Raw genomic sequence first — 44,611 nt, forward strand, 5'->3', positions numbered from 1 at the left:
CCGCATGACCGCAATGGCGTCACACGTTAAACTCCCGCCGTGAATACTCCCACCTACACCGCCCAGCAACTCGCCGAGCAGTTCGGCCTGCAGGTCCATGGCGACCCCGCCACCGCCATCCATGGCGTGGCCACCCTCGCCCATGCCGGTCCTGGCCAGCTGACCTTCCTCGCCAACCCGCGCTACCGCGCCCAGCTGGCCGACAGCCAGGCCGCGCTGGTCGTGCTGCGTGCCGACGACGCCGAGGCCGCCCCCGGCGCCGCGCTCGTGGCCAAGGACCCGTACACGACCTTCGCCAAGATCGCCGCCCTGTTCGACATCGCGCCGACCCGCCCGCCGGGCGTCCACCCCAGCGCCGTCATCGACCCCAGCGCCCAGGTCGCCGCCAGCGCCCACATCGGCCCGTTCGTCTCGATCGGCGCACGCAGCGTGGTCGGTGAGAACTGCATCATCGGCCCGGGCAGCGTGATCGGCGAGGACTGCAGCCTGGACAGCGGCTGCGAGCTGATCGCCCGGGTCACCCTGGTCACCAGGGTCAGGCTCGGCAAGCGCGTGCGCGTCCACCCCGGTGCCGTGCTCGGCGCCGATGGCTTCGGCCTGGCGATGGACGCCGGCAAGTGGATCAAGGTGCCGCAGCTCGGCGGCGTGCGCATCGGCGACGACTGCGAAATCGGCGCCAATACCTGCGTCGACCGCGGTGCGCTGGAAGACACCGTGCTGGACGAGGACGTGCGCCTGGACAACCTGGTGCAGATCGCGCACAACGTGCAGATCGGCGCGCACTCGGCCATCGCCGGCTGCACCGGCATCGCCGGCAGCGCCAAAATCGGCCGCTACTGCCTGCTCGGCGGCCATGTCGGCGTGGTCGGCCACCTCGAGATCTGCGACAAGGTCGTGATCACCGGCAAGTCCGTGGTCCGCAATTCCATTCATGAGCCGGGCGAGTACTCGTCCGGCACCCCGTTGACCGACAACCGCACGTGGCGCAAGAACGCCGCGCGCTTCAAGCAGCTGGACGCATTGGCTCGCCGCGTCCTGGCTGCTGGCAAGGAGAAAGAATGAACGACACGCTGCAGCTTCCTATCGACGTCTGCCAGATCCAGGAACTGCTCCCGCACCGTTACCCGTTCCTGCTGGTGGACCGGGTGCTTGAACTCGACATCGACGCCAAGCGCATCCTGGCGCAGAAGAACGTCAGCATCAACGAGCCGTTCTTCCAGGGCCACTTCCCGGGCCGCCCGATCATGCCCGGCGTGCTGATCATCGAAGCGCTGGCCCAGGCCGGTGGCGTGATGACCCAGCTGACGCTCGGCCGCGATGCGCAGTCCAAGCTGTTCTACATGGTCAAGGTGGAAAACGCCCGCTTCAACAAGCAGGTCGTCCCCGGCGACGTGCTGATGCTGGATGTGCAGATGAAGCGCCTGATCCGCAACATGGGCTGGTACTACGGCGAAGCCAAGGTCAACGGTGAAGTCGTCGCCTCGGCCGAAGTCATGTGCGCCGGTGCCAAGGGCTGATCCACGGGAGGCAGCAATGACTGACAACGCACCACGGATCCACCCGACTGCCGTCATCGATCCGGCCGCGCGCCTGGCCGACGACGTCCAGGTCGGCGCGTTCACCCTGATCGGTGCCGATGTCGAAATCGGTGCCGGCACGGTGGTGGGCCCCCACTGCAGCATCCACGGCCCGACGAAGATCGGCCGTGACAACCGCTTCGTGGGCCACGCGGCGGTCGGCGGCGAGCCGCAGGACAAGAAGTTCGCTGGCGAACGCACCGAACTGGTGATCGGCGATCGCAACGTGTTCCGCGAGTTCGTCACCCTGAACCGTGGCACCGGCGGCGGCGGCGGCATCACCACCATCGGCAACGACAACTGGATGCTGGCCTACACGCACGTGGCGCACGACTGCCATGTCGGCAACTTCTGCGTGTTCTCCAACAACACGACGCTGGCCGGCCACGTGACCGTGGGCGACTACGTGATCATCAGCGGCTTCGCCGGTGCCCACCAGTTCTGCCGCATCGGTGCGCATGCCTTCCTCGGCATGGGCGCGCTGACCAATGGCGACGTACCACCGTTCACCATGGTCGGCACCGATTCGCTTGGCCGCCCGCGCGGTATCAACAGCGAAGGCCTGAAGCGCCGCGGCTTCGATGCCGAGCGCATCTCCGCCATCAAGCGTGCCTACCGCACCCTGTACGTGGCAGGCCTGCCGCTGGCCGAAGCCAAGGTGCAGCTGACCGAACAGGCGCGTGACAGCGATGACGTGAAGGCGATGCTGGACTTCATCGAGCACGCCGAGAGGCCCTTGCTGCGATGAGCAGCGCGACCGGCCAGGCGCCGGCCGGCGCCGCCGTGATTCCGCTGGCCTCGATGGCAGGCGGCGTTCCCGCGCAGCGGGTGCTCAGCGAGCGCCCGTTGCGGATCGCCCTGGTGGCCGGTGAGGCCTCCGGCGATCTGCTCGGTGCGGGCCTGGTGCGCGAACTGAAAGCACGCTTTCCGAATGCCGAATTCGCCGGCATCGGCGGCGATGCCATGCGCAGCGCCGGCTGCCAGACCTGGCACGACGCCAGCGAACTGGCGGTGATGGGCCTGACTGAAGTACTGCGCCACCTGCCACGCCTGTTGAAACTGCGTTCGGCGTTCCGCCAGCGTGCGCTGGAATGGCAGCCGGACGTGTTCATCGGCATCGACGCGCCCGACTTCAACCTGGGCATCGAGCGCTGGCTGAAGCAGCGCGGCGTGCGCACCGTGCACTACGTCAGCCCCTCGGTCTGGGCCTGGCGCGAGAAGCGGGCGGAGAAGATCGGCAGCAGCGCCGACCTGGTGCTGTGCCTGTTCCCGATGGAACCGCCGATCTATGCCAAACACGGCATCGACGCGCACTTCGTCGGCCACCCGATGGCCGATGACATTCCGCTGCAGGGCAACCGCGAGGAGGCCCGTGCCGCGCTTGGCCTGCCGACCTCGGCCAAGGTACTGGCAGTGTTGCCAGGCAGCCGCCTGGGCGAGATTTCGCGCCTGGGCGAACCGTTCTTCGAGGCCGCCTGGCAGGTCTCCGAACGCATCCCCGGCCTGCACGTGGTGGTGCCCGCGGCCAACCCGGCCTGCAAGCGCCTGATCGAAGAGCAGCTGTCGCGCTCAGCGCTGCCGGTGGCCTTCTCGCACGTACTCGACGGTGAGGCACGCAACGCGATGATCGCCGCCGATGTGGTGGTGCTGGCATCGGGCACCGCGACGCTGGAGGCGATGCTGGTCAAGCGGCCGATGGTGGTCGGTTACCGCGTCAACGAGCTGACCTACCGCCTGGTCAAGGCGCTGGGCCTGATCAAGGTCGACCGCTTTGCCCTGCCCAACATCCTGGCGGGCCAGGACCTGGCACCGGAACTGATGCAGCACGACTGCACGCCGGACAAGCTGGCGGCAGCCATCCAGCAGTGGTTCGACCACCCACAGCGGGTGACCGACCTGCAGGACACCTATGCCCGCCTGCACGAGCGCCTGCGCCGCAATGCCTCAGCCCGCGCCGCCGACGCAGTGGGCGAGCTGCTGATGCGCGACCAGGCCCAGGCATGAGCCGCCGCCACGCCGCAGCGGCCAGCCTGGCCCTGTTCGACGGCGCCGCCGTGGTCGAGCCGGAGCGCCTTGTCGCCGGCGTCGACGAAGCCGGGCGTGGTCCGCTGGCCGGACCGGTCGCGGTGGCAGCAGTGGTGTTCGATCCATCCCGGCCGCGCATCAACGGCCTGGACGATTCCAAGCAACTGACCGCGGCCCGCCGCGAGCAGCTGCATGACCGCATCATCGAACGTGCCCTGGCCTGGCACGTGGTGCTGGTGGACGCGGACACCATCGACCGCCTGAACATCTACCAGGCCACCCTGCAGGGCATGCGCGACGTGGTCGCAGCGGTGGCCCACGTGGCCGGCTTCGCCCGCATCGACGGCAACGTCGTGCCCAAGGGTCTGGTGCTGCCGGCGCAGGCCCTGGTCGGGGGTGATGGCATCGACCGTTCGATCATGGCCGCCTCGATCCTGGCCAAGGTCTCGCGCGACCGCTACATGCAGGACGTGCACGCCCGCCGCCCCCAGTATGGGTTCGAGCAGCACAAGGGCTATGGCACCCCGGCTCACCTGGCCGCGTTGCGCCAGCACGGCCCCTGCGAGGAGCACCGCCGCAGCTTCGCCCCGGTACGGGAGTGCCTGGAAGCGCCGCAGCCGGTGGCTGCCGACATCGCGATTGCCTGAATCGTCTGAACGGCCGCTGCAACACGTCTGGAGAAGAGTCCCCCTGAGTCAGGGGGACGCGCCGACGGCGCGGAGGTCTGGAAGCATGGTGAGACGGGGCCCGCGGTTCGCCTGCGAACCGTGGGAAGCGATAGCGCGAATGCGATATCGCGTACCGTCAAGAGCTTGTCGCGCCTCCCTGCCCTCGCTACCCTGACCGGGCACTCCAGCGCTTCCCGACCCCGGCGACGATTCCCCCGTCGGCACCCGGGGCCCGCGCGCTCCAACCTGGTCCGGCATGTCCAACTCCCGCTTCGTACATCTCCACGTCCACACCGAGTTCTCGCTGGCGGACTCCACCATCCGTGTGCCGGCCAAGCCGGACCAGGCGGACCCGAAGAAGGCCAAGCAGGCCAACCTGCTGTCGCGCTCGGTCGAACTCGGCCTGCCCGCGCTGGCGGTCACCGACCTCAACAACCTGTTCGCCCTGGTCAAGTTCTACAAGGCCGCCGAAGGCGTGGGCATCAAGCCGATCGCCGGTGCCGACGTGCTGATCGCCGAGGAAGGCCAGGACCCGTGGCGTATGACCCTGCTGTGCCGCGACCGTGAGGGCTACCTGAGCCTGTCGCGACTGCTGACCCGCGCCTGGATGGAAGGCCATCGTCCGGAAGGCGGTGTGGCCATCCACCCTGACTGGCTGAAGGCCGGCAACGCCAACCTGTTCGCGCTGGCCGGCCGGCAGAGCCTGGCCGGGCGCCTGGCGCTGGACGGCAAGCACGAGCTGGCCGAGCAGCAGCTGGCCGACTGGCAGCGCGTGTTCGGCGATGGCCTGCACCTGGAACTGACCCGTACCGGCCGCGAAGGCGAGGAAACCTTCAACCAGTTCGCGCTGATGGCGGCCGGCCAGCGTGGCCTGCCGGTGGTGGCCAGCAATGACGTTCGCTTCCTGTCGCCGACCGATTTCAGCGCGCACGAAGCGCGCGTGTGCATTTCCACCGGCCGCGTGCTGGACGACCCCAAGCGCCCGCGCGAGTACAGCGACCAGCAGTACCTGAAGTCGGCCGAGGAGATGTGTGCGCTGTTCGCCGACATCCCCGATGCGATCGACAACACGCTGGCGCTGGCCGAGCGCTGCAACATCGAGATGCGGCTGGGCACCTACTTCCTGCCCAACTACCCGGTGCCCGACGACGAGACCCTGGACACCTGGATCCAGAAGATGTCGCGCGATGGCCTGGAAGAGCGCCTGGAGAAGAATCCGCTGGCGCCGGGCAAGACCCGCGAAGAGTACTTCGAGCGCCTGGAATTCGAGCTCAACACCATCATCAAGATGGGCTTCCCGGGCTACTTCCTGATCGTGGCCGACTTCATCCAGTGGGGCAAGAACCAGGGCATCCCGATCGGCCCGGGCCGTGGTTCGGGTGCCGGTTCGCTGGTGGCGTGGGCGCTGAAGATCACCGATCTGGACCCGCTGCCGTACAACCTGCTGTTCGAGCGCTTCCTGAACCCGGAACGCGTGTCGATGCCCGACTTCGACATCGACTTCTGCATGGACCGCCGCGACGAGGTGATCGACTACGTCGCGCGCAAGTACGGGCGCGAGCGCGTCAGCCAGATCATCACCTACGGCACCATGGCCGCCAAGGCGGTGGTGCGCGACTCCGGCCGCGTGCTCGGTTTCCCCTACGGCCTGGTCGACGGCGTCTCCAAGCTGATCCCGAACATCCTCGGCATCCACCTGAAGGATGCACTGGGCAAGGGCAAGGAAGGCCCCAGCTCGGAAATGGCCTCGCCGGAGCTGATCCAGCGCTACGAGACCGAGGACGATGTCCGCGACCTGATCGACCTGGCGCTGCAGCTGGAAGACCTGACCCGCAACGCCGGCAAGCACGCCGGTGGCGTGGTGATCGGGCCCGAACCGCTGAGCGAGTTCTGCCCGCTGTACGCCGAACACGACGAGAACGGCCTCGGCAAGAACCCGGTCACCCAGTTCGACAAGAACGACGTGGAAGAAGTGGGCCTGGTGAAGTTCGACTTCCTCGGTCTGCGCACGCTGACCATCATCGACTGGGCGGTGAAGGCGATCAACAAGCGCCACGAACGCGCGGGCATTCCGCCGGTGGACATCGCCGCGATTCCGCTCGACGACACGCCCACCTACAAGGACATCTTCGCCAACGGCAATACCGGCGCGGTGTTCCAGTTCGAATCCTCGGGCATGCGCCGCCTGCTGAAGGACGCGCGCCCCGACCGTTTCGAAGACCTCATCGCGCTGGTGTCGCTGTACCGCCCCGGCCCGATGGACCTGATTCCCTCCTTCAACGCGCGTAAGCACGGCCAGGAAGAAATCATCTATCCCGATCCGCGCACCGAAGCGATCCTGAAGGACACCTACGGCATCATGGTGTACCAGGAGCAGGTGATGCAGATGGCGCAGATCGTCGGCGGCTACTCGCTGGGCGGCGCCGACCTGCTGCGCCGTGCGATGGGCAAAAAGGTGCCGGCCGAAATGGCCAAGCACCGCGAGATCTTCCGCGAGGGCGCGGCCAAGGACGGCGTGGACGAGGCCAAGGCCGACGCCATCTTCGACCTGATGGAGAAATTCGCCGGCTACGGCTTCAACAAGTCGCACGCCGCTGCCTATGCGCTGGTCAGCTACCAGACCGCGTGGCTGAAGCGCCATTACCCGGCCGAATTCATGGCCGCGACGCTCTCGTCCGACCTGGACAACACCGACAAGGTGGTCGGCTTCCTCGACGAAGTGCGCAACCTCGGCCTGACCGTGCTGCCGCCGAAGGTGAACCAGTCGGCCTTCATGTTCGAAGCGGTCACCCCGGACACCATCCAGTACGGCCTGGGCGCAATCAAGGGCGTGGGCCAGGGTGCCTGCGAGGCGGTGGTCGAGGAGCGGCTGAAGGGCGGCCCGTTCAAGGACCTGCTCGACTTCTGCACCCGCGTCGGCTCGGCCAAGCTCAACCGGCGCACGCTGGAAGCGATGATCAACTGTGGTGCGCTGGACGAGCTCGGCCGCAACCGTGCCTCGCTGATGCTGCAGCTGCCGGAAGTGATCAAGGCCACCGACCAGATGGCGCGCGAGCGTGCGTCCGGGCAGAACTCGCTGTTCGGCGGCCCGGACCCGAGCGCGACCACGATCCAGCTGGACCTGCCCGAGGCCGAGGAATGGCCGCTGCTGCAGCGCCTGAACGGCGAGCGCGACACGCTGGGCTTCTACCTCAGCGGCCACCCGTTCGATCCCTGGCGTGACGATGTACGCGACCTGGTCGGCAACGACCTGGGTTCGGTGGAGAAGATCTGGAGCGCCAACAGTGGTGGTGGCGGAGGCGGCGAAAAGCGCTGGCGCCCGGAAGTACAAACCGTGCTGGCCGGCCAGGTGGTCGGTGTGCGTCGCAAGGGCGAGAGCCAGATCTTCATCCAGCTGGAAGATGGGCGCGGGCGCGTCGAGTGCAGCGCGTTCTCCGACGCGATGGCCGAGTTCGGCCACCTGATGACCAAGGACCGCATCCTGGTGGTCAAGGGCGGCCTGCGCGAGGACGAGTTCAACGGCGGCTACGCACTGCGCATCCGCCAGTGCTGGGACTTCGATGAAGTCTGCGCCAACTACGCCACGCGGCTGTCGCTGCGCCTGGACCTGCGCCAGCAGCGCCCGGTCTGGGAGCGCGTCAATGCCCTGCTCGACCGCCATCGCCCCGGACGCACCCCCCTGCGCCTGGACCTGCTGCTGAAGGGCCCGCAGGGCGGCGTGGCCGGCATGCTCGACGTGTCCGGGCAGAGCGCGGTGCGCATCGACTCCAAACTGATGGAGGCGCTGCGCGCCGACCCGGCCGTACGCACGCTGAAGGTGCGCTACAGCCCACCGTGGGCCAGCTGAAGCTGGCTCCCCGGTTTTCCTGAACCCCCTGTTTCCCCGTTCCAAGTATCAAGGACGATTGCCGATGAAGACCCTGCTGTTCCCGTTTGCCGCCGCTCTGGCCCTGGCCGCCTGTTCGCCGTCGAAGATCGAGTTCCAGATCGACAACCCGACCGACACGCCGTTGGCGCTGAGCATCGATGGCAAGGACCTGCCGGTGGCCGCACAGGGGTCGCGCCCGATCTCGCTCGCTGTCGGTGAGCACCGCCTGCACACCGACAAACTGGGCGACGTGCGCTTCATCGTCTATGTCGATGGCCGTGGCGGCCTGATCAACCCGACCCTGAGCGAGTACGTGGTCGCCCGCGAGATCTACGTCACCGACGAGAGCAAGCTGAAGAACTTCGGCACCGGCAAGGCCGGCATCGAGCTGGGCGGCGTCGACTTCGAAGGCCCGTTCGAGAAGCACCACGAACTGTTCATCGACAAGTCCTGGACCTACGGCGTGCGCGAGCCCTTCCCGAAGGAAAAGGTCGTGGCCCACGTCGACTCCAGCGGCGGCCAGATCGTGGCCAAGGTGTTCACCGCCCCCGACTTCATCGCCTACGTCGAAGAAGGCATGGGCGAGCCCGGCGCGTTCAAGCGCGAACAACCGGCCGGCTACGTGGCCCCGAGCTACAGCCTGGAACCGGCCCCGGCCAGCCTGCCGGCGCTGGTGCCGGCCTTCGAAGCCCACGCCGCGCCGCTGCGCGAGGTCTATGCGCGCTGGCTGAAGGCCACCACCGCTGATGAACAGAAGGCCCTGCGCAAGCAGGACTTCGCCGCGCAGATGGCCTTCACCTCGGCCACCGCCACCCTCGGCAGCGGGCTGGGCCGGGAGGCCAACGAGGCCTACAACGACTTCGTCTCCCAGCGCAGCCAGCTGATGGGCCGCAGCGCCCTGGTGGTGCCTTGAGCTGACTGGCGCCCCCTGCCCGGCTGCGCTACCGTCGCCCTCCAGACGAGGGCGTACGGGTGGTTTGCACGCATTCGGCTAGAATTCCCCTCTTCTTTACACGACGGCTTCCGATGAATCCGAACTACCTCGACTTCGAGCAACCCATCGCCGACCTGGAAGCCAAGATCCAGGAGCTGCGCAACGCCAGTGCCGGGCCTGCGGTCAATGTCGAGGCGGAAGTGCACGCGCTGCAGGACAAGCTGCGCATGCGCACCGCGCAGATCTTCCGCAACCTGACCTCGTGGCAGGTGCTGCAGCTGGCCCGCCACCCGTCGCGTCCGTACACCGCCGACTACATCCGCGTCATGTTCGATGAGTTCCAGGAGCTGGCCGGTGATCGCGCCTTTGCCGACGACAAGGCCATCATGGGCGGCCTGGCCCGTATCAATGGCCGTTCCGTGATGGTGATCGGCCACCAGAAGGGCCGCGACACCAAGGAAAAGATCAAGCGCAACTTCGGCATGCCCAAGCCGGAGGGCTATCGCAAGGCCCTGCGCCTGATGAAGATGGCCGAGCGTTTCGGCCTGCCGGTGCTGACCCTGATCGACACCGCCGGCGCCTGGCCGGGTATCGACGCCGAATCGCGCGGCCAGTCCGAGGCGATCGCACGCAACCTGATCGAGATGGCCGAACTGAAGGTGCCGATCATCTGCACCGTGATCGGTGAAGGCGGCTCCGGCGGCGCGCTGGCGCTGGGCGTGGGCGACCGTACCGTGATGCTGGAGTACGCGGTGTACTCGACCATCACCCCGGAAGGCTGCGCCTCGATCCTGTGGAAGGACGCGGGCAAGGCCAAGGACGCTGCCGAGCAGCTGGGCCTGACCGCCCCGCGCCTGAAGAGCCTGGGCCTGGTGGACAAGGTCGTGCGCGAGCCGACCGGTGGCGCTCACCGCAACCCGACGCAGATGGCCAAGCGCCTGAAGGCCGTACTGCTGAACGAACTGGATGCGCTGGAAAAGCTGACCACCGAGCAGCTGCTGGAGCAGCGCTACGCGCGCCTGCGCAGCTACGGCACGTACGAAGCCGCCTGATTCATCGGCTTGTTACTTTCTTGCTCGTGCAAGAAAGTAACCAAAGAACACGCCGCCGAACGCGAGCCGGTGCCACGCACCGGTTCCCTGCGCTTCTCGGTGAATCAGGGGACGGCGCCGAACTCGCTGCGCTCAGACATCGGCGCCTCTTCGCCCCTGTTTCACCTGCGATGCTCGGCTCGCTCATGGCGGACCTGAACATCAAAAGCCACAGCTGCACCCAGTAGATCCACGCCATGCGTGGATGCTTCTGCTTTGGCGAAGAATCAAGCGAACCCGTAGAGCCAAGCATGGCTCTACGGATAATGGACTGTCAGAACGGCTTGGCCAGCACCAGCCACACGATCGGAATGAACGCCAGCAACGGGATCTCGTTGATCCAGCGCAGCGCGCGCGAAGACGGCAGCGCGCGGCCCTTGGCCACGCCCTTCAGCAGGCGACCGATCCAGATGAAGTACGCCAGCAGCACCACCACCAGCCCCAGTTTGGCATGCAGCCAACCGGCGCCGCCCGGCGCGACCATGGTCGGGAAATCCGGAATGACCCTGTAGCCCAGCCACAACACCAGGCCCAGCAGGAAGGCCAGGCCGAACATCGAGTGACCGAAGCGGTACAGGCGCAGCCCCATCAGTTGCAGGCGCTCGGTCACGGCCGGCTGGCCTGCGGTCTCGGCCAGGTTCACCAGGATGCGCGGCAGGTAGAACACCGTCGCCATCCAGGCCACCACGAACACGATGTGGAAGGTCTTGACCCAGTAGTAGCTCTGCATGCGCTCGCTCCGGCGGCTGGCGTAGGTTGGCAGCCATTCTCGCATGCCGTGGCCGGCCCTCTCCGCGTGCCGCCGCCGCGACGGATCGACGCATGGCGCGCCGCAACGCCGTACGATAGGCGCCGTTTTCCCGACCGCACGACGCCTGCATGGACAAGACCTACGACGCCGCCTACTTCCAGCGCTGGTACCGCCGCGCCGACATCGGCGGCAGCGCCCGCCTGGCGCGCAAGGTGGCCCTGGCCGTGGCCAGCGCCGAGTACTACCTGGAGCGACCGATCCGCAGCGTGCTGGACATCGGCTGCGGCGAAGGTGCCTGGCGCGCACCGCTGCTGAAGCTGCGTCCGAAGGTCGAATACCTCGGCTTCGACAGCAGCGAGTACGCTGTGCGCCGCTACGGCCGCACCCGCAACCTGCACCTGGCCGGCTTCGGCGACTTCGCCTGGCTGCGGCCCTGCGCCCCGGTCGACCTGCTGGTGTGCTCGGACGTGATGCACTACGTGCCCGACCGCGAGCTGCGCGCCGGACTGGCCGGCGTGGCCGAGCTGACCGGCGGCGTGGCCTTCCTGGAGACCTTTGCCGCCGAGGACGAGTTCGACGGCGACCACGAGGGCTTCCAGGCCCGCCCGGCGCGCTGGTACCGCCGGACGCTGGCCCGGCACGGCCTGCTGCCGGTGGGCTCGCACTGCTGGCTGGGCCCCGCCCTGGCAGACGACGCGGCGGCGCTGGAACAGGCGTGAATCCGGATTCATTATTTTCAGCCGACTTAACCTGCGGGACACCCGGATGGGATATGCTGCGCGGCAACATATGACCATACATATTCGGTCGTCATGCTCTATCAACTGCACGAACTGACCCGCAACCTGCTCGCCCCCTGGGTGCACCAGGCCCAGGCCAACGCCAGGTTCTTCGCCAACCCGGGCCACTGGTGGTCGCAGATGCCGGGTGCCGATCGCCTGGCTGCGGTCAACGAGTTGTTCCATCGCATCGGCAAGGATTACGAGAAGCCCGAATGGGGCATCAACGAAATCGATGTCGATGGCGAACGCGTGCCGATCGTCGTGCACGAAGAAGTGAGCAAGCCGTTCTGCAAGCTGCTGCGCTTCAAGCGCCACAGCAATGAAGCCGACCAGCTGCACACCATGCTCAACCAGCCGTTCGTGCTGGTGGTGGCGCCGCTGTCCGGCCACCACGCCACCCTGCTGCGCGATACCGTGCGCACGCTGCTGCGCGACCACCGCGTGTACGTCACCGACTGGGTGGATGCGCGCATGGTGCCGGCCAGCGAAGGCGAATTCGGCCTGGACGATTACATCGCCTACATCCAGGAATTCATCCGCCACCTCGGCGTGGAGCGCCTGCACGTGGTGAGCGTGTGCCAGCCGACCGTACCGGTGCTGGCCGCGGTTTCGCTGATGGCCAGCCGTGGCGAAGCGACGCCGCGCACGCTGGTGATGATGGGTGGCCCGATCGATGCGCGCTGCAGCCCGACCGCAGTGAACAACCTGGCCACGCAGAACCCGCTGTCGTGGTTCGAGAACAACGTCATCCACACCGTGCCGGCCAGCTATCCCGGCGCCGGCCGTCGCGTGTATCCAGGCTTTCTGCAGCATGCCGGCTTTCTGTCGATGAACCCGAGCCGCCACTTCAGTTCGCACTGGGATTTCTACACCGACCTGGTCAAGGGCGACCTGGAAGACGCCGACGCGCACCGTCGTTTCTACGACGAGTACAACGCAGTGCTGGACATGCCCGCCAAGTACTACCTCGATACCATCCGCGTGGTGTTCCAGGACTTCCTGCTGCCGCGTGGCGAGTGGGTGGTCAACGGCGAGAAGGTCGATCCGTCGGCGATCCGCGATACCGCGCTGCTGAGCATCGAAGGCGAGCTGGACGACATCGCCGGCCTCGGCCAGACCGAAGCCGCGCAGGCGCTGTGCACCGGCATCACTGCGGACCGCCGTGAGCATTTCATCGTCGAAGGTGCCGGCCACTACGGCATCTTCAGCGGCCGTCGCTGGCGCGAGGTGGTGTACCCGAAGGTGCGCGACTTCTTCGCCGCGCATGCCGAAGCACCGGCGGCGAAGGCGACGAAGAAGAAGAGCAACGTCACCCCGTTGCGGCGAAAGGCGGGGTAATTCCACCTTGGTCGGTACGCCCTGGTAGATGCCAACCTTGGTTGGCGCTCTACCATGAATCCCGGTGTCTGATGGATCGTGCCAACCAAGGTTGGCACCTACCAAGGCACCGACTCCTGCTTACAACCGCACCAGCAGGTTCTTGGCGATCAGCCCGTGCAGCTTGCCGATGCCACGTGCCAGATGCATCGTCAGCAGCAGCAGCAGCGCGCCCGCCGCAGCAACCGCGATCGCCACCAGCGGCGAGGCCGCCATCGGCAGCACGTTCACGTCGTTGATGTACACGCCGGGGATGTCACCACTGAAGATCGCCGCGACCGGCGCCCAGATCAGGCTCAGCGACAGCGACAGCAGCGTCACCGCGATGGTGAAGTAGATCACGCCCAGCGGCAGCATCAACACGAAGTACAGCAGGGTCAGCCAGGTGCGGCCATCGGTGAACATGTCGCCGATGCGCTGCAACCACGTGCGGCTGCGGTCGGTGTAACGCGGACGGCGCGGCATGCGTTCGCCCAGCAGCGCTTCCACCAATCGCCCTTCCAGCAGCGCCAGCCCGCGCACCGAGCCGAAGAACAGCACGGTCAGCGGAATACCGATGATCAGGATCAGCAGGCCCAGCGACAGCGACAGACCGGTCACCACCCAGGTGAAGAAGAAGATGCCGGTGGCCAGCGACAGCAGCATGTAGAACAGCGCGCCGTAGGTATGCGGATCGGTCACCACACCGAAGAAGCGCGCCAGCAGCGAGCGCTGCGCCGGCACCGGCGGCGGTGCAGCCGGCTCGACGCCACTGGCTTCCGCCGCCGCGCGCAGCACCGGTGCGGTATCCGCACGCGGCGTACGCAGCGCGCGGTTCACCGTCACCTCGGTCTCGCGGTAGATCTCGGCCACTTCGTCCGGCGCGCCGTAGCTGCCGGCCACGTCGGCGATCACCTCGGCCTCGCTGCGACCGGGCTGCGCCGCCAGCTCCGAGCGCAGGTACTCCTCGGCGTCGTACAGCGCGTCCTGCACCATCGCCGGGTCGGCGCCTTCCAGCGCCGCGCGCAGCTGCGCCAGGTACTGCGGGATGGTGGTCGGCAGGGCTCGGCCTGCCAGGCTCGGGTCGTTCATTGCGGTACCCCCTCCAACACGGAATCGACGGAATCGCGGGTGGCCTGCCAGGCCTGGCGCCACTGCGCCAACACCTCGCGGCCACGTTCATTGATGCGGTAGTAGCGCCGCGGCGGCCCGCTGCTGGACGGCTCCACATGGCTTTCCAGCAGGCCGGCGCCCTCCAGGTTGCGCAGCACCGGGTACAGCGCGCTCTGCTTGCCGCTCAGCACGCCCTCGCCCACGCGCTCCAGCTCCTTGGCAATCAGGTAGCCATACAGCGGCTCCCCGGCCCGGGCCAGCACCGCCAGCAGGGCCAGCGACACCGTTCCGGCGCTCAGCTCCTTCTGGAACTTCTTCAGGTGGACATCGTCTTCGACCATGACCGGCCCTCCACTACGTTGAAGTCAACAGTAGTGCGAAGTTCGGTATAGCGAATGTGTCGTTAGTCATCGTGCCGGTTGGCGAGACCGGTGCGCTCACGCAGAATCGAACCCTCGTTCATGTTCCGGGGTTCCCATGCCGCACCGTCGTCGCCTTGCCCTGACCGCCGTCGCCCTGGCCTGCCTGCTGCCCTCGCTGGCCAGCGCGGCCACCCCGTACCGCAGCCCGCAGCAGATCCTCGACGCATCGGCGGCCAGCGAATGGCGCACCCCGGACCCGGCCAACCTGCTGTACATGGACCTGCCGGCGGGGCGGGTGATCATCGAGCTGGCGCCGCAGTTCGCCCCGCGCCATGTCGCCAACATCCAGACCTTCGCGCATGAGCACTTCTGGGACGGCACCAGCATCTACCGCTCGCAGGATAACTTCGTGGTGCAGTTCGGCGACGCCGACGCCGATGACGCGGCCAAGGCCAAGCCGTTCGGCAGCGCCGCGCGCAAGCTGCCGGCCGAGTTCGAGCGCGCCAGCGCTGGCCTGAACGTCAGCGTGCTGCCGGATCGCGACGGCTGGGCGGCACAGACCGGTTTCGTCGACGGCTTCCCGGTCGGCCAGGACCCGCAGGCCGGCAAGGCCTGGCTGGCGCACTGCTACGGGATGCTCGGCGCCGGCCGCAGCAACGAGGAAGACAGCAGCATCGGCGCCGAACTCTATGTAGTGACCGGCCAGTCACCGCGTCAGCTGGACCGCAACATCACGCTGGTGGGTCGCGTGCTGAAGGGCATGGAACTGCTCAGCGCGACGCCGCGCGGACCGGCGCCGATGGGCTTCTACACCGACCCGAAGCTGCGTACGCCGATCGTGTCGATCCGCCGTGCCAGCGACGTGCAGGTGGCCGAGCGCACACCGATCCAGGTACTGCGCACCGATTCAAAGACCTTCGCCGATACGGTAGAGGCGCGACGCAATCGCGTGGATGATTTCTACAAGCGCCCGGCGGGGCATATCGATCTCTGCAATATTCCGGTGCCGGTGCGGTAGGAGCCTGGCTTGCTGCGCGTTGCGCGTGCTGAAGGTACGTCACTGTTCATGGGCGTTACTTTTCTTTGTACGCAAAGAAAAGTAACCAAAAGAAACGTTCCGCCGGCCGCGAGCCGGTGCTGCGCACCGGTGCCCTGCGCTCCTCGGCCCGTCGAGGGACAGCGCGGAGAGCAGCCGAGCATGGCTCGGCTCTACAAAAGTGCGTGGCGCCTCTTCGCCCTCGCCGGACCTGCGGTGCTCGGCTCGCTCAAGGCTGATCCAAGATCAAAGGCAGAAGCGCTCGCTTCGCTCGCCGGGCCCGGCCCGGCACTACCAAGCATCGTCGTGCAGCTGTGGCTCTTGACCTTGGGTCCGCCTTGAGTGAGCCGAGCATCGCAGGGGAATCAGGGGCGAAGAGGTGCCGATGTCTTGTAGAGCCGACTGTTAGTCGGCTGACCTCTGCACACCGTCCCCTGATTCACCGAGAAGCGCAGGGGACCGACGTGCGAAGCGCGGCGGCTCGCGACCTGGCGGCGCATTTCTTTTGGTTACTTTTCTTTTCGCGCGAAAAGAAAAGTGACGCCCATGAAAAATGAAGCACCTTCAGCACGCGCCACGCGCAAAACGCCAACGCCTCAGCCCTTCTGACTCACCGCCACGCTCCCCAGAATCAACGCCCCCGCCACCAACATCTGTACCGTCACCGCCTCCCCAAGGAACAACCACGCAAACGCCGCGCCGAACAGCGGAATCAGGTAGGTCACCGTCGACGCACGCGACGGGCCGATGCGGCCAATCAGGCGATAGAACATCAGGAATGCCAGGCCGGTGCAGGCCACACCCAAGGCGATCGCTGCACCCCAGGCCTTCAGCGGAATGGCGGCCTGTGGCCAGTGCGTCACCGTCATCGGCAGCATCCACAGCGAGGCACACGACAGCGTGGCTGCCGCCGCCGCTGCCGAGGGCAGCCCGGTCATGTGGCGCTTCACCAGATTGACGCCCAGCCCGTACAGCAACGACGCCGCAGCGCCGGCGATCACTGCGGTACCAATACTCAGGCCGGAAACCTTGGCGGTGGCCAGCACCACCACGCCGGCGAAACCAACCAGCAAGGCACCGGCGCGGCGCATGCCGATCTTCTCGCCGAAGAACAGGAAGGCGATCAGCGCGGCGAACAGCACGGTCATCGCATTGCAGATCGCACCGATCGCGGCCGGCGCCTGCTCGGCGGCATAGGCAAACAGCACGAACGGCAGCGCCGAATTGATCAGGCCGATCGGTGCCAGCCATAGCCAGCGCCGCGGCGGGAACTGCGCGCGGGCGCGCCACAGGAACGGCAGCAGCACCAGCGCCCCCAGCACCAGCCGCACCTCGACCAGCGCGAACGGGCCGAACGACGGCACCGCCACCCGCATGAACAGGAACGAGCAGCCCCAGATGGCGCCCAGCAGGGTCAACTCCAGCGGTGTGCGCCAGTCGCGCTCGACCGCCTGTGGGACCGCATTCATGCTATGCCTCCGTCCATCGTCAATTCCTCGCCAAGGCAGACAGGATCGGGCGCAGACGCCCGCGGCACAAGCGCGTAGTATCGCTGCCAGCCACAAATATCGTTTGAGGCTGGACATGCAGCTACGCCCTTCCCTGCTCCCCGCACTGGCCGTCTTCGCGGTCGCCGCCCGCCACCAGAACTTCGCCCAGGCCGCGCAGGAACTGCACCTGACCGCCAGCGCAGTCAGCCACCACGTGCGGCGCCTGGAAGAGGTGCTGGAGACCCGGTTGTTCCTGCGCCACGCCCGCGGCGTGCGCCTGACCTCCGAGGGCCGGCAGCTGGCCGATGCGGCCAGCGCGGCCTTCACCGATGTCGCCGCGGTCGCCCATCATCTGCACCCGGATGCGGACAGCGTGCCGTTGCGGATCACCACGCTGCGTTCGCTATCGTACTGCTGGCTGTTGCCGCGGCTGCCCCGCTTCACCCAGGCCCATCCGCACATCCGCATCGAGCTGCACACCGGCAGCGGACTGGATCGCTATGACGACACTGGGCCGGAGGTCGGCATTCGCTACGGCCTGGGCCAGTGGCCGGGCCTGCGTGCGCAGCACCTGATGGACGACTACCTGTTCCCGGTAGCCTCACCGGCACTGGCCGGGGTCGAAACGCTGGTCGATCCGGCGCGCATCGCCGACCTACCGCTGCTGACCGACCTGTCGCCGCAGGGCTGGCGCGACTGGTTCCGCCACGCCGGCGTGCGCCCGCCGTCGCCGCTGCCGCCGATGCACACCTTCGCCGACAGCACCGACGCGATGCGTGCAGCGGTGTATGGCATGGGCGCGGTGCTGGCTCGCACCCACATCGCCCAGCCCTATCTGCAGCGCTACGAGGTGGTGCGCCTGCCCGGTCCGGCATTGAAGGCTCGCTATGCCTATCACGTGGTGCACGCAGAAGGGCAACCGCCGAGCCCGGCCGCGCGCCTGTTCATCGACTGGTTGCTGGAACAGGCGCAGGACGAGCGCACGCCGATTCCGGCATTGCCGGACAGCCTGCTCGGGCGGCCGGCGACGCAGGCCTGACTGCGCCCTCACCCGTTCTTTGCCTCGCGCTGGCTAGGCTGCTGGCGAACCCACAACGTACCTATGCCATGGCCATGCTGCGACTGCGCATCACCGGAACCGAAGACGACGCCCGCGCCATCAGCGACCTGCTGCTCGGCCTGGAGGGCATTGAACATGTCGAGGAAACCGACGACCTGATGCCGCACATGGACGACGACGATTCCAGTTCGGCCGGGCTGTCCGATGACATCGGCCCGGGCATCCACGAGCTGGAAGTGGAAGTCGGCAATGAAAGCACCGCGCAGAAGGTGCGCGATGCGGTGCAGGAACTGGCGCTGGAGCTGGATGTGTTCGTCGAGTACGAGACCGACGAGGGCTGATGCCGGCTGACGGCCGGCATCAGCCTTCATCTCAGCGGTTGGGCGGTAGCTTGCGACGGCGGCGACGCCACCATGCCCGCACACCCCAGGCCGCGATCAAGGCCAGCACCGCCACCGGCAGCAGTGCGGCCGCAGCGCGGATCAGGAACGCGATGCTGGTGCTGAGGATGCTGCCCGACTCGCTCAGCGCCTCGCCGATTTCGCTGCGGCTGCGCTGTCCCGAAGTGGTGTCGAAGTGGATCGACACCAGCTGGGTATCGATACGCCGGCGCTGCTGCGCAGCATCCTTGTTGGCCTGCTCGACACCCGCCTCGATCTCTGACAGGCGCGTGGTGATCGCCATCAGGTCTTCGATCTTCAGGTCCTTGCGGTCCTGGTAGGACAGCAGGCGGGCGTGCTCCTTTTCAAGCCGCGCTTTGGTCAATGCCGTGTCGGCCACCGCCTGCGCGAGATCCTCGGCACGCGTATTGCGGGACTGCAGCTTGCCGCCTTCACCGGCCATCGCGATCAGCGGCTCGGTGCCCTTCGGGGCGATGCGCACCTTCACTTCACCGCTGGGCTGCTCGCCGCCGTGCTGCTCGACCTGCAACACTGCACAGTCGCCGAACTTCGCGCTCTGGCAGGCCTGAGCGATCTGCTGGATGCGCGGTGCGATCTGCGCCGCCTCCAGCTGCACCTGCACGTCATGTTCGTAGGCCAGGAATGCACCTTCCGGTGAAGCGACGGCGGCTTCGGCACCGCCTCCGGCATCGGCCGCGACGTCGCCATGCTTTCCGCACGCTGCCAGCGCCAGCAACAGCACCGGCATTGCTGCCATGCGCGTCCACGCGCACACCGGCCTCACAGTGCGGCTCCGTCGTAGGAACTCACCGCCAGCGTGGCCAGATCCACTGCAGGCACGCAGCGCACGTTCACCGCCACCATCGGTGTGCCGGTGCGCGGGTCGACCGCTTCGCTGTAGGGAGCGACGCCACATTCGCGGCAGTGATGATGGTCGATGTGGGCCTTGTTGAAGTGGTAGGTGGCCACGTCGGCCGGATCGGTGGTCAGCTGGAACGCCTCGCGCGGGGCGAACCACAGCAGGCTGCCACGGCGGCGGCACATCGAGCAGTTGCAGTCGATGACGTCGCTGATCGGCGCCTCGGCCTGTACGGTGAATGCGATCCTGCCGCAATGGCAGCTTCCCTGGTATTCCATGTCCTGTGCTCCGCTGGAGGGTCCGTGTCTGCGCCCATGGTAATCCTATGGCACGGGGACAAAGCAGCTCCGGGGCCCTATGCTCGGGGTTTGACCCCGTACAGGAACGCCGATGCGCCCGCATCTTCTTGCCCTTGCCCTGGTCGCCGCCCTGACCGGTTGCCAGCCGGCCGACGCCCCGACCAACGCTTCCACCCCGACTGCCAGCCAGCAGGCCGGTGACGCGGCGGTCGATGCGGCCTTCGCCGATCTGTCCAAGCGCGCCCTGGATACCTGGATGCAGCTGTCCCCGGTCAGCGCCACCCAGATCGGCGACCACCGCTACGACAGCGAGCTGGACGACCTCAGCGCCGCCGGCCAGCAGAAGACCGTGGCCGCCTACAAGGCGCTGCTGGGCGAGCTGGACAAGATCGAGGTGGCCAAGCTGGGCCGCGAGAACCAGGTGGACGCGGCGATCCTGCGCAACCAGCTGCAGTCGGAAATCTGGAATGCCGAAGTGCTGCAGTCCGGCAAGTGGGACCCGCAGCTGTACAACGGCATCGCCGGCAGCGCGATCTACGGCCTGATGGCGCGTGAATTCGCACCGCTGCCGGAACGCCTGAAGTCGGCCACCGCACGCATGGAGAAGCTGCCGGCGATCTTCGCCCAGGCCCGCGAGAACCTGGATCCGGCGCGCGTGCCGAAGATCCATGCCGAGACCGTGGCCAAGCAGAACAAGGGCATCCTCAGCATCGTCGATACCTTCATCACCCCGCACATCGGTGAACTGCCGCAGGCCGACCAGCAGCGCCTGCAGGCTGCCATCGACGGGCTGAAGAAGGCCGTGGACGAGCAGCAGACATGGCTGGACAAGACCCTGGTGCCGAACGCCAAGGGTGATTTCCGCATCGGTGCGGAGAAGTACGACCAGAAACTGAAGTTCGCGCTGAGCTCGTCGCTGTCGCGCCAGGAGATCGGTGAGCGTGCACGTGCCGAACTCAAGCGCGTGCGCGAAGACATGTACGGCATCGCGCAGACCGTGCTGAAGGACAAGCCGGGTGCGCCGGAGATGCCGGCCCAGCCGACCGACGAGCAGCAGCAGAAGGCGATCGAGGCCGCGCTGGAACTGGCCTACGCCGACAAGCCGGCACGCGACAAGGTGGTGGACGATGCCAAGGCCGCGCTGGAGCAGTCCACCGCCTTCGTGCGCGAGCACGACCTGGTGACCCTGCCCGACGCGCCGGTGGACATCATCCTGATGCCGGAATTCCAGCGTGGCGTGGCCGTGGCCTACTGCGATTCGCCGGGCCCGCTGGACAAGAACCTGAAGACCTTCTACGCCGTGTCGCCGATTCCGGACGACTGGAACGAGAAGCAGGTCGACTCGTTCCTGCGTGAATACAACTCGCGCATGATCCACCTGCTCAGCATCCACGAAGGCACCCCGGGCCACTACCTGGAAGGCTGGCACTCGGCCAAGTTCCCCTCCACCCTGCGTGCGGTGCTGCGTTCGGGCCTGTTCGCCGAAGGCTGGGCGGTCTACACCGAGCGCATGATGCAGGAGCAGGGTTACCTCAACAACGATCCGCTGTTCCACCTGGTGCAGCTGAAGTTCTACCTGCGCACGATCTCCAACGCGATCCTCGACCAGGGCGTGCACGTGGACAACTGGGATCGCGAAAAGGCGATGCACCTGATGACCCACGACGCGTTCCAGCAGGAAAGCGAGGCGGCCGGCAAGTGGGTGCGTGCACAGCTGACCTCGGCGCAGCTGCCGACCTACTTCGTCGGCGCGCAGGAGCACTTCGACACCCGCAAGGCGGTGCAGGAGAAGCTGGGCGACAAGTTCAACCTGAAGGCCTACCACGACCAGGTGCTGTCCTACGGCGCGCCGCCGGTGCGCTTCGCCCGCCAGCTGATGTTGGACCAGCCGATCGAGTGATCGGGGATGTAGGTTGGAATCGGAACGGCCCGGGGAGACCCGGGCCGTTTCTGCATGCGGTGGCAGGAGCCGCGCCTGCATCACGCACCGGCAACATGCACGGGCGCATCGTTCGCCGGGTTCCCCCTTCCACCAGCGTCCATGTCTCTCCCCCTGTTCCGTCTTGCACTGCTGCCCACGCTGCTGGCCAGCGCCTGTGTCTTCGGCGCCTGCCCTCCACCACCGCCCGGCCAGCCCGACATACGTGCCCTAGGCTACTACACCGACAAGGCCGGCTCGGTGATCGACCCGGCGCTGCACCAGCAGAATCATGACGCCACCGCGCCACTGGACCGCTATGCCGCCGACGTGGCACGCATGAGCGACGACTACCTGCGCAACGGTGACCCGGCGGCGGCGCAATGCACGCTGGCATGGCTGGTGGCATGGGCAGACGGAGGCGCCATGCTCGGGCAGATGATCCGGGTCAACAACGACCAGTCGTTCTACATGCGGCAGTGGATGCTCGATGCAGTGGCCATGGCCTACCTGAAGGTGCATGACCAGGCCGACCCGCAGCAGCGCGCACGCATCGATCCGTGGCTGCAACAGCTGGCACGCGCCAACCTGGCCTACTGGGACAACCCGAAACGGCGCCGCAACAACCACTACTACTGGGGCGGCCTGGGCGTGCTGGCTACCGGCCTGGCCACCGATGACCAGGCCCTCTGGCAGGCCGGCCACGCGGCCTTCCAGAAGGGCGTCGATGACATCCAGGACGACGGCAGCCTGCCGCTGGAAATGGCGCGCGGGCAGCGTACCCTGCACTATCACGACTACGCGCTGGCGCCGCTGGTGATGATGGCCGAGCTGGCGCGGCTGCGCGGCCAGGACTGGTACGCCAGCCGCGACCACGCCATCGATCGCCTGGCGCGACGCGTCATCGAGGGCAGCAAGGACCCGGCGTGGTTCAACCAGCAGACCGGCGTGGCACAGCTGCCGCTGCAGGCCAGCGGCTGGGTCGAGTTCTATCGACTGCGCTCGCCCGATGGCGGCCTGTTCGAAGCCGCACATGCACGCGGACCGTTCCACTCACCGCGGCTGGGTGGCGACCTTACGCTGATGGCCGCGCACGGCATCGTGCGCACGCCCCTGCGCTGGCCGCGTGCCTCAGCGCATCGCCCGCTGCAGCAGCAGCTGGAACTGCGCGCTGCTGCAGCCCTGTGCACTACAGCCCGGCAAGGACAGTGCGACGCGGCCCGGCGGCTGCACCTCGGTCAGCGGCAGCGCATCGCGCAGCTGCCCGGTGGTGGGATAGACGTAGGACACGCGGAAACGCTCCAGGCCACTGCGACGCCCACGCCAGCGCTCGAACTGCAACAGGCCTCCGATCGGCGTCTTCTCGTACTGGCCCGGCAGCGTGTAGTCAGCGATGCCCAACGCAGCCAGCACGGAGCCGATGTTGGAATCGTGACCGACCAGCAGGGTCACCTTCGGTGACGCCGGATCCTTGAACAGCGCGTCTACCCGTGCCAGCAGCGGTGCGGCCACATCACGAGCAACTTCAGGAGTACCGAACAGGATGTCCTGGTAGCGATTGCGTATCTGCGCCAGCGCCTGCCATTGCGCCTCGTTGTTCAAGCGGCCCCAGCCTTCGCGCGGAATGCCACTTCCTTGGTAGTGCTCCATCAGCAGCGCATCCACCACTCCGCTGGCCAGCGCCAGTGAACCCGAAGCGCGAGGCTCGTTGCCCGGCTCCGCACTGAAGGTGGTATCGGCCAGCGTCAGATGGCAGTCGCCGCGGCCGGTACACGCCGCCGACTCCGGGTAGCGGGTGACCGCCTCCACCACCGCCAGTGCCGGCGTCAGGTCCACGTCGGTCAGCGCTTGCTGCATTGCCGACAGCGCGCGCTCGCGGAAGACCGTGTCTCTGTTGTGGATCACCGGATTGAACAAGGGATCCATCGTGCCCAGCGGCATGCGCTGCTCGATCGCAACGTGGCAGCCCGGGAAGGCACCGGCAACGAAGAACTGTGCGGTGGCCTGGGTACGCTGCAAGCTGTTGGCATGGGCGCGGAAGTCAGCCGGCTGCGGGCAACCCGAGGCCCGCAACAGCTGAGCCTGGCGCAGCCACTGGCCGATGTAACGGCCCATGTATGCCTCCAGCACGCCGCCCTTGGTGGTCAGCTCGCCCGGTGCCACCTCCCAGCGCGGCCAGGTCTCGGGTGTCGCGTTGGCGAGCGCGCCGGAGGCCACCACCGGCGCGCGCAGGTTGTGGCGGCTGAGCAGGATGACCTGCTCAAGCTGCTCGTCTGCGGCGGGTGCGGCCATCGCGGTCGCTGTGCTCATGCCCAGCGCGAGCGCCAGCAACAGGGAGCGTAGGGGGAGGATCATGCAGGTCTCCAGAAGCACGCTGGGGTCAGAGCCCATTCCTTCGGAAAGGGATCCGACCCCAAGGGATACAGGAACGGGGTCGGATCCCTCTCGCAGAGAAGGCTCTGACCCCCGCAGCGGTCATTGATCGGCGGCCACGAAACCACCGGTCTGCCGCGCCCACAACCGCGCGTACAGTCCACCAGCCGCAATCAGTTCCGCATGGGTGCCGGTCTCGACGATGCGGCCCTCGTCCATCACTACCAGCCGGTCCATGCGCGCGATGGTCGACAGCCGGTGCGCGATCGCGATCACCGTCTTGCCACCCATCAGTTCGTCCAGGCTGTCCTGGATGGCCGCTTCCACTTCCGAATCCAGCGCCGAGGTCGCTTCGTCCAGCACCAGGATCGGTGCGTCCTTCAGCAGTACGCGGGCAATGGCGATGCGCTGGCGCTGGCCACCGGACAGCTTCACGCCGCGCTCGCCGACATGCGCGTCGTAGCCGCGACGGCCCTGCCCATCCACAAGTGTGTCGATGAAGCTGGCCGCTCGCGCCTTGGCCACGGCTGCGTGCAGTTGCTCGTCGGTCGCATCCGGACGGCCGTACAGCAGGTTGTCGCGGATCGAGCGATGCAGCAGCGAGGTGTCCTGGGTGACCACGCCAATCTGCTGGCGCAGGCTTTCCTGCGTAACGTAGGCAATGTCCTGGTCGTCGATCAGGATGCGGCCGCTTTCCAGGTCGTACAGGCGCAGCAGCACGTTGACCAGGGTCGACTTGCCGGCACCGGACGGACCGACCAGGCCGATCTTCTCGCCTGGCTTCACCACCAGGTCCAGGCCGGCGATCACGCCACCCTTCTTGCCGTAGTGGAAGTGGATGTCCTGGAAGTGCACGCCGCCCCGGGTCACCTGCAGCGGCACCGCATCGTCGCGGTCCTGCACGGTCAGCGGCTGGGCGATGGTGGTGATGCCATCCTGCACCGTGCCGATGTCCTCGAAGATGCCGTTGATGGTCCACATGATCCAGCCGGACATGTTGTGGATGCGGATCACCAGGCCGGTGGCCAGGGTGATCGCGCCGACGGTGATGTGGCCACCGTTCCACAGCCACAGCGCCAGACCGCAGGTACCGGCGATCAGGAAGCCGTTGACGATGGCGATGGTCAGGTCCATGCCGGTGGTGATGCGGGTCTGTGCGCGGTGCTTGACCGCCAGCTCCTGGATCGACTCTGCCACGTAGGCCTGCTCGCGCCCGCCATGGGCAAACAGCTTCAGCGTGGGGATGTTGGTGTAGCCATCGACGATGCGGCCCATGGCCTTGGAACGCGCCTCCGACGCGATCCACGCCCGTTCCTTCGCGCGCGGCACGAAGTAGAACAGGATCACCGCATAGGCCAGCAGCCACAGGATCAGCGGCACCATCAGCCGCCAGTCGGCCTGCGCGAACAGGTACAGCGCGGTGCCGGTATAGACCACGATGTACCAGAGCGAATCGACCATCTGCACCGCCGACTCGCGCAGCGAGGTACCGGTCTGCATCACCCGGTTGGCGACGCTGCCAGCAAAGTCGTTCTGGAAGAAGCTCAGGCTCTGCCGCACCACGTAGTTGTGCATCAGCCAGCGCGAGCGGTTGCTCAGGCCGGGCACGATGGCCTGGTTGACCAGCAGGTTGTGCAGGCCGACCAGGATCGGCCGCGCGATGACCGTGATGAACAGCATCCAGCCCAGTTCATTGGCGTGGCGCTTGAAGAAGTCGGCGCCCGGCTGCTCGGCGACCATGTCGACGATGCGGCCCAGGTAATCAAACATCGCCACTTCCACCAGCGCCAGCAGCAGGCCGGCGATGAGCGTGGCCAGCAGCACCGGCCACACCGGGCGCAGGTAGTGCAGGTAGAACGGCAGCACCTTGCGTGGTGGCATGCGCCCGTCCACGGGCGGGAACACCGGAATCAGGGATTCAAACCAACGGAACATTGCATTCCCTCGCCTCTTGCAAGCGGCGGAGTATCCCACGCCGGATGTGTACGCCAGCCGATGATCACCGCTCCGCCCCTGGTAGTCGCCCACCTTGGTGGGCGCCGTACCGCATGCCGACCAAGGTCGGCATCTACCGTTCAGTCGGGGTGAACAACAGGTCCTGGAAATCGAAGCTGAAATCGGTCAGGTCGGAAATCGGCTGCATGCGCACCTCGCGCACCTTGCCATCCGGATCCAGGCTGAAGTTCACGAATGCATCGGCGTTGAGCGAGCGGTCGTCCCAGCGGACGATGAAGGTGTCGTGCTGCCAGTGTTCCAGTCGCCCGCTCAGCTGCGCGGTCTTCGCAAAGCGCAGGCGCAGGCCCTTGCCCTCGCTGCTGACCTGCATGTCACCGTACCAGCGGTCACGGAAGGTGCCGGTGTAGCCGGCCAGCGCCAGCGACGGCCGGCTGCCCTTGTCGCGTGCACTCTGGTGCTTGGCCCAGGCCTCGTCGGCCTTTTCCTGGCCCTTGGCCACGGCCTTGGCATAGGCATCCACCCAGTCGTGCTTTTCACCGCCCAGGTAGGCATCGAGCACGCTCAGGGTGATCGCGTTGAACGCTGCACCCACTTCCTGGTTGGTCAGTACCACCACGCCCAGCTTCTCGCCCGGCACCAGGGTCAGTCGCGAGACCATGCCCGGCCAGCCACCGGTGTGCCAGACCAGCTTCTGCCCGCGGTAGTCGCTCAGGCTCCAGCCTTCGCCATAGCCGGCGAAATTGGCCCGCGCCGGTGCCAGCTCCGGCACGCTCGGCGCCGGGATCGACTGCGGCGTGATCATCCGCCACATCTGCTGCTGGCTCTTTTCGGTGAACAGTGGCGTGCCATCGGCCAGTTTGCCTTCGGCCAGCTGCACCTGCATCCAGCGCGCCATGTCATGCGCGCTGGAATAGATGCCACCGGCGCCGGCGTTGTTCGACCAGGTCAGCGGCGCAACGGTGCGCAGGTCCTTGAAATCGTACTTGGCGTGGCCGACGGCGGCCTTGTCACCGGGCTTCAGGTGATCGGCGTTGTAGCGGGTGCCGGCCATGCCGACCTTGTCGAAGATGCGCGCCTGCAGGAACTGCTGGTAGCTCATGCCCGAAACATGCTCGATCACCTGCTGGGCGACCGCGTACAGGATGTTGTCGTAGGCATAGCTTTCGCGGAAACCGCCCTTCAGCGGCACCCTGCCCAGTCGCTCCACCACTTCGGCGTTGCTGTAGGAGGTGGCCGGCCAGAACAGCAGGTCACCGGCGCCCAGGCTCAGCCCGCTGCGATGCGACAGCAGGTCGCGGATCGTCATCTGGCCGGTCACGAACGGATCGGACATGCGGAACGACGGCAGGTGGTCGATCACCTTGTCGTCCATCTTCAGCTTGCCGTCCTCGGCCAGCAGGTTCAGCGAGGTTGCGGTGAACGCCTTGGTATTGGAAGCGATGGCAAACAGGGTGTCGGCCTGGACCGGCTCCGGCCTGCCCTGTTCACGCACGCCCCAGCCGCGCTCGAGCACCACCTGGCCGTCCTTGACCACGGCCACGGCGATGCCGGGCACGTCGAACTGCGCGCGTACGCGCTCGACGGTCGCATCCAGGTCCTGCAGCTGCGCCGGGGTGGCCGCGCTTGCCATGGTCGTGCATGCCAGCAGCACGGCTCCTCCAATCCAGGGTTTCATCCAGCACGATCTCCGAACAGGGGTGGCGGCCATGTGCAGGCCGTCATCAGGGGTTCGCGCGATGGTAACGGTCATCGGCGCAGGCTGCCCTGTGCCATAGGAGGGGTGTCATGGACGGAAACGGCCAACCGAGCAATGGATCCACCATCATTCCTTGCCTGCGCTACCGCGATGCGCAGGCGGCGATCGACTGGCTGCAGCGCGCCTTCGGCTTCCATGCCCAGGCGGTGTATGCCGACGGCGATACCGTGTTCCACGCCCAGCTGACCTTCGGCAACGGCATGATCATGCTGGGCTCGGCCAACAAGGAAAGCGCCTGGAGCCAGCATGCCGCGATGCCGGACGAAGTGGGCGGCCGCCAGACCCAGAGTGCCTGCGTGATCGTCACCGATGCCGACGCGCACTACGCCCGGGCCAAGGCCGCAGGCGCCCGCATCGTCATCGACATCGCCGACCAGGACTACGGCGGCCGTGGCTATGCCTGCGCCGATCCGGAAGGCTACCTGTGGTGGTTCGGCAGCTACGATCCGTGGCGCGCGGACCACGGCCAGTGACCGCCGGAGCGATCCGCTGCGGCATCGGCGGCTGGGTGTTTCCGGAATGGCGCGGCGGCGTGTTCTATCCGCCGGGCCTGCCGCAGCGCGAGGAACTTGCCCATGCCAGCCGCGCCCTGCGCTGCATCGAGATCAATGGCACCTTCTATCGCACGCCGACTGCCGCCCAGTGCGCTCAGTGGGCCGCGCAGACACCGGAAGGCTTCCGTTTCTCGATGAAGGCGCCACGCTACCTGGTGCAGCGCCGCGACCTGTCCAGCACCGTGGAGGCTGCCACGCCGTTCCTGCAGGCGGCACTCGCGCTCGGTGACCGGCTCGGTCCATTGCTGTGGCAGTTCGATCCGCGCCATCCAGCCGACGCCGATGCATTGGACGCACTGATGGCGCAGCTGCCGAAGCAGCTGGAAGGGGTTCCGCTGCAACACGCGCTGGAGGTGCGCAACGCTGAGGTACATGGCCCGGCGCTGGTCGCCGCCGCGCGCCACCACGGCGTGGCACTGGTGATCGAGGACAGCGACGAGGCGCCGCTGCATGGCGATGCCAGTGCCGGCTTTGTCTACGCGCGGATCAAGCGCAGCCAGGTGCGCTTGAACGAGGGCCTGCCGGGGTCCGTGCAGCAGCGCTGGGCGGAACGTGCGCTGCGCTGGTCACGCGGCGAGCCGGTGGCTGACCTGCCCTGCCTGGCCGGCCCTGCCGCGGAAGCCCCGCGTGAGGTCTACCTGCTGTGCATCGGCGCGGGCAAGGCCCGCAATCCGGCGGCGGCGATGGCCTTGCAGCGCCTCATCGACGGCGCCAGCGGTCCAACCCCCACAGCAGGGTCCACCCCACCACGAACACGCTCGCAACGCGCAGCACGTTGAGCAGGAACGCTGCCAGCCCCAGGCGTTGCAGTTCGAGGAACGGATACGGCGCCTGCCCTGTCACTTCGGCGACCAGCATCGCCCAGCCCAGGTACACCAGCGGCACCAGCAGCCCCCCGCCCAGTGCGCGCCAGCGGAGCGCCCCATGCGGCAGCAGCCACCACCACCCCAGCAGGTACAGCGCCGGCACAGCGTAGTGCAGGCCGGCATCAACCCACCATTGCAGCCCGGAGGGCTGCCACAGCCCCTGCAACGCCAGGACGTAGATGCACGCGGTCACCCCGATGCACAACGCGATCACCGCGGCGACAGTCGTGTTCAGCACACCCGCACGGATCAGCCTGACGCATCCCAGGCACACCGCCAGGTTGCTGAGAATCGTGAAGTAACCAACGAAGCGCAGCGTCGCCATGCCGACCCCGGCAGCCGCCCCGGGGCCGCGCAGCAGCAACAGGAATTGCAGCAGCAACGAGGTGGCGGCCATCAGTGCAGTCAGCGCTGCCCATGCACGCAGGGCGGAACGGTTGGCAGCCATTGCTGGGTTCCCCAGGGGAGTTTCCGCGAGCATGCCACAGGCATCGCCGGCGGCCGCGCGATTGCCGCACAATAAGCGGATGAGCACATCCGACACCCGCAAAGCGCTGTGGCAGATCCATTTCTGTGTCCTGCTGTGGGGCGTCACTGCCATCCTCGGCAAGCTGATCACCCTGCCCGCACTGCCGCTGGTGTGGTGGCGCATGTTGCTGGTGACGGCGATGCTGGCCCTGCTGCCGCGGGTCTGGCGCGGGTTGCGCACCCTGCCCCTGCGGCTGGTGGCGGGCTACGCCGGCATCGGCGCGCTGGTCGCCCTGCACTGGCTGACGTTCTACGGCGCGGTGAAGCTGGCCAATGCCTCGGTGGCTGCCACCTGCATCGCGCTGGCGCCGGTGTTCACGTCGATCATCGAACCGTGGGTGGCCAAGCGGCCATTCCAGCTGCGTGAGCTGGCGTTCGGCCTGGCGGTGCTGCCGGGTGTCGCGCTGGTGGTCGGTGGCGTGCCCGATGGCATGCGCCTGGGTGTCTTGATCGGCGCGATCTCGGCGCTGCTGGTGGCGGTGTTCGGCTCGCTCAACAAGCGCATGGTCAGTCATGCGGATCCGCTCACGGTCACCGCGCTGGAGCTGGGTGCCGGCACCCTCACCCTGACGCTGCTGGCGCCGCTGATGCCCTACCTGCTGCCAGCGCTGGCCAGCCCACTGTGGGTGGTCCCGAATCTGCACGACGGCATCCTGCTGCTGGTGCTGGCCGGGTTCTGCACGCTGCTGCCGTTTGCCCTGGCACTGGTCGCGTTGCGCCACCTGAGCGCCTATACGGTGCAGCTGGTGACCAACCTGGAACCGGTCTATGCGGTGCTGCTGGCGGTGGTGCTGCTGCGCGAGCAGCACGAGGTCACCCCGTGGTTCTACCTGGGCGTGGCGATCATCGTCGGCGCCGTGTTCCTGCATCCGCTGCTGAACCGCCGCAAGCCGGTGCAGCATCCGGAAATCCTTGGCACTGCCGAGGCGCGCAACATCGCCGATTGAGTGCATCCACGCATGGCGTGGATCTACTGAACGCAGCAACGCAGCGACGAGCGGCGTGCGGATCAATCGGTCAGCGCTGCGGCCAGTGCCATGCAGGGGCATCCAGCAGGCCCTGCCCGCTCAGCAGCGTGCGGCCCTGCTCCTTGTACAGATGCAGCGAATGGCACCCCGGCGCCTGTTCCAGCGCCGCGATCAGGCGGCTGGCGTGCGACACCACCCATACCTGGCTGCGCGCACTGGCCGCGATGATCAGCCGCGCCAGCGCCGGCAGGAGGTCCGGGTGCAGGCTGGTCTCCGGCTCATTGAGCACCAGCAGCGGCGGCGGGCGTGGCGTGTGCAGCGCCGCCGCCAGCAGCAGGAAGCGCAGCGTGCCGTCGGAGAGTTCGGCCATCGACAATGGCCGCAGCAACCCGGGTTGGTGGAAGCGCAGCGCCAAGCGTCCATCCAGCTCCTCAAAGCCCACCGTGGCGTCCGGGAACGCATCGTCGACGCTGCGTGCCAACGCAAGGGGGTCACCGATCTCGAGGATGGTCACCCAGGCCGCCGCCAGATCCCGGCCATCGTGATGCAACACCGGCGTGCGCGTGGCCATCGCCGGCTGCCGCGCCGGGGCATCGGCATCGCTGCGGAAATGGTCGTAGAAGCGCCAGCAACGGATGTACTCGCGCAAGGTGATCGTTTCCGGCATGCGTTGCGGATCGCCGACCTGGGTGAACAGGCTGTCGAACAGTGACAACCGGTCATCGACCAGATCCCAGCCGCGCGCATGGCGCCGCCGCACCACCGCCCCACGTCGGTCGACCAGCAGGTTGGCGCTGCGCAGGAACGGCCCGGCCCAGATCGCCTCCGCCTTGATCTGCGGATCCAGCGCAAACGCCGAGCGACTGGGCGGCGGATAACCGAGATCGATGGCATAGCCGAATTCGTCGGTGGTGAAGCCCAGCTTCAATCCCACCGATTCCTGGCGTGGGCCGCCCTGCAAGGGGATTTCGCCGGCAGCAACCCGACGGTCTATTTTTTCCGGGCCCGCCCACAGCGCCGAACCCAGCCCACCTTCGCGGGCCAGCACGGCCGCGACGCCGCCCTGTGCGGTCTCCGCCAGCAGGCGCAGCGCGCGGTACAGGCTGGACTTGCCACTGCCATTGTCGCCGGTCACCACATTCAACTGCTGCAGCGGCAGCACCAGCCCATGCAGCGAGCGATAGTGGGCGATGGCCAGGGTCTGCAGCATGGTCGGCGTCCGTGGGAACAGGAGCGGCATTTTCGTTGGGCGCAATCGCACAGGCCGCGACACGGCGTGATCCAATCGGCAAAAGCATCCACGCATGGCGTGGATCTACGGCATGCAGGGCTTCAGCCTGCCAGTTCCACCCGGTTGCGGCCATTGCCCTTGGCCCGGTATAGCGCCTTGTCGGCACGTGCCAGCGTGTCATCCACGCTCTCACCGGGCTGGTGCTGGGCGATGCCGATGCTGATCGTCACCGGGAACCCCAATGGCAGGTCAGCCACGGCCAGGCGCAGGAACTCGCACTGCAGTTCGGCAGTGCGCAGGTCGGTTGCCGGCATCACCGCCACGAACTCCTCGCCGCCATAGCGCGCGGCCATGCCGCGGCCGGCGAAGTGCGAGCGCAGCAGTGCGCCCAGCTCGGCCAGCACGCGGTCGCCGGTGGCGTGGCCCTGGAAGTCGTTGATGTGCTTGAAGTGGTCGATGTCCAGCAGCGCCACGCAGGCCACACTGGGTGGATTGCCGGCCACCGCCTCTTCCAGTGCGGCCGCCATCGCACGACGGTTGGGCAGGCCGGTCAAGGCGTCGGTGCGGCTCTGTTCGGTCAGGTCGGCGTTCTGGGCCAGCAGCACGTCCTGGTATTCCGACAGCAGGCGCTCGTAATCGTCGCGCTCCAGCATGTGCTTCTGGATGTCCAGCGCGAAGCGGCGCAGTTCCATCACCAGCATCACCTGCCGCGACAGTGCGGCCAGCGCTTCGGCCTTGTCGCTGGCCAGGTGCTGCGGATGCGCGTCGAACACGCATAGCGTGCCCAGCGGCAGGCCATCGGAACTGATCAGCGGCGCACCGGCATAGAAGCGGATGTGCGGATCGCCGGTCACCACCGGATTGTCGTGGAAGCGGATGTCCTGCAGCGCGTCCTCGACCACCATGATTTCCTGCGGCTGCAGGATGGCGTGGCCGCACATCGATTCGCTGCGCAGGTTCTCCGCCGCATCGATGCCCTGGATCGACTTGAACCATTGCCGTTCGACATCGATCAGGGTCACCGCCGCCATCGAGGTGCCGCAGACCGCCTTGGCGATCACCACCAGGTCGTCGAAGGATTTTTCGCGCTCCGAATCCAGGATGCGGTAGCGGTACAGCGCCTCAAGCCGAAGGGCTTCATTGGCAGGCTTGTCGGGCTTGATCATGCAGCGTCACGTTCCGGCAGGTCACCGCGAAGTCTAGCTTATGCAGAGCCGGGCCCATGCCCGGCTGCATCCGGCAAATGGCGGCCGAGCATGGCTCGGCCCTACAGGCGTGGTTTACCAGTCCAGCTGCTTCGGCAGCAGGCCCTGCAGCTCCTGCTCGGTCAGGTTGCGCCACTGGCCCGGCTTCAGCGCGCCGATCTTGATGTTGTCGATGCGCACACGGCGCAGCTGGGTCACGCGATAGCCGAACTCAGCGGCCATCAGTCGGATCTGCCGGTTCAGGCCCTGCTGCAGGGTGATGCGGAAACCGAACTTGGCGATGCGCGAGGTCTTGCACGGCAGGGTCATCTGGTCGTGGATGCGCACGCCGCGGGCCATGCCGCGCAGGAACTCATCGGTCACCGGCTTGTTCACCGCCACCAGGTATTCCTTCTGGTGGCCGTTCTCGGCGCGCAGGATCTGGTTGACGATGTCGCCGTTGCTGGTCATCAGGATCAGGCCTTCGGACTCCTTGTCCAGGCGGCCGATCGGGAAGATGCGCTGTTCGTGGCCGACGAAGTCGACGATGTTGCCCTTGACCGATGTTTCGGTGGTGCAGGTGACGCCGACCGGCTTGTTCAGCGCGATGTAGACGTGGCGGCGGGTGCCGGGCTTGCGGGCGACGCGGGCGCGCAGCGGCTGGCCGTCGACCAGCACCTGGTCTTCTTCCCCCACCACCGCACCGGTGCCGGCCGGGTGGCCGTTGACGGTGACGCGGCGGGCGGCGATCAGGCGATCGGCCTCGCGGCGGGAGCAGAAGCCGGTGTCGGCGATGTGTTTGTTGAGTCGGGTGGTCATCGCCCTATTATCCGGCATCGCCGCCCGCTGCGCCTCATGCCGGGCCGGGCGGATCGAGCTCTTCACCGTCGAATACACGGTTGCGGCCGGCGCGCTTGGCCACGTACATGGCATGGTCGGCCCGCCGCAGCAGTGCCGCCAGGTCATCCTCGCCCGGCCGCCACTGTGCCAGGCCGATGCTGGCGGTCACCTCCAGCCCCGCTACCTGCAGCGCCTGGCCAGCCTCGGTGATGCGCTGGCGAAGGCGGTCCAGCCGCGCCGATGCCGCCTCACGCGGCATGCCCGGCATCAGCAGCAGGAACTCCTCGCCGCCCATCCGCACCACTTCGTCCTGGCTGCGCACCGCCGTACGCAGGGCCCGCGCAACGGCCACCAGCACCTGGTCGCCAACCGCGTGGCCATGACGGTCGTTGATATCCTTGAATAGGTCGATGTCGAGGAAGCCGATCACCAACGGCCCGCCCTCGCGGTTGACACGCTCCAGATGCCGCGCCAGCTGCTGCAGGCCGGCACGACGGTTGGGCAGGCCGGTCAGGCCATCGGTCTCGGCCAGCTGGCGCAGCTCGTCACGCTGCTGGCGCAAGCGGCCAAGCCGCTGGTTCAGGGCATAGGCCGCCATCATCAGCAGCCAGGTCACCGCCAGCTGCAACGCTTCCACCCGGTATTCCAGCAGCCACTCCCCACCACAGGCATCGGCGATGATCAGCACCAGCATCGGTGCAAGTGCAGCCAGGCCCGCCTGCGCCCAACGGTCTCCGCGCCAGCGCGCCCATATGCCGACCAGCAGTGCCAGGCCACACCCGGACAGATAGGACACCTGCAGGCCCTGTGCGACCCAGGCCAGATGCTCCCAGCGCAGCCACGGCACCAGCGCGGCCAGCGCCATCAGGGTCCACAACACCAGCAGCTGCGCCGGGCGTGATCGAGGCAGCACGCGGTCGCCTCCGTTCAGCCGCCACAGCGCTGGCAGCACCAGCGCCTGCGAGGCCGCGGTCAACGACAGCAGCCACTTCGCGCCATGCTCCCCCACCGGCAACCAGGGTTCCGGGTAGCCACTGAGCCCACCGAGGACGGCCTGCCACAACACCAGCACGGTGGTGCAGGCGATATAGACCAGGAAGCTGCGGTCGCGCGTGGTCAGGAACGCCATCAGCGCCGACAGCGCCAGCGCGATCGCCACCGCGATGCAGGCGGCACGTACCAGCAGGCGCGCGGTATCGTTCTGCTGCACCGGGCTGGGCGCGCCCAGCCGCAGGGTCGGTACCCAGCGTGTTTTCAGCGGCGTCTGCCAGGAAACCAGGAAGGGCTCGTGGCTGCCGGCCGGTGGTACGGCCACCATGCCGATACCAGCACGGAAACGCGAATCGCGGGTACGTGCATCATGCATGTCGCCGCAGATTTCGCGGTCGCCATGCTGGACGCGCACTTCACCGGCAAAGACGTTGAACACATCCAGTGCCTGCGGTTCCCCCGACCAGCCAGCGGGCGGTGCGGGCACCTCGGCCTGCTGGCGGGCGCCGGACAGCATCTGCGGCGTGCACGCACGGTGCGGCGTCGGCTCGTCGGTCGCGCCGCCGACCAGAAGATAATCACGGCCCGACACGGCCTCTGCAGCCTGAAGCGGCCACGGCAACGCCAACCACACCATCAGGACGGCCAGCACCGCTCCTGTTCCATACCGCCACTGCCTGCCGCCCACGCCACGTCCTGTTCCTGCTTACGTCCGCGCCCACTGCGCGTCGCCCCTGGCGCGCATTATCGCAGCCGGGCACGCCGCGCATGTGTAGACCAAAGTCGGCGCCCGCGGTTCAGCCAGCGCTGGGCGGCCCCTTCACGGCCACCAGCCGGAACGGCCTCAGGTCCGCGAGGGTCATCCGTTCCAGCGGCTGCGGGCGCTCGATCGCGTAGCCCTGCAGGCCCTGTACGCCAAGCCGGGTCAGCGCACCGGCGACCTCGGCAGTCTCCACCCACTACGCCACCACTTCCATCTGCAGCTCGCGCCCGAGCTCGCTGATCGCACGCACCGTGGCGTGGCTGACCGGGTCAGTATCCATGTCCCGCACGAAGGCGCCGTCGATCTTCAGGATATCCGCCGGCAACTGGCGCAGGTAGCCGAAAGAAGACAGGCCGGAGCCGAAGTCGTCCAGTGCCATCCGGCAGCCCCGCGCCTTGACCGCATCGATGAACGCACGGGCCTGGCTGAGGTTGCTGATCGCTGCGGTCTCGGTGATCTCGAAACACAGCTTGGAAGCCAGCGCACGGTTGCGTTCAAGCAGGTCGCAGACGAAGGCAAGGAAACCCGGTTCGGCAATCGACTGGGCAGATACATTGACGTTGCACAGCCCCAACTGGCGGACATGCACCGGGCAGACCTGCAGGTGGCGGAACAGCAGTCCGAGCACATGCCGGTCCAGCGCTACCGCCATGCCATAGCGCTCCACCGCGGGCATGAACTGTCCGGGCAGGTGCAGGCTGCCGTCGGTGCCCCGCATGCGCACCAGCACTTCGTAGTGCAGGTAGGACGGATCGCCAACCCGGGCGATGCGCTGCGCATACAGCAGCATCCGGTTCTCGGCCATCGCCAGGCTGACACCCTGCAGGCGCTCGGCCTCCTGCCGCCGCTCCTCCAGTGCCATGCGGTTCTCGTTGAAGCAGTGCACGCGGTTGCGGCCGGCCTGCTTGGCGGCATAGCAGGCACTGTCGGCAGCGCTCATCAGCCAGTTCACATCGGGTGCGTCGGCGCTGACTTCGACCACGCCGATGCTGCAGCTCAGCTGCGGACTGCCTTCACTGATGGGGAAGGTCGCCTGCCCCAGATTGCGGATCACCCGCTGCAGCACCCGCTTGGCTTCGTCCTGGCTGGCATGGGCAAGGAACACCGCGAACTCATCGGCGCCAAGTCGCCCGACCCAGTCGCCATCACGCACCGCAGCCACCAGGTAGTCGGCAAAGCTGCGCAGCATCTGGTCGCCGGCGGCGTGGCCGAAACTGTCGTTGACCAGCTTGAAGTGGTCAAGATTGATGTAGCACAGCGCATGCGTTCCACCATCGCTGCGCACCTGCAGCAGCGCGCGTTCCAGCAGGCGTTCGATCTCGCGACGGTTGATCAGGCCGGTCAACGGATCATGGCTGGCGTGGTGCTCGATCTCGCGTGCAAGTGCATGGTTCTGGCTGACATCCTCGATGATCGCGAACACCGACAGGCCACCGCCGGCACTGCGCACCCCGGTACCGCTCCAGCGCCCCCAGACCAGGCTGCCGTCACGGCGGCAGAAGCGCAGTTCGCTCGGCCGCAGCTGGCGGTCCCAGTCGATGCGGCCAACGCCGTCGATGACCAGCTCGCCTTCCATCAGCAGATCGCCGAGCGACATCTGCAGCAGCACCTCACGCCGGTAATCGAGGATATCGGCCATCGCCTGGTTGGCTTCGACCACCCTGCCCTCGGTGTCAAGCTTGAGCATGCCGACGTTGGCCTGGTAGAACGCCGCGCGGAAGCGGCTCTCGTGTTCGGTCAGGTCCTTGCCTACCCGGCGCGCGAGGGCCACCGCCATCAGGCTGATCGCCAGCACCGACAGTCCTCCCACCACCAGCGTCGCGATGCGCACCAGGGTGGCCATGCGCAGCAATGCCTGCGAGAACGCCTGCGCCTGCACCTGCAGGCGACGGTCGAGATCACGCAGCTGTTGAAGGTAGCGGTCACGCGCAGCGACCGGCAGCACGCCTTGGCCATGCCGCTGCTGCAGCTCATCCACCAGCCGCTGCACGGCCATCAGGTCGCCATCGGTCTGCCGCCACAGGGCGGTCGCTTCACGGAATGCACCGATGTCGCGTGCATACCGGAACGAGAACACCAGTCGTGGAATATCGGCGGGCGCGTTGCCGCCCCGCAGGAATCCCTGCCGGGCCTTGGCCTCGTCCGGCTCGGCCTGCTCCAGTGCCAGCCGCGCCTGCAGATCCCCCATGGGCACCTGCAGGGCCCGGCGCGCATCGTCCAGGTCCTGGGCATCACCACGCGCCAGGTAGCGGCTGAGTGCGGCGGTCGCATCCTGCTGCCCCCGCGACCAGTACCCCTGGCCGGCAATCCAGGCGGTGGAAGCCGCCTGCAGTTCCTGGATCAAGGCGGACAGTGCGACCAGTCCAATCGCCATGCCCGTCAACAACGCAAACCGCAGTCCCAGGCCACGGGTCATCGGCACCCGCCGGCTCTGTTGGTCAGTGCCACTCCTACCCATCCCGGATCCCCCCGAATGTGATGCGGTGACAACCTCCTTTGGAACCGGCTCAGCCTAGGACCGGGAATGTGTTGGCCATGCGAAAAGGGGACGGAGGGGATTAACTCGTTTTCGGCATAAGCGCCCCGGCCAGCCATTCACGACTTAATCCCCTCCGTCCCCTTTTCCAGCCCCATAACGCACAACGCCAGCCCGAAGGCTGGCGTTGTCATGGCTGCGTTACGGCTCAGTAGCTGCGCGGACCGCGCGGCTTGAAGCCGTCACGACGCGGCGGGCGGCTGTCGCGGTCACCGCCGCGGTCGCCGCCGTGGCCACCCGGACCACCCGGACCACCACGACGCGGGCCACCCGGGCCGCCCGGACCACGCTTGTCGAAGCGCGGCTTGAACGGACGCGGGGCCGGGTTGGTGTCTTCACCCGGGGCCAGCGCACGCATCTGCAGCTGTTGGCCGGACACCCACACCTTCTGCAGGTGCGACAGCACGTCCGGCGGCATCTGCGCCGGCAGGTCCAGCAGCGAGAAGTCGTCGTGGATGTCGATGCGGCCGATGAAACGGCTTTCCAGGCCGGCTTCGTTGGCGATGGCGCCGACGATGTTGGCCGGCTTCACGCCATGCTGGTGGCCCACCGAAATGCGGTAGGTCTCCATGCCCTGCTCCGGTGCACCACGCGGCGGAACCTCGCGGCGCGGACGCTGCTCGAAACCACCTTCGGCGTCGTCACGGCGCGGGCCGCGCTCGAAACGCGGGCCACGCTCGTTGCGGTCGAAGCGATCGCCGCGTTCCGGGCGGTCGCCACGGTCGAAGCGCTCGCGCGGCGCGCGCTCTTCACGCGGGGCACGCACCGGCGGCTGCAGCAGGAACGGGGTATCGCCCTGCAGCATCTTCGCCAGCGCGGCGGCCACTTCGATGGCCGGCACGTTCTGCTCGTTCTCGAAGCGCTCCAGCAGCTGGCGGTAGAAGTCCAGGCCACCGGCACCCAGGGTTTCGGTGATGCGCGAGGTGAACTTGTTGATGCGGGTGTCGTTGACCGCTTCCACGCTCGGCAACTGCATCTCTTCGATCGGCTGGCGGGTGGCGCGCTCGATCTGGCGCAGCATCCCCTTCTCGCGCGGGGTGGCGAACAGGATCGCCTCACCGCTGCGGCCGGCACGGCCGGTACGGCCGATGCGGTGCACGTAGCTTTCGGTGTCGTACGGGATGTCGTAGTTCAGCACGTGGCTGATGCGCTCCACGTCCAGGCCGCGCGCGGCCACGTCGGTGGCGACCAGGATGTCCAGCTTGCCTTCCTTCAGCATGGCGATGGTGCGCTCACGCTGGGCCTGCTGCATGTCACCGTTGATGGCGGCAGCGGCCAGGCCACGGGCCTGCAGCTTGCTGGCCAGCTCTTCGGTGCCGGCCTTGGTACGCGCGAAGATGATCATCGCGTCGAACGGCTCCACTTCCAGGATGCGGGTCAGCGCATCCAGCTTGTGCATGCCGCTCACCCACCAGTAACGCTGGCGGATGTTGGCCGAGGTGGTGGTCTTGGCCGCGATGGTCACTTCCACCGGGTCCTGCAGGTAGGTCTGCGCGATGCGGCGGATCTGCGGCGGCATGGTGGCCGAGAACAGGGCCACCTGGCGCTGCTCCGGCAGCTTCTTCAGCACGGCTTCGACGTCGTCGATGAAGCCCATGCGCAGCATTTCATCGGCTTCGTCCAGCACCAGGGTTTTCAGCTCGGACAGGTCCAGGGTGCTGCGGTCCAGGTGGTCGATCACGCGGCCGGGGGTACCGACCACGATGTGCACACCACGGCGCAGGGCCGACAGCTGCTGGCCGTACGGCTGGCCGCCGTACACCGGCAGCACGCGGAAGCCCGGAATCTTCGACGAATAGGACTGGAACGCCTCGGCAACCTGGATGGCCAGTTCGCGCGTCGGCGCCAGGATCAGGGCCTGCGGCTTGATCTGCTGCAGGTCGATGTTGGACAGTACCGGCAGTGCGAACGCTGCGGTCTTGCCGGTGCCGGTCTGGGCCTGGCCCAGCACGTCGCGGCCTTCCAGCATCGCCGGGATGGTGGCAGCCTGGATCGGCGACGGGGTTTCATAGCCAATGGCGGTGACCGCCTGCATCACGGGCTCGGACAGGCCGAGCTGCGCAAACTGCAGCGGCGCTTGGGAATCTTGGGACATGGGGAACTCCGAAGGCACTGCCGTCTTCCTGGCAGTGCGACAAAAAGGTGATGGTCCGCGCTTTGGGCGCCCTTCTTATCGCGTGCCCTGGCGCTGCTCGGTCGGAGGAGATTTCACTCGCTCAGAGTGGAATGATACCGCATTGATGCTGAACGAGGCGTACAGCTTGCCGTGCGCGTGCCGTCATGCCCCGCGCTGGCGCACAATACGCGCCCTCGTCCCCGGCCCGGCCGCTGGCTCGCGCCCCTTCCCAGGAAACCCGTTCCATGCAGATTCTCGAATTCGACCTCGACGGTGACTACGTCGAACTCAAGCAGCTGCTGAAGCTGGCCGACCTGGTCACCAGTGGCGGCGAAGCCAAGATGGTCATCGGTGACGGCCAGGTACGGGTCGATGGCGAAGTTGAACTGCGCAAGGCCTGCAAGATCCGCGCAGGCCAGGTGGTGGAATTCGCCGACAGCCAGATCCGGGTGCTGGCCGCCGGCTGATCTGAACGGGTTCAGGCCACGCGCTGGGTCAGGTGCGAGGCGATCAGCTGCCTGAACGGAGCCACGCCCTGCGCCAGACGCAGACCGGCCGCCCGCAGCAGGCGCGCCGGGCGGCGGTCGTCGGTGTACAGGCTGGCGATCGCGTTGGTGGCCTCGTACAGCGGCCGCGACGCCAGCCGATGACCGCGCTGGTAGCTGGCCAGCATGCCCGCGGCGGCGATATCGGCACCGCGTCGCTGCTGCGCGACGATGCCCTGCGCCAGCCGCTGCGCGCTGGCCAGGCCCAGGTTGAAGCCATGTGCAGTGACCGGGTGCATGCCCACCGCGGCATCGCCGACCAGCGCTGAACGCTCGCCGACGAAGCGGTGGGCGTACACCCCCATCAACGGATACGCCTGCGGCGTGGCCACCGGCTGCATCCGGCCCAAGCGGTGTTCAAAGCAAGCACTGACGGCCTCACCAAAGGCCACTTCGTCCATCGCCAGCAGCTCCTCGATCTGCCGCGGCGGCAGCGTGATCACCGCCGATGCCTGGCCCTCGTTGAGCGGCAGCAGCGCCATGGTGCGGCCGTAACCGAACCACTCCCACGCGGTGTGGTGATGATCGCGCTCAACCTGCATGCGGCAGACCAGCATCGACTTGCCGAAGTCGCGCATCTGCGCGCCGATGCCGAGCATGCGGCGGGTGGCGGAGAAGCGGCTGTCGGCGGCAACCAGCAGGCGCGCATGCAACTGGCTGCCGTCATCGAGCTTGACCACGTGGCCCTGCGCGTCGGCCTGCACGCCCAGCACCTTGCGCCCGTCGAACAGCTCCAGGCGGTCCTGGCCCTGCACCGCATCCCACGCGGCGCGGCGGATCAGATGGTTGGGTACCAGCCAACCCAGCGGCTGGCCATCGACCTGGCTGCTGGCGAAGGTCAGCGCGAACGGCGAGCCACCATTCATCACCCTGGCATCGCGCAGTTCGGCAACTTCGGCGTGCGGCAGGCGCTGCCACAGCCCCAGTTGCTCCATGCTCTGCCGCGAGGCGTGGGTCAGCGCGATCTCGCGGCCATCGAAGGCGGCCTCGGCCAAGGCCTGACGCGGCTGGACGTCGACCAGCCCGACCTGCAGGCCGCTGCCGGCCAGCGCGCGCGCGAAGCACAGGCCTGCCGGCCCGGCACCGACCACCACCACGTCCATCCTGCGCATGCGCGCCTCCTGCCGTTGATTCAGTCCGCGCCAGCATAGCGCCGCGCACCTGAGCGGCCTTGATCTGGATCAGGCCCGGGTCACAACAGCGCGAACACCAGCGCCAGGATCGATAGCAGCGACACCAGCCACACCAGGCTGCGCACGTAGGGCACGCCTGCGGCATACAACGGCAGGTAGACCACGCGCGCCCAGAAGTAGGCCTGCGCGGCCAGCGCGGTGGTGTCGTTGCCGCGCCCGGCCAGCACGACCGCGATCGCCGCGGCGGCGAAGAACGGGAACGTCTCCAGGAAGTTGGCCTGGGCCCGCTGCAGGCGACCGGCCAGCGCGCTGAGCGGCTTCGCATCGCCATCCCGTGCCGAGGCATTCCACTTCATTCCCCGTTCGCGGGTGCCCACGGTGGAGGTGGCGAAGATGTAGACAAAACCCAGCAGCACCGACCAGGCCAGCATCGTCAGTTCAGTTGCCATCGATCATATCCTCATCGCGCCGACGCGCGCAGGCTGTAGCCGGCCAGGCGCCACACCTGGTCTTCGTCGAACCGGAACGAGACCAGCTCGCGCACCGGCTGCGCGCTGTTGGCGAAACGGGTCGGGAAACTGACGTTGATGTACAGCCCTTCCGGCACGGCGGCACCGGCGCTGTACTTGACCCGGGTGATGGTCGGCTGGCCACGCCCGGCCAGCGCCCCCAGGCGCGCGCGTTCGGTGGTCAACTGGCTGACGAAGGCGGCCTTCGGCACCGCACGGCGCGCGACGGCAGAGGCGCCATCCCACAATTCGCCAGCGCGGTTGGCATCAACCAGCTGCGCGGCCTTCACCGCCGCCGCGCCCATTTCAGCGTCCTGCTTCTGCACCTGCGCCTGCTGCGCAGCGGTCAACGCCGGAGCGCCTGCGGTGGCCGGTTTCGCAGCCGCTGGCGATGCCGGTGCAGGCCGCGCCGGTGCCGGTGCAGGCGTGCTCGGCGCAGGAACCTGCGCCAACGCGGTCAGGGGCAGCAGGGACAGCAGCAGGAGCACGCGCTTCATGGACACCGCCGGTTCTCGGGAAAGAACCGCAGTCTACGCCAGCGCGGTGATCTGTCCGTCAGCGCGCGTTGGCGCTGCCTTCCACCGCGGCGGCATCGGCCTGCGCGGCAGGCGTGCCGGTGTCTGCCGGCGCCTGTTCGGCCACCGGCGACGGCTCCGACGGTGCCGGTGGCAGCGTCGCCACGTCGATCTCCGACAGCGGGCTTTCTTCCGGGCACACCGCATCCGGGAACCCGAAGCGCTGCTTCAGCGCCTGGCCGCAGCTGTTGATCGATTCCATGTCGGCGCCTTCGCGCTTGCACTGCTGGTCGAAAGCGATCAGGAACGCATCCTTGCGCTGCACGAAATCATCGCCGCAGGCCCGCATCTGCTTGATCCGTTCCAGATCGTCCTGCACCGCGTTGGTGCCATCCAGGCCGTACTGGCGCAGCTCGTCCGGGGTCAACAGGCGCAGGCTGCGGTTGGGCACGGTCATCATCAGGTCGGCTACGCCCACCGCCACGCCGTTGCGCTGCAGGTAGTCCTTCACGTTGTCGTAGACCTCGTGCAGCTCGCGGTTGAGTTCCGCGCGCGAGGTGGCCTTGGAACTGATGCGCATCATGCGATGGATGCCGACCTTGCCCGACAGCAGGCGGTTGTCACCGGCGGCCAGCACGAACACGCAGGCGCTGTGGCAGATCGAACCTTCGCGTACCCAGATGGTCCAGCCCGATTCACCGATGCTGTCGCCGGCGACGATCGCCGATTCCACCTGGCCGCCACTGGAGTCCAGGTCGAGGATGCGCTTGTGGATCTTCTGTTCGTCAGCAACCACGGCCAACCGCCACATCATCTCGGCGAAGCCCGGATTGATCTTGCCGGCGTAGCGCACGCGCATCAGGCCGCGCTCGGCACACGGCGCCAGCGCCTGGCCGATCTGCTCGCGCTGCAGGCCTTCCAGCTCGACACCGTCGCCCGCATCGCCGGCATATTCGGTGCCGCAGCTGACCCAGGCGCGACCATTCTCCAGCTGCGCCTGCGGCCACGGCCGATCCGCCCGGCTGCGCGGTGGTGCCGGCGGTGGCGGCGCATCGGCGGCATTGATCGACACCATGTTCTCGCCATCGCTGGCCGGCGCCCGCGCCGCCTTGTCGGCAGCAGTCACATTGCCCGGATTCTCCAGCTGGCTGCAGCCCGCCAGGGCCAGGCACAACAGGGGCAACCAGCGGAGTTTGGCGGACATCGGGCAACCGGATTTCAAGGGAGCAAGGGCCACAGTCTACCCGTCCAGCGCGCGCATTCAGCGGGTGGCACTGAACCCCTTCTGACCCTCTGGTTCCATCCTTTTCATTACAGCGTCCCCCACCACTCCATCCACGCATGGCGTGGATCTACCGTGTCGACCAAGGTCGACACCCACCAACAGCAACGCAGAACGCCGTTCCGACGGATCGCGGGCAACTGTCGAAGGCGGGGTGGGGGGGGGGGGGGGGGGGGGGGGGGGGGGGGGGGGGGGGGGCCGGCGGCCCCCGCCCCGTAATTGTCGGGACCCCCCCCCCCCCCACCCCCCCCCCCCCCCCCGCCCCCCCGGCGGCGCGTTGTAGTTTTATTTGGTGCGGGGGTGGCGCCGCGCGCGCCGCACCCACAAACCTAAAAAAAGAAAAAAGAATCAATTAACGCACGCCCCACCCCAAATA

General features: G+C 67.4%; 37 protein-coding genes and 2 pseudogenes. 19 read left to right on the forward strand and 20 right to left on the reverse strand.

The genetic code is table 11. The annotated features are described in order from the left end of the window. Window positions 1-39 precede the first annotated feature (39 nt). From lpxD to QRO91_RS10280, 8 genes are all read left to right on the forward strand, one after another. Window positions 40-1,062, forward strand: coding sequence for a UDP-3-O-(3-hydroxymyristoyl)glucosamine N-acyltransferase (lpxD, locus tag QRO91_RS10245; RefSeq protein WP_197620367.1), 1,023 nt, complete (start codon window positions 40-42; stop codon window positions 1,060-1,062). Beyond that, window positions 1,059-1,517: a 3-hydroxyacyl-ACP dehydratase FabZ gene (gene fabZ / locus QRO91_RS10250; protein WP_005408737.1), complete on the forward strand. Its 459-nt coding sequence runs from the start codon at window positions 1,059-1,061 to the stop codon at window positions 1,515-1,517. The genes lpxD and fabZ overlap by 4 nt, the downstream gene beginning before the upstream one ends. Before the next feature lie 16 nt (window positions 1,518-1,533). Beyond that, complete coding sequence (gene lpxA, locus QRO91_RS10255) at window positions 1,534-2,325, forward strand: acyl-ACP--UDP-N-acetylglucosamine O-acyltransferase (RefSeq protein ID WP_049426783.1); 792 nt, start codon at window positions 1,534-1,536, stop codon at window positions 2,323-2,325. Between the two features lie 53 nt (window positions 2,326-2,378). After that, on the forward strand, window positions 2,379-3,581 hold the full coding sequence (lpxB, locus tag QRO91_RS10260; protein WP_285310382.1) for a lipid-A-disaccharide synthase: 1,203 nt from the start codon (window positions 2,379-2,381) through the stop codon (window positions 3,579-3,581). Further along, window positions 3,578-4,249: a ribonuclease HII gene (locus QRO91_RS10265; protein WP_285310379.1), complete on the forward strand. Its 672-nt coding sequence runs from the start codon at window positions 3,578-3,580 to the stop codon at window positions 4,247-4,249. The genes lpxB and QRO91_RS10265 overlap by 4 nt, the downstream gene beginning before the upstream one ends. 277 nt (window positions 4,250-4,526) lie before the next feature. Next, on the forward strand, window positions 4,527-8,117 hold the full coding sequence (dnaE, locus tag QRO91_RS10270) for a DNA polymerase III subunit alpha (RefSeq protein WP_197620369.1): 3,591 nt from the start codon (window positions 4,527-4,529) through the stop codon (window positions 8,115-8,117). A gap of 64 nt (window positions 8,118-8,181) precedes the next feature. Further along, window positions 8,182-9,051 (forward strand): hypothetical protein, encoded by an 870-nt coding sequence (locus QRO91_RS10275; protein ID WP_100443640.1) that lies wholly within the window; start codon window positions 8,182-8,184, stop codon window positions 9,049-9,051. Between the two features lie 113 nt (window positions 9,052-9,164). Beyond that, window positions 9,165-10,124 carry an acetyl-CoA carboxylase carboxyltransferase subunit alpha gene (locus QRO91_RS10280; RefSeq protein WP_049429544.1) on the forward strand — a complete coding sequence of 320 codons (960 nt, stop codon included), beginning with the start codon at window positions 9,165-9,167 and terminating at the stop codon, window positions 10,122-10,124. Between the two features lie 313 nt (window positions 10,125-10,437). Here QRO91_RS10280 and QRO91_RS10285 read toward each other — a convergent pair whose 3' ends face one another. Then, on the reverse strand, window positions 10,438-10,893 hold the full coding sequence (locus tag QRO91_RS10285) for a CopD family protein (protein ID WP_049426663.1): 456 nt from the start codon (window positions 10,891-10,893) through the stop codon (window positions 10,438-10,440). A 149-nt stretch (window positions 10,894-11,042) separates the two neighbouring features. On the opposite strand from QRO91_RS10285, the gene QRO91_RS10290 reads away from it, so the two are divergent. Next, the gene (locus QRO91_RS10290) at window positions 11,043-11,633 is read left to right on the forward strand and encodes a class I SAM-dependent methyltransferase (RefSeq protein WP_197620370.1); all 591 of its coding nucleotides are present in this window, start codon (window positions 11,043-11,045) and stop codon (window positions 11,631-11,633) included. Between the two features lie 93 nt (window positions 11,634-11,726). Continuing rightward, window positions 11,727-13,034, forward strand: coding sequence for a polyhydroxyalkanoate depolymerase (locus QRO91_RS10295; protein ID WP_049426665.1), 1,308 nt, complete (start codon window positions 11,727-11,729; stop codon window positions 13,032-13,034). Between the two features lie 120 nt (window positions 13,035-13,154). Here the strand turns inward: QRO91_RS10295 and QRO91_RS10300 are convergent, their stop codons facing one another. Further along, window positions 13,155-14,144, reverse strand: a complete 990-nt coding sequence (locus tag QRO91_RS10300; protein ID WP_197620372.1) for a sensor domain-containing protein — start codon at window positions 14,142-14,144, stop codon at window positions 13,155-13,157. Continuing rightward, on the reverse strand, window positions 14,141-14,506 hold the full coding sequence (locus QRO91_RS10305) for a PadR family transcriptional regulator (RefSeq protein ID WP_021203665.1): 366 nt from the start codon (window positions 14,504-14,506) through the stop codon (window positions 14,141-14,143). The genes QRO91_RS10300 and QRO91_RS10305 overlap by 4 nt, the downstream gene beginning before the upstream one ends. A 136-nt stretch (window positions 14,507-14,642) precedes the next feature. On the opposite strand from QRO91_RS10305, the gene QRO91_RS10310 reads away from it, so the two are divergent. Then, window positions 14,643-15,545 carry a peptidylprolyl isomerase gene (locus QRO91_RS10310; RefSeq protein ID WP_197620373.1) on the forward strand — a complete coding sequence of 301 codons (903 nt, stop codon included), beginning with the start codon at window positions 14,643-14,645 and terminating at the stop codon, window positions 15,543-15,545. Between the two features lie 614 nt (window positions 15,546-16,159). Here QRO91_RS10310 and QRO91_RS10315 read toward each other — a convergent pair. Then, window positions 16,160-17,032 (reverse strand): DMT family transporter, encoded by an 873-nt coding sequence (locus QRO91_RS10315; protein WP_049427688.1) that lies wholly within the window; start codon window positions 17,030-17,032, stop codon window positions 16,160-16,162. 115 nt (window positions 17,033-17,147) lie between these two features. Here QRO91_RS10315 and QRO91_RS10320 point away from each other — a divergent pair, with 115 nt between their 5' ends. Then, on the forward strand, window positions 17,148-18,092 hold the full coding sequence (locus QRO91_RS10320) for a LysR substrate-binding domain-containing protein (protein ID WP_049427690.1): 945 nt from the start codon (window positions 17,148-17,150) through the stop codon (window positions 18,090-18,092). Window positions 18,093-18,160: 68 nt separating this feature from the next. Beyond that, window positions 18,161-18,454 (forward strand): hypothetical protein, encoded by a 294-nt coding sequence (locus QRO91_RS10325; RefSeq protein ID WP_005408721.1) that lies wholly within the window; start codon window positions 18,161-18,163, stop codon window positions 18,452-18,454. Between the two features lie 31 nt (window positions 18,455-18,485). Here the strand turns inward: QRO91_RS10325 and QRO91_RS10330 are convergent, their stop codons facing one another. Together QRO91_RS10330 and QRO91_RS10335 are read right to left on the reverse strand one after the other, a co-directional pair. After that, window positions 18,486-19,271 carry a DUF4349 domain-containing protein gene (locus tag QRO91_RS10330; RefSeq protein ID WP_049427692.1) on the reverse strand — a complete coding sequence of 262 codons (786 nt, stop codon included), beginning with the start codon at window positions 19,269-19,271 and terminating at the stop codon, window positions 18,486-18,488. A gap of 23 nt (window positions 19,272-19,294) precedes the next feature. Further along, window positions 19,295-19,651 carry a GFA family protein gene (locus QRO91_RS10335; protein WP_049427693.1) on the reverse strand — a complete coding sequence of 119 codons (357 nt, stop codon included), beginning with the start codon at window positions 19,649-19,651 and terminating at the stop codon, window positions 19,295-19,297. Window positions 19,652-19,763: 112 nt separating this feature from the next. Between QRO91_RS10335 and QRO91_RS10340 the strand changes: the two genes are divergently transcribed. Beyond that, on the forward strand, window positions 19,764-21,572 hold the full coding sequence (locus QRO91_RS10340) for a DUF885 domain-containing protein (RefSeq protein WP_049427695.1): 1,809 nt from the start codon (window positions 19,764-19,766) through the stop codon (window positions 21,570-21,572). A 141-nt stretch (window positions 21,573-21,713) separates the two neighbouring features. Further along, window positions 21,714-22,673, forward strand: a pseudogene (locus QRO91_RS10345) (polysaccharide lyase); the annotation flags it as partial. 48 nt (window positions 22,674-22,721) lie between these two features. Here the strand turns inward: QRO91_RS10345 and agp are convergent. The 3 genes from agp to QRO91_RS10360 form a co-directional block, all read right to left on the reverse strand. After that, a complete protein-coding gene (gene agp / locus QRO91_RS10350) occupies window positions 22,722-23,945 on the reverse strand; it encodes a bifunctional glucose-1-phosphatase/inositol phosphatase (RefSeq protein WP_197650174.1) in 1,224 nt (407 codons plus the stop codon). A 120-nt stretch (window positions 23,946-24,065) separates the two neighbouring features. Continuing rightward, window positions 24,066-25,898 carry a multidrug efflux ABC transporter SmrA gene (smrA, locus tag QRO91_RS10355; protein ID WP_049427698.1) on the reverse strand — a complete coding sequence of 611 codons (1,833 nt, stop codon included), beginning with the start codon at window positions 25,896-25,898 and terminating at the stop codon, window positions 24,066-24,068. 133 nt (window positions 25,899-26,031) lie between these two features. Continuing rightward, window positions 26,032-27,594: a serine hydrolase gene (locus tag QRO91_RS10360; RefSeq protein ID WP_197620374.1), complete on the reverse strand. Its 1,563-nt coding sequence runs from the start codon at window positions 27,592-27,594 to the stop codon at window positions 26,032-26,034. A 110-nt stretch (window positions 27,595-27,704) separates the two neighbouring features. Between QRO91_RS10360 and QRO91_RS10365 the strand changes: the two genes are divergently transcribed. Further along, window positions 27,705-28,148 (forward strand): VOC family protein, encoded by a 444-nt coding sequence (locus tag QRO91_RS10365; protein WP_049427701.1) that lies wholly within the window; start codon window positions 27,705-27,707, stop codon window positions 28,146-28,148. After that, a complete protein-coding gene (locus QRO91_RS10370; protein ID WP_100443641.1) occupies window positions 28,145-29,008 on the forward strand; it encodes a DUF72 domain-containing protein in 864 nt (287 codons plus the stop codon). Before QRO91_RS10365 ends, QRO91_RS10370 begins: the two co-directional genes overlap by 4 nt. Here QRO91_RS10370 and QRO91_RS10375 read toward each other — a convergent pair. Further along, on the reverse strand, window positions 28,929-29,543 hold the full coding sequence (locus QRO91_RS10375) for a Pr6Pr family membrane protein (RefSeq protein WP_049426646.1): 615 nt from the start codon (window positions 29,541-29,543) through the stop codon (window positions 28,929-28,931). The two genes, QRO91_RS10370 and QRO91_RS10375, sit on opposite strands and share 80 nt — an antisense overlap. Before the next feature lie 79 nt (window positions 29,544-29,622). Here QRO91_RS10375 and QRO91_RS10380 point away from each other — a divergent pair, with 79 nt between their 5' ends. Beyond that, entirely contained in the window at window positions 29,623-30,570 is a 948-nt protein-coding gene (locus QRO91_RS10380) for a DMT family transporter (protein ID WP_049426647.1), read from the forward strand. A 70-nt stretch (window positions 30,571-30,640) separates the two neighbouring features. Here QRO91_RS10380 and QRO91_RS10385 read toward each other — a convergent pair whose 3' ends face one another. The 6 genes and pseudogenes from QRO91_RS10385 to QRO91_RS10415 form a co-directional block, all read right to left on the reverse strand. Beyond that, on the reverse strand, window positions 30,641-31,801 hold the full coding sequence (locus tag QRO91_RS10385) for an AAA family ATPase (protein WP_197620375.1): 1,161 nt from the start codon (window positions 31,799-31,801) through the stop codon (window positions 30,641-30,643). Window positions 31,802-31,923: 122 nt separating this feature from the next. Further along, window positions 31,924-32,988: a sensor domain-containing diguanylate cyclase gene (locus QRO91_RS10390; RefSeq protein ID WP_049426649.1), complete on the reverse strand. Its 1,065-nt coding sequence runs from the start codon at window positions 32,986-32,988 to the stop codon at window positions 31,924-31,926. Window positions 32,989-33,102: 114 nt separating this feature from the next. Beyond that, window positions 33,103-33,825 carry a pseudouridine synthase gene (locus QRO91_RS10395; protein WP_012510490.1) on the reverse strand — a complete coding sequence of 241 codons (723 nt, stop codon included), beginning with the start codon at window positions 33,823-33,825 and terminating at the stop codon, window positions 33,103-33,105. A 34-nt stretch (window positions 33,826-33,859) separates the two neighbouring features. Beyond that, window positions 33,860-35,524 carry a diguanylate cyclase gene (locus QRO91_RS10400; protein WP_197620376.1) on the reverse strand — a complete coding sequence of 555 codons (1,665 nt, stop codon included), beginning with the start codon at window positions 35,522-35,524 and terminating at the stop codon, window positions 33,860-33,862. 109 nt (window positions 35,525-35,633) lie between these two features. After that, window positions 35,634-38,057 (reverse strand): annotated as a pseudogene (locus QRO91_RS10410) (putative bifunctional diguanylate cyclase/phosphodiesterase). 226 nt (window positions 38,058-38,283) lie between these two features. After that, window positions 38,284-40,230: a DEAD/DEAH box helicase gene (locus QRO91_RS10415; protein WP_049432175.1), complete on the reverse strand. Its 1,947-nt coding sequence runs from the start codon at window positions 40,228-40,230 to the stop codon at window positions 38,284-38,286. Window positions 40,231-40,496: 266 nt separating this feature from the next. On the opposite strand from QRO91_RS10415, the gene QRO91_RS10420 reads away from it, so the two are divergent. After that, on the forward strand, window positions 40,497-40,718 hold the full coding sequence (locus tag QRO91_RS10420; protein WP_010486399.1) for an RNA-binding S4 domain-containing protein: 222 nt from the start codon (window positions 40,497-40,499) through the stop codon (window positions 40,716-40,718). Window positions 40,719-40,729: 11 nt separating this feature from the next. Here the strand turns inward: QRO91_RS10420 and ubiM are convergent, their stop codons facing one another. The 4 genes from ubiM to QRO91_RS10440 all read right to left on the reverse strand — a co-directional run bounded on the left by ubiM (window position 40,730) and on the right by QRO91_RS10440 (window position 44,157). Beyond that, entirely contained in the window at window positions 40,730-41,908 is a 1,179-nt protein-coding gene (ubiM, locus tag QRO91_RS10425) for a 5-demethoxyubiquinol-8 5-hydroxylase UbiM (RefSeq protein WP_197650178.1), read from the reverse strand. An 80-nt stretch (window positions 41,909-41,988) separates the two neighbouring features. Beyond that, the gene (locus QRO91_RS10430) at window positions 41,989-42,378 is read right to left on the reverse strand and encodes an MAPEG family protein (protein ID WP_197620379.1); all 390 of its coding nucleotides are present in this window, start codon (window positions 42,376-42,378) and stop codon (window positions 41,989-41,991) included. Between the two features lie 11 nt (window positions 42,379-42,389). After that, window positions 42,390-42,935: a DUF4019 domain-containing protein gene (locus QRO91_RS10435; protein WP_197620380.1), complete on the reverse strand. Its 546-nt coding sequence runs from the start codon at window positions 42,933-42,935 to the stop codon at window positions 42,390-42,392. 58 nt (window positions 42,936-42,993) lie between these two features. Next, entirely contained in the window at window positions 42,994-44,157 is a 1,164-nt protein-coding gene (locus QRO91_RS10440; RefSeq protein WP_049432186.1) for a hypothetical protein, read from the reverse strand. Window positions 44,158-44,611 lie beyond the last annotated feature (454 nt).

Origin of the sequence: Stenotrophomonas maltophilia group sp. Smal32, assembly GCF_030237085.1 — a bacterium.
GTDB classification, from domain to species: Bacteria; Pseudomonadota; Gammaproteobacteria; order Xanthomonadales; family Xanthomonadaceae; genus Stenotrophomonas; species Stenotrophomonas maltophilia_Q.

What these genes read in the sequence shown, in the direction of transcription:
- fabZ (WP_005408737.1), top strand. Translation starts at nt 1,059, where the DNA reads ATGAACGACACGCTGCAGCTTCCTATCGACGTCTGCCAGATCCAGGAA.
- lpxA (WP_049426783.1), top strand. Translation starts at nt 1,534, where the DNA reads ATGACTGACAACGCACCACGGATCCACCCGACTGCCGTCATCGATCCG.
- lpxB (WP_285310382.1), top strand. Translation starts at nt 2,379, where the DNA reads ATGGCAGGCGGCGTTCCCGCGCAGCGGGTGCTCAGCGAGCGCCCGTTG.
- QRO91_RS10265 (WP_285310379.1), top strand. Translation starts at nt 3,578, where the DNA reads ATGAGCCGCCGCCACGCCGCAGCGGCCAGCCTGGCCCTGTTCGACGGC.
- dnaE (WP_197620369.1), top strand. Translation starts at nt 4,527, where the DNA reads ATGTCCAACTCCCGCTTCGTACATCTCCACGTCCACACCGAGTTCTCG.
- QRO91_RS10275 (WP_100443640.1), top strand. Translation starts at nt 8,182, where the DNA reads ATGAAGACCCTGCTGTTCCCGTTTGCCGCCGCTCTGGCCCTGGCCGCC.
- QRO91_RS10280 (WP_049429544.1), top strand. Translation starts at nt 9,165, where the DNA reads ATGAATCCGAACTACCTCGACTTCGAGCAACCCATCGCCGACCTGGAA.
- QRO91_RS10285 (WP_049426663.1), bottom strand. Translation starts at nt 10,893, where the DNA reads ATGCAGAGCTACTACTGGGTCAAGACCTTCCACATCGTGTTCGTGGTG.
- QRO91_RS10290 (WP_197620370.1), top strand. Translation starts at nt 11,043, where the DNA reads ATGGACAAGACCTACGACGCCGCCTACTTCCAGCGCTGGTACCGCCGC.
- QRO91_RS10295 (WP_049426665.1), top strand. Translation starts at nt 11,727, where the DNA reads ATGCTCTATCAACTGCACGAACTGACCCGCAACCTGCTCGCCCCCTGG.
- QRO91_RS10300 (WP_197620372.1), bottom strand. Translation starts at nt 14,144, where the DNA reads ATGAACGACCCGAGCCTGGCAGGCCGAGCCCTGCCGACCACCATCCCG.
- QRO91_RS10305 (WP_021203665.1), bottom strand. Translation starts at nt 14,506, where the DNA reads ATGGTCGAAGACGATGTCCACCTGAAGAAGTTCCAGAAGGAGCTGAGC.
- QRO91_RS10310 (WP_197620373.1), top strand. Translation starts at nt 14,643, where the DNA reads ATGCCGCACCGTCGTCGCCTTGCCCTGACCGCCGTCGCCCTGGCCTGC.
- QRO91_RS10315 (WP_049427688.1), bottom strand. Translation starts at nt 17,032, where the DNA reads ATGAATGCGGTCCCACAGGCGGTCGAGCGCGACTGGCGCACACCGCTG.
- QRO91_RS10320 (WP_049427690.1), top strand. Translation starts at nt 17,148, where the DNA reads ATGCAGCTACGCCCTTCCCTGCTCCCCGCACTGGCCGTCTTCGCGGTC.
- QRO91_RS10325 (WP_005408721.1), top strand. Translation starts at nt 18,161, where the DNA reads ATGGCCATGCTGCGACTGCGCATCACCGGAACCGAAGACGACGCCCGC.
- QRO91_RS10330 (WP_049427692.1), bottom strand. Translation starts at nt 19,271, where the DNA reads ATGGCAGCAATGCCGGTGCTGTTGCTGGCGCTGGCAGCGTGCGGAAAG.
- QRO91_RS10335 (WP_049427693.1), bottom strand. Translation starts at nt 19,651, where the DNA reads ATGGAATACCAGGGAAGCTGCCATTGCGGCAGGATCGCATTCACCGTA.
- QRO91_RS10340 (WP_049427695.1), top strand. Translation starts at nt 19,764, where the DNA reads ATGCGCCCGCATCTTCTTGCCCTTGCCCTGGTCGCCGCCCTGACCGGT.
- agp (WP_197650174.1), bottom strand. Translation starts at nt 23,945, where the DNA reads ATGATCCTCCCCCTACGCTCCCTGTTGCTGGCGCTCGCGCTGGGCATG.
- smrA (WP_049427698.1), bottom strand. Translation starts at nt 25,898, where the DNA reads ATGTTCCGTTGGTTTGAATCCCTGATTCCGGTGTTCCCGCCCGTGGAC.
- QRO91_RS10360 (WP_197620374.1), bottom strand. Translation starts at nt 27,594, where the DNA reads ATGAAACCCTGGATTGGAGGAGCCGTGCTGCTGGCATGCACGACCATG.
- QRO91_RS10365 (WP_049427701.1), top strand. Translation starts at nt 27,705, where the DNA reads ATGGACGGAAACGGCCAACCGAGCAATGGATCCACCATCATTCCTTGC.
- QRO91_RS10375 (WP_049426646.1), bottom strand. Translation starts at nt 29,543, where the DNA reads ATGGCTGCCAACCGTTCCGCCCTGCGTGCATGGGCAGCGCTGACTGCA.
- QRO91_RS10380 (WP_049426647.1), top strand. Translation starts at nt 29,623, where the DNA reads ATGAGCACATCCGACACCCGCAAAGCGCTGTGGCAGATCCATTTCTGT.
- QRO91_RS10385 (WP_197620375.1), bottom strand. Translation starts at nt 31,801, where the DNA reads ATGCTGCAGACCCTGGCCATCGCCCACTATCGCTCGCTGCATGGGCTG.
- QRO91_RS10390 (WP_049426649.1), bottom strand. Translation starts at nt 32,988, where the DNA reads ATGATCAAGCCCGACAAGCCTGCCAATGAAGCCCTTCGGCTTGAGGCG.
- QRO91_RS10395 (WP_012510490.1), bottom strand. Translation starts at nt 33,825, where the DNA reads ATGACCACCCGACTCAACAAACACATCGCCGACACCGGCTTCTGCTCC.
- QRO91_RS10415 (WP_049432175.1), bottom strand. Translation starts at nt 40,230, where the DNA reads ATGTCCCAAGATTCCCAAGCGCCGCTGCAGTTTGCGCAGCTCGGCCTG.
- QRO91_RS10420 (WP_010486399.1), top strand. Translation starts at nt 40,497, where the DNA reads ATGCAGATTCTCGAATTCGACCTCGACGGTGACTACGTCGAACTCAAG.
- ubiM (WP_197650178.1), bottom strand. Translation starts at nt 41,908, where the DNA reads ATGCGCAGGATGGACGTGGTGGTGGTCGGTGCCGGGCCGGCAGGCCTG.
- QRO91_RS10430 (WP_197620379.1), bottom strand. Translation starts at nt 42,378, where the DNA reads ATGGCAACTGAACTGACGATGCTGGCCTGGTCGGTGCTGCTGGGTTTT.
- QRO91_RS10435 (WP_197620380.1), bottom strand. Translation starts at nt 42,935, where the DNA reads ATGAAGCGCGTGCTCCTGCTGCTGTCCCTGCTGCCCCTGACCGCGTTG.
- QRO91_RS10440 (WP_049432186.1), bottom strand. Translation starts at nt 44,157, where the DNA reads ATGTCCGCCAAACTCCGCTGGTTGCCCCTGTTGTGCCTGGCCCTGGCG.